51 protein-coding genes and 1 tRNA gene (1 of these 52 running past the window's edge) are annotated in these 57,671 nt (G+C 67.8%); 33 read left to right on the plus strand and 19 right to left on the minus strand.

What is annotated here, in order from left to right; translation table 11 throughout:
* A partial coding sequence (locus NJ1_RS39810) for an MmyB family transcriptional regulator (RefSeq protein WP_439957701.1) occupies positions 1-460 on the plus strand: 460 nt, incomplete at its 5' end.
* A gap of 46 nt (positions 461-506) precedes the next feature.
* Positions 507-1,859, plus strand: a complete 1,353-nt coding sequence (locus NJ1_RS27740; protein ID WP_067699823.1) for an MFS transporter — start codon at positions 507-509, stop codon at positions 1,857-1,859.
* A gap of 19 nt (positions 1,860-1,878) precedes the next feature.
* Here the strand turns inward: NJ1_RS27740 and NJ1_RS27745 are convergent, their stop codons facing one another.
* Positions 1,879-2,487, minus strand: a complete 609-nt coding sequence (locus tag NJ1_RS27745) for a TetR family transcriptional regulator (RefSeq protein WP_084478932.1) — start codon at positions 2,485-2,487, stop codon at positions 1,879-1,881.
* A 168-nt stretch (positions 2,488-2,655) separates the two neighbouring features.
* Between NJ1_RS27745 and NJ1_RS27750 the strand changes: the two genes are divergently transcribed.
* The 3 genes from NJ1_RS27750 to NJ1_RS27760 are packed head-to-tail and all read left to right on the plus strand — an operon-like array spanning position 2,656 to position 5,258.
* Positions 2,656-3,717 carry a ferredoxin reductase gene (locus tag NJ1_RS27750; protein ID WP_084478921.1) on the plus strand — a complete coding sequence of 354 codons (1,062 nt, stop codon included), beginning with the start codon at positions 2,656-2,658 and terminating at the stop codon, positions 3,715-3,717.
* A gap of 47 nt (positions 3,718-3,764) precedes the next feature.
* The gene (locus NJ1_RS27755) at positions 3,765-4,913 is read left to right on the plus strand and encodes a fatty acid desaturase family protein (RefSeq protein WP_067699673.1); all 1,149 of its coding nucleotides are present in this window, start codon (positions 3,765-3,767) and stop codon (positions 4,911-4,913) included.
* Positions 4,914-5,258, plus strand: a complete 345-nt coding sequence (locus NJ1_RS27760; protein WP_067699675.1) for a hypothetical protein — start codon at positions 4,914-4,916, stop codon at positions 5,256-5,258.
* A 24-nt stretch (positions 5,259-5,282) separates the two neighbouring features.
* Here NJ1_RS27760 and NJ1_RS27765 read toward each other — a convergent pair whose 3' ends face one another.
* Positions 5,283-5,879 (minus strand): DUF4254 domain-containing protein, encoded by a 597-nt coding sequence (locus NJ1_RS27765; RefSeq protein WP_067699678.1) that lies wholly within the window; start codon positions 5,877-5,879, stop codon positions 5,283-5,285.
* A 465-nt stretch (positions 5,880-6,344) separates the two neighbouring features.
* Between NJ1_RS27765 and NJ1_RS27770 the strand changes: the two genes are divergently transcribed.
* Positions 6,345-6,671, plus strand: coding sequence for a hypothetical protein (locus NJ1_RS27770; protein ID WP_067699680.1), 327 nt, complete (start codon positions 6,345-6,347; stop codon positions 6,669-6,671).
* A gap of 443 nt (positions 6,672-7,114) precedes the next feature.
* Here NJ1_RS27770 and NJ1_RS27775 read toward each other — a convergent pair whose 3' ends face one another.
* The 3 genes from NJ1_RS27775 to NJ1_RS27785 all read right to left on the minus strand — a co-directional run bounded on the left by NJ1_RS27775 (position 7,115) and on the right by NJ1_RS27785 (position 9,823).
* Positions 7,115-7,990 carry an ABC transporter ATP-binding protein gene (locus NJ1_RS27775; protein ID WP_245717613.1) on the minus strand — a complete coding sequence of 292 codons (876 nt, stop codon included), beginning with the start codon at positions 7,988-7,990 and terminating at the stop codon, positions 7,115-7,117.
* Between the two features lie 104 nt (positions 7,991-8,094).
* Complete coding sequence (locus NJ1_RS27780) at positions 8,095-8,868, minus strand: ABC transporter permease (RefSeq protein ID WP_067699685.1); 774 nt, start codon at positions 8,866-8,868, stop codon at positions 8,095-8,097.
* A gap of 151 nt (positions 8,869-9,019) precedes the next feature.
* Positions 9,020-9,823 carry an ABC transporter permease gene (locus tag NJ1_RS27785; protein ID WP_067699687.1) on the minus strand — a complete coding sequence of 268 codons (804 nt, stop codon included), beginning with the start codon at positions 9,821-9,823 and terminating at the stop codon, positions 9,020-9,022.
* 235 nt (positions 9,824-10,058) lie between these two features.
* Between NJ1_RS27785 and ectB the strand changes: the two genes are divergently transcribed.
* Positions 10,059-11,321, plus strand: a complete 1,263-nt coding sequence (gene ectB, locus NJ1_RS27790; RefSeq protein WP_067699692.1) for a diaminobutyrate--2-oxoglutarate transaminase — start codon at positions 10,059-10,061, stop codon at positions 11,319-11,321.
* Positions 11,322-11,638: 317 nt separating this feature from the next.
* Positions 11,639-12,784, plus strand: a complete 1,146-nt coding sequence (locus tag NJ1_RS27795) for an LLM class flavin-dependent oxidoreductase (protein WP_067699694.1) — start codon at positions 11,639-11,641, stop codon at positions 12,782-12,784.
* Positions 12,785-12,788: 4 nt separating this feature from the next.
* Here NJ1_RS27795 and NJ1_RS27800 read toward each other — a convergent pair whose 3' ends face one another.
* The 4 genes from NJ1_RS27800 to NJ1_RS27815 all read right to left on the minus strand — a co-directional run bounded on the left by NJ1_RS27800 (position 12,789) and on the right by NJ1_RS27815 (position 17,352).
* Positions 12,789-14,828 carry an amylo-alpha-1,6-glucosidase gene (locus NJ1_RS27800; RefSeq protein ID WP_084478934.1) on the minus strand — a complete coding sequence of 680 codons (2,040 nt, stop codon included), beginning with the start codon at positions 14,826-14,828 and terminating at the stop codon, positions 12,789-12,791.
* Between the two features lie 56 nt (positions 14,829-14,884).
* Positions 14,885-16,159 (minus strand): glycosyltransferase family 4 protein, encoded by a 1,275-nt coding sequence (locus tag NJ1_RS27805; RefSeq protein ID WP_422615788.1) that lies wholly within the window; start codon positions 16,157-16,159, stop codon positions 14,885-14,887.
* Between the two features lie 196 nt (positions 16,160-16,355).
* Positions 16,356-17,021 carry a cysteine hydrolase family protein gene (locus NJ1_RS27810; RefSeq protein ID WP_067699697.1) on the minus strand — a complete coding sequence of 222 codons (666 nt, stop codon included), beginning with the start codon at positions 17,019-17,021 and terminating at the stop codon, positions 16,356-16,358.
* A gap of 4 nt (positions 17,022-17,025) precedes the next feature.
* Positions 17,026-17,352, minus strand: coding sequence for a hypothetical protein (locus NJ1_RS27815; RefSeq protein ID WP_067699700.1), 327 nt, complete (start codon positions 17,350-17,352; stop codon positions 17,026-17,028).
* 109 nt (positions 17,353-17,461) lie between these two features.
* On the opposite strand from NJ1_RS27815, the gene NJ1_RS27820 reads away from it, so the two are divergent.
* Positions 17,462-17,794, plus strand: coding sequence for a winged helix-turn-helix transcriptional regulator (locus NJ1_RS27820; protein WP_281202166.1), 333 nt, complete (start codon positions 17,462-17,464; stop codon positions 17,792-17,794).
* Positions 17,795-17,892: 98 nt separating this feature from the next.
* On the opposite strand, the gene NJ1_RS27825 is transcribed toward NJ1_RS27820, so the two are convergent.
* The gene (locus tag NJ1_RS27825; protein ID WP_067699702.1) at positions 17,893-18,666 is read right to left on the minus strand and encodes an alpha/beta fold hydrolase; all 774 of its coding nucleotides are present in this window, start codon (positions 18,664-18,666) and stop codon (positions 17,893-17,895) included.
* A 121-nt stretch (positions 18,667-18,787) separates the two neighbouring features.
* Between NJ1_RS27825 and NJ1_RS27830 the strand changes: the two genes are divergently transcribed.
* The 11 genes from NJ1_RS27830 to NJ1_RS27880 all read left to right on the plus strand — a co-directional run bounded on the left by NJ1_RS27830 (position 18,788) and on the right by NJ1_RS27880 (position 32,458).
* Entirely contained in the window at positions 18,788-19,696 is a 909-nt protein-coding gene (locus NJ1_RS27830; RefSeq protein ID WP_067699707.1) for a LysR family transcriptional regulator, read from the plus strand.
* 109 nt (positions 19,697-19,805) lie between these two features.
* Positions 19,806-21,065 (plus strand): oxygenase MpaB family protein, encoded by a 1,260-nt coding sequence (locus NJ1_RS27835; RefSeq protein WP_067699709.1) that lies wholly within the window; start codon positions 19,806-19,808, stop codon positions 21,063-21,065.
* Between the two features lie 138 nt (positions 21,066-21,203).
* Positions 21,204-21,494 (plus strand): hypothetical protein, encoded by a 291-nt coding sequence (locus NJ1_RS27840; protein WP_067699711.1) that lies wholly within the window; start codon positions 21,204-21,206, stop codon positions 21,492-21,494.
* A 148-nt stretch (positions 21,495-21,642) separates the two neighbouring features.
* Positions 21,643-23,265 (plus strand): right-handed parallel beta-helix repeat-containing protein, encoded by a 1,623-nt coding sequence (locus NJ1_RS27845; protein WP_157574260.1) that lies wholly within the window; start codon positions 21,643-21,645, stop codon positions 23,263-23,265.
* A gap of 249 nt (positions 23,266-23,514) precedes the next feature.
* Positions 23,515-27,174, plus strand: a complete 3,660-nt coding sequence (locus NJ1_RS27850; protein ID WP_067699717.1) for a nitrate reductase subunit alpha — start codon at positions 23,515-23,517, stop codon at positions 27,172-27,174.
* Positions 27,174-28,760 carry a nitrate reductase subunit beta gene (gene narH / locus NJ1_RS27855; RefSeq protein ID WP_067699718.1) on the plus strand — a complete coding sequence of 529 codons (1,587 nt, stop codon included), beginning with the start codon at positions 27,174-27,176 and terminating at the stop codon, positions 28,758-28,760. The genes NJ1_RS27850 and narH overlap by 1 nt, the downstream gene beginning before the upstream one ends.
* A complete protein-coding gene (gene narJ / locus NJ1_RS27860; protein WP_067699719.1) occupies positions 28,757-29,362 on the plus strand; it encodes a nitrate reductase molybdenum cofactor assembly chaperone in 606 nt (201 codons plus the stop codon). The genes narH and narJ overlap by 4 nt, the downstream gene beginning before the upstream one ends.
* Complete coding sequence (gene narI / locus NJ1_RS27865) at positions 29,359-30,090, plus strand: respiratory nitrate reductase subunit gamma (RefSeq protein ID WP_067699720.1); 732 nt, start codon at positions 29,359-29,361, stop codon at positions 30,088-30,090. The genes narJ and narI overlap by 4 nt, the downstream gene beginning before the upstream one ends.
* Before the next feature lie 7 nt (positions 30,091-30,097).
* Positions 30,098-31,018 carry a tellurite resistance/C4-dicarboxylate transporter family protein gene (locus tag NJ1_RS27870; RefSeq protein WP_245717610.1) on the plus strand — a complete coding sequence of 307 codons (921 nt, stop codon included), beginning with the start codon at positions 30,098-30,100 and terminating at the stop codon, positions 31,016-31,018.
* 1 nt (position 31,019) lies between these two features.
* The gene (locus tag NJ1_RS27875; RefSeq protein WP_067699724.1) at positions 31,020-31,265 is read left to right on the plus strand and encodes a hypothetical protein; all 246 of its coding nucleotides are present in this window, start codon (positions 31,020-31,022) and stop codon (positions 31,263-31,265) included.
* Positions 31,262-32,458, plus strand: a complete 1,197-nt coding sequence (locus NJ1_RS27880; RefSeq protein WP_067699725.1) for an MFS transporter — start codon at positions 31,262-31,264, stop codon at positions 32,456-32,458. Before NJ1_RS27875 ends, NJ1_RS27880 begins: the two co-directional genes overlap by 4 nt.
* A gap of 138 nt (positions 32,459-32,596) precedes the next feature.
* Here NJ1_RS27880 and NJ1_RS27885 read toward each other — a convergent pair whose 3' ends face one another.
* The 4 genes from NJ1_RS27885 to NJ1_RS27900 all read right to left on the minus strand — a co-directional run bounded on the left by NJ1_RS27885 (position 32,597) and on the right by NJ1_RS27900 (position 38,479).
* On the minus strand, positions 32,597-34,033 hold the full coding sequence (locus tag NJ1_RS27885; protein ID WP_067699726.1) for an MFS transporter: 1,437 nt from the start codon (positions 34,031-34,033) through the stop codon (positions 32,597-32,599).
* 71 nt (positions 34,034-34,104) lie between these two features.
* Positions 34,105-34,902, minus strand: a complete 798-nt coding sequence (locus tag NJ1_RS27890) for an LLM class flavin-dependent oxidoreductase (RefSeq protein WP_067699730.1) — start codon at positions 34,900-34,902, stop codon at positions 34,105-34,107.
* Positions 34,903-35,132: 230 nt separating this feature from the next.
* Positions 35,133-36,668, minus strand: a complete 1,536-nt coding sequence (locus NJ1_RS27895) for an alpha/beta fold hydrolase (protein ID WP_067699735.1) — start codon at positions 36,666-36,668, stop codon at positions 35,133-35,135.
* Positions 36,669-36,958: 290 nt separating this feature from the next.
* Positions 36,959-38,479 carry a carboxylesterase/lipase family protein gene (locus tag NJ1_RS27900; RefSeq protein ID WP_169813218.1) on the minus strand — a complete coding sequence of 507 codons (1,521 nt, stop codon included), beginning with the start codon at positions 38,477-38,479 and terminating at the stop codon, positions 36,959-36,961.
* Between the two features lie 102 nt (positions 38,480-38,581).
* On the opposite strand from NJ1_RS27900, the gene NJ1_RS27905 reads away from it, so the two are divergent.
* The 8 genes from NJ1_RS27905 to NJ1_RS27940 all read left to right on the plus strand — a co-directional run bounded on the left by NJ1_RS27905 (position 38,582) and on the right by NJ1_RS27940 (position 47,571).
* Entirely contained in the window at positions 38,582-38,890 is a 309-nt protein-coding gene (locus tag NJ1_RS27905) for an ArsR/SmtB family transcription factor (RefSeq protein ID WP_067699736.1), read from the plus strand.
* Positions 38,891-39,006: 116 nt separating this feature from the next.
* A complete protein-coding gene (locus NJ1_RS27910; protein WP_067699737.1) occupies positions 39,007-39,453 on the plus strand; it encodes a MerR family transcriptional regulator in 447 nt (148 codons plus the stop codon).
* 453 nt (positions 39,454-39,906) lie between these two features.
* Positions 39,907-41,610 carry a 3-deoxy-7-phosphoheptulonate synthase gene (locus tag NJ1_RS27915; RefSeq protein WP_084478926.1) on the plus strand — a complete coding sequence of 568 codons (1,704 nt, stop codon included), beginning with the start codon at positions 39,907-39,909 and terminating at the stop codon, positions 41,608-41,610.
* 93 nt (positions 41,611-41,703) lie between these two features.
* Complete coding sequence (locus NJ1_RS27920; RefSeq protein ID WP_218025271.1) at positions 41,704-43,155, plus strand: DHA2 family efflux MFS transporter permease subunit; 1,452 nt, start codon at positions 41,704-41,706, stop codon at positions 43,153-43,155.
* A gap of 125 nt (positions 43,156-43,280) precedes the next feature.
* Positions 43,281-43,940, plus strand: coding sequence for a helix-turn-helix transcriptional regulator (locus tag NJ1_RS27925; RefSeq protein WP_067699738.1), 660 nt, complete (start codon positions 43,281-43,283; stop codon positions 43,938-43,940).
* Between the two features lie 22 nt (positions 43,941-43,962).
* Positions 43,963-44,976: an FkbO/Hyg5 family chorismatase gene (locus NJ1_RS27930; RefSeq protein WP_067699739.1), complete on the plus strand. Its 1,014-nt coding sequence runs from the start codon at positions 43,963-43,965 to the stop codon at positions 44,974-44,976.
* 51 nt (positions 44,977-45,027) lie between these two features.
* The gene (locus tag NJ1_RS27935; protein WP_067699740.1) at positions 45,028-46,503 is read left to right on the plus strand and encodes a class I adenylate-forming enzyme family protein; all 1,476 of its coding nucleotides are present in this window, start codon (positions 45,028-45,030) and stop codon (positions 46,501-46,503) included.
* Positions 46,504-46,701: 198 nt separating this feature from the next.
* Positions 46,702-47,571 (plus strand): alpha/beta fold hydrolase, encoded by an 870-nt coding sequence (locus NJ1_RS27940; protein ID WP_067699741.1) that lies wholly within the window; start codon positions 46,702-46,704, stop codon positions 47,569-47,571.
* Positions 47,572-47,605: 34 nt separating this feature from the next.
* Here the strand turns inward: NJ1_RS27940 and NJ1_RS27945 are convergent, their stop codons facing one another.
* The 3 genes from NJ1_RS27945 to NJ1_RS27955 are packed head-to-tail and all read right to left on the minus strand — an operon-like array spanning position 47,606 to position 52,067.
* Positions 47,606-49,213 (minus strand): long-chain-fatty-acid--CoA ligase, encoded by a 1,608-nt coding sequence (locus tag NJ1_RS27945; RefSeq protein ID WP_067699743.1) that lies wholly within the window; start codon positions 49,211-49,213, stop codon positions 47,606-47,608.
* Positions 49,210-50,457, minus strand: a complete 1,248-nt coding sequence (gene hemA / locus NJ1_RS27950; RefSeq protein WP_067699745.1) for a 5-aminolevulinate synthase — start codon at positions 50,455-50,457, stop codon at positions 49,210-49,212. Before hemA ends, NJ1_RS27945 begins: the two co-directional genes overlap by 4 nt.
* 38 nt (positions 50,458-50,495) lie before the next feature.
* Positions 50,496-52,067 (minus strand): class I adenylate-forming enzyme family protein, encoded by a 1,572-nt coding sequence (locus NJ1_RS27955; RefSeq protein WP_067699747.1) that lies wholly within the window; start codon positions 52,065-52,067, stop codon positions 50,496-50,498.
* 298 nt (positions 52,068-52,365) lie between these two features.
* Between NJ1_RS27955 and NJ1_RS27960 the strand changes: the two genes are divergently transcribed.
* From NJ1_RS27960 to NJ1_RS27970, 3 genes are all read left to right on the plus strand, one after another.
* Positions 52,366-53,592, plus strand: a complete 1,227-nt coding sequence (locus NJ1_RS27960; RefSeq protein WP_067699748.1) for an MFS transporter — start codon at positions 52,366-52,368, stop codon at positions 53,590-53,592.
* A 245-nt stretch (positions 53,593-53,837) separates the two neighbouring features.
* The gene (locus NJ1_RS27965) at positions 53,838-54,224 is read left to right on the plus strand and encodes a DUF427 domain-containing protein (protein WP_067699831.1); all 387 of its coding nucleotides are present in this window, start codon (positions 53,838-53,840) and stop codon (positions 54,222-54,224) included.
* Between the two features lie 163 nt (positions 54,225-54,387).
* Entirely contained in the window at positions 54,388-55,203 is an 816-nt protein-coding gene (locus NJ1_RS27970; RefSeq protein WP_067699750.1) for an acyl-CoA thioesterase, read from the plus strand.
* A gap of 13 nt (positions 55,204-55,216) precedes the next feature.
* On the opposite strand, the gene NJ1_RS27975 is transcribed toward NJ1_RS27970, so the two are convergent.
* The gene (locus NJ1_RS27975; protein ID WP_067699752.1) at positions 55,217-55,987 is read right to left on the minus strand and encodes an SDR family NAD(P)-dependent oxidoreductase; all 771 of its coding nucleotides are present in this window, start codon (positions 55,985-55,987) and stop codon (positions 55,217-55,219) included.
* A 289-nt stretch (positions 55,988-56,276) separates the two neighbouring features.
* Between NJ1_RS27975 and NJ1_RS27980 the strand changes: the two genes are divergently transcribed.
* Entirely contained in the window at positions 56,277-56,663 is a 387-nt protein-coding gene (locus NJ1_RS27980; RefSeq protein WP_157574262.1) for a hypothetical protein, read from the plus strand.
* 166 nt (positions 56,664-56,829) lie between these two features.
* On the opposite strand, the gene NJ1_RS27985 is transcribed toward NJ1_RS27980, so the two are convergent.
* Positions 56,830-56,903 (minus strand) — tRNA-Arg (locus NJ1_RS27985).
* A gap of 282 nt (positions 56,904-57,185) precedes the next feature.
* On the opposite strand from NJ1_RS27985, the gene NJ1_RS27990 reads away from it, so the two are divergent.
* On the plus strand, positions 57,186-57,671 hold the 5' portion of the coding sequence (locus NJ1_RS27990; RefSeq protein WP_422615789.1) for a bifunctional copper resistance protein CopD/cytochrome c oxidase assembly protein. Its footprint extends 1,476 nt past the window's final position; the window shows 486 of its 1,962 coding nt (coding positions 1-486); it begins with the start codon at positions 57,186-57,188; its stop codon lies off the right edge, out of view.

A 57,671-nucleotide genomic window follows, 5' to 3' on the forward strand; every position in this document is an offset into this window, starting at 1 on the left:
CCCGGGATTCCTGACCGAGGAGCGGAACCTGGTGCGCAACGTGTTCCTCACCCCGGGGTGCTGCAATGCCTACGCATCGACCGAGCAGGAGCATCTGGCTCGCATGGTCGGCTATCTGCGCGCGGCCTACGTGAAGCACCTGCAGGATCCGGAATGGTGCGCATTCGTCGACGAAATGTGCTCCGAGAGTGAACAATTCGCCACCATGTGGGCGCGAAACGATGTCGCGGTACCGGTCGGCCGCACCCGCCGGATCCACAATCTCGCGGTCGGCGAGATCGAGATGGTGATGACCTCGATGTCGTTGCCGTCCATCGCCGGTGCGTGGTTGCAGGTGTGGACACCGGCGGGCGAGATCGGCTGGGAGCGTCTGCGCCGTCTGCTCGCGATGACCGAACATGAGCGGAACGCTTCGTGGCAGGAGCATGTACGCCGATATCACGGCGGTGTTCCCGCCTGAGCGTTTCGCCCGCCACGGCCTGTCGAATTCGCCTACTGTGCGCAGCATGACCGAGGTTCCGGGGCAGGCGACGATCGGACAGGCGGCCGGGCGCGGGCCGGTTCTGGCATGGGGTTCGTGGGACTGCGGCGGTGCGGCGTTCAACGCCGTGATCCTCACCTTCGTGTTCTCGGTGTACCTCACCGACAAGGTGGGCGAGCATCTGCCCGGCGGCATCTCCCCGAGCGCGTGGCTGGGCTGGGCACTCGGACTCGCGGGCCTGGTGGTGGCGCTCACCGCCCCGGTGAGCGGTCAGTGGTTCGACGCCTCGGCCAAACGCAAACTGTCCCTTGGCGTTCTGACCTCGCTCACGGTGCTGCTGATGGCGGCCATGTTCTTCGTGCGCCAGGACTATCACTATTTGTGGTTCGGATTGCTGCTGCTGGCACTGGGTTCGGCGACCTTCGAGCTGTCCCACGTGCCGTACAACGCGATGCTGCGGCAGGTCTCCACGCCCGCGACCGTCGGCCGAGTCTCCGGATTCGGTTGGTCCATGGGCTATTTCGGCGGCATCGTGCTGTTGCTGATCTGCTACTTCGGCTTCATCTCCGGTAAGGGCGACACCCGCGGCCTGCTCGGCATGCCGATCGACGACGGGCTCAACATCCGGCTCGTCGCGGTGGTGGCGGCGGTGTGGTTCGCGGCGTTCGCGCTGCCGCTGTTCTTCACGATTCCCGAGGTCCCGCGCACCGACGCCGATCCCGGCGCCGCGGTCTCGCCGCGCGGTCGTGGCGGCTTCCTGGGCGCGATCGTGAATTCCTACCGCGTGCTGTTCCGCGATGTGCGAGAACTGTGGCGGGTGGACCGGCGCACGGTCGGATTCCTCATGGCCAGTGCGGTTTTCCGGGACGGCCTCGCCGGTGTGTTCACCTTCGGCGCGATCCTCGCCGTGCGCGTGTACGGCATCGCCGACGCCGACGTGCTGCTGTTCGGCATCGCCGCCAATGTCTTCGCGGCCCTGGGCGCGCTGACCGGTGGCCGTCTCGACGACCGGATCGGCCCGAAGGCGGTGATCGTCGGCTCGCTGATCGCCATGATCATTTTCGGCGCGGTCCTGCTGGTGGTCTCCGGCCCGCTCATGTTCTGGATCTTCGGCCTGCTGCTGACGGTATTCGTCGGCCCGGCGCAAGCCTCGGCCCGTTCGTTCCTGACCCGGGTCGCGCCGCCCGGGCGGGAAGGACAGCTCTTCGGGCTCTACGCCACCACGGGGCGAGCCGTATCGTTCCTGGCCCCCATGCTTTTCGGCTTCTTCGTCTGGGCCTTCGACTCCGAACGCGCGGGGATCCTCGGCATCCTGCTCGTTCTCATCGCGGGCCTGCTGGCCCTGCTGCCGGTCCGATCGCCCAGTGCCGCAGCGTGATCGGTGTCACCGGACCGTGTCAAGGCTTCCAGACACCCATACCCAGCGCGATGAGCCGAACCTGTAGGACGGCCCGGTCCACGATGCGCGGACGTTCCCGGGCTTCGGAGACCACGTAGTCGGCGATGCGATCGGCGACCGTCGAGACGATCAGGTTCGACGCGAGCTCGAGGTCGTTGGGAGACCAGGCATCGAGCGTGCGCACGCGCGAGAGGTCCACGACGAGTTCCCGGACGATGAGCTGCATCTCCACGGCGATGGCGCCGCGCAGCGCGGCCGCGCCGCCGTGCCGTTCGCGGATGAGGAAGCCCCACAGGTCGCGTCGGGTGTCCACCTGGTCGAAGACGAATCGGACGGTGGCGCCCAGGTGTGCGTTCGGGGTGCGGCGCATTTCGCGCAGCGCCAGGCGCAACTGCCGCACGCCCTCGTCGACCAGAGTGGTGCCGAGTTCGTCGAGCGAGGTGAAGTGCCGATAGAAGGCGGTGGGCACGATGCCGGCCGAGCGCGCGATCTCACGCAGGCTCAGGGCTGCGAAGCCGCGATCCGCCGCTAGAGCGAGGGTGCCGTCCAGTAATGCCGCGCGGGTGCGTTCTTTGCGCTCGACTCTGGTGGCTGCCTGCTCGGTCATTTCGATGAGCATACAGTCGTTCACATTCAGTCCATTCGCAAACTGTCGTGTGGGTCACATGAACTGCCGGTTGAAGTGTGGGGTGTCTACCCGGCACACTAGTTGAGTGTACAGATGTGCACCGAAATTAGGGGCGTTGCCCGGACGGCGACGCGACAGGAGGCCCGAATGGCTGGACTCATCGACCTCGTGGAAAGACTGACCACACCGCACCCCCTGGATCGCTATCTGGAGCTGGTGCACCCGACCTTCACGCTGCGCGACATGCGCGCCGAGATCACCCACGTGCGACGCGGCACCGTCGGCTCGGTGACGCTCACCCTGCGTCCGAACCGCAGGTGGGCCGGTCATCTGGCCGGGCAGTACGTGCAGCTCGGTGTGGTCATCGACGGTGTGCGCCACACGCGCTGCTATTCGCCGGTGAACGCGCAGGGTCGTCGGGACCGCCATATCGAGCTCACGATCAAGGCGCACCCGGGCGGTCTGGTCTCGAACTACCTGCACGAAGAGGCCATCCCGGGCATGGTCGTCGACCTCGCCCCCGCCGCGGGCGTCTTCCATCTGCCCGAGCAGCGGCCCGAGCACGTGCTGCTGATCAGCGGCGGCAGCGGCATCACGCCGGGGCTGTCCATGCTGCGCACCCTCGCCAACGAGAGCTACCAGGGCCGGGTGCTGTTCCTGCATTACAACCGTTCTCCCGAATGGGTGCCGCACCGCACCGAGCTCGAGGCGATCGCCATGCAGCACGGCAATATCCAGGTCGAGTTCCGCTACCCGGAGCTGGGCACCGATCCGAACTTCGGCTACGACGAGCTCGAGCGGCTCGCGCCCTGGTTCGCATCGGCCCAGACCTACCTGTGCGGTCCCGGCGGCCTGATGAAGGCGGTGCGCACGGTCTACGAGGCCGAGCAACTCGTCGACCGGCTGCACACCGAGGAGTTCACGCTCACCGCGGCGCCGGCCGATTCGGCCGACGTGGAGGGCGACGTCACCTTCTCCGGCAGCGCCGTCACCACCGCCAATACCGGCGCCAGCCTGCTCGAGCAGGCCGAAGCCGCCGGCCTGACGCCGGAGTACGGCTGCCGCATGGGGATCTGCTTCTCCTGCACGGCCGTCAAGCGCAGCGGTTGCACCCGCAATATGCGCACCGGCGAACTCGATGCCGATCCCGATCAGCCCATCCAGATCTGCATCAGCGCCCCCGTCGGGGACGTCGACATCGCTATCTGACCGTCGCAGTCCGACGGTCGCACCTTGTGAATTGACTAGGAGAGATCATGGCAATTCTTACCGAAACTCCCCAGGGCCCGCTGGTTCTGAGCGTCGAGCAGGTCGAGGAGATCGGCCGCGAACTCGACGAGTTGCGCGCCCGCGTCGTCGCCGATCTGGGCGAGCGCGACCGCGAATACATCTACAAGATCATCAAGGCGCAGCGCGGCTTCGAGATCGCCGGGCGCGGCCTGGCGTACCTGGGCTTCCTGCCGCCGTTCTGGCTGGCGAGCGTGGCCGCACTGAGCGTGTCGAAGATCCTCGACAATATGGAGATCGGCCACAACGTCATGCACGGCCAGTTCGACTGGATGCGTGAGCCCGGCCTGAACTCGCGGGTCTTCGAATGGGACAACGTCTGCCCGGGCGACCAGTGGCGGCACTCGCACAACTACATGCACCACACCTTCACCAACATCCACGGCATGGACCGCGACATCGGCTACGGCGTGCTGCGGATCGACGAAGGTCAGAAGTGGAATCCGTACTACCTGGGCAACCCGGTGTACGCCACGCTGCTCATGCTCTTCTTCGAGTACGGCGTCATGCTGCACGACCTCGAGGCCGACAACATCCTCAAGGGTGAGCGCAAGTGGTCGGACCTCAAGCCGCTGCTCAAGGGGCAGGCACGCAAGGCGGGCAAGCAGGCGCTCAAGGATTACGTGATCTTCCCGGCGCTCACCGGACCGCTGTTCCTGTCCACCCTGGCCGCGAACTTCTCCGCCAATATCGTCCGCAACATCTGGGCGTACTCGATCATCTTCTGTGGTCACTTCCCGGCGGGCGTACAGACGTTCACCGAGGACGAGACCGCCGAGGAGACCCAGGGCGAGTGGTACGTGCGCCAGATGCTGGGTTCGGCGAACATCACCGGCGGCAAGCTGTTCCACATCATGTCCGGGAATCTGTCGCACCAGATCGAACACCACCTCTTCCCTGATCTGCCGGCCAACCGGTACCCGGAGATCGCTCCCACGGTGCGGGCGCTGTGCGAGAAGCACGGTCTGCCGTACAACACCGGCCGCTTCAGCAAGCAGATCGGTTCGGTCTGGGGCAAGCTCTTCAAGCTGGCACTTCCGGACTTCCTGAGGGGCAAGTCCGAGCCCTCGGGTGTTATCGTGATGCGCCGGGGGCAGGCTAGCGAAGTGGGCGTGTAAATGATCTCCAAATTCGAAAGCAACAAGGATCTGATCCAGGAAATGACGTCCGCCGGAGCGCGGCACGTCGGCAATATCGCCAACATCATCACCGGAACGGTCGCCGAGGTGACCAAGGAGATCGGCGACTGGATCACCGACGCGATCGAGATGCGCGAGGCGGCCGCCGCCGCGGCGAAGGACGCGGCGGCACAGCGTGCCGCCGACGGCCTGGACGATGATCTCGACGATTCGGAAACTGTTGGGGTACAGGCTGATACGGCTGCCGAGCCGGTCGTCCGGAAAGCTTCGGCCCAGGACGAGCCGGTCATCGACGCCGAGGTCGTGTATCCCCGCGAGTTCTGATCGGCCGTCGGGCCGGGGCGCGGCTCACCAGACCGGTAGTCGCCTGCGGTGCTGCGCCACCTCGGTGATCAGATCCTTGTAACCGTCGGCGAGTTCGGCCAGGCGAGACCACTGCAGGTGGGCCTCGGCATCCACACCGCGATGCGGCCGATCCTCGCTGATCCGATACGGGCCGGTGCGTCGTCGCGCCCGCCCGTCGGTGCTCTTCGAATGCCGCGCGGCAGGCTCTCGGACTCCCAGAGCCTGTTGCGCGGCAACCCATTTGGCCGCCATACGATCGATCACCGCGCCCAGCGTCTCGGTATGGAGCGAGGCTCCGGTCCGGTGCGGGATGTTCACCGCCACCCAGTCGTCGATCCGGGATATCAACTCCACCCGCCGGGCGTCGATCTCCTCGACCAGACGGCTGCACTCGGCCACCCGATCCGGTGTCGCCTCCGCGGCGTGCGCCGCCTCGAGCGCCCCGTGCCTGCGTTCGTGGCATTGCACCAATTCGTGCGCTGATTCGAGTACGTCACGGTCACGGCGAACCGCGATGACGGGCTCTCGAAAGGCGCGCAGCAGCGTCGATGGCGATGGGAGCTCGACCCCGAAATCCGCTTCGGTGTAGTCGGTAGTCATGTTTCCACCCTCAGCCGTTCCTGTGTGGATGCGCCAGGGCCGAGGGGGTTTCGGGGAGGGGCTCCCCTCGGCCTCGGCGCAGTCCCGCCCCTCGGAACGCACAGCCCACCACCAACGGCGCTGTGAAGATACCGGGAAATGTTTCGCGACGATGCGATGAGAAGACTGTCCGAGAATGCGGGACATATTCAGGAAAGCGCGATAGTCGAAACGGCGCAACCATCCGGCGCGTCGTGGGGGAAGCTGCCGGAAAATCGTTATACACCATTACGACCCGGTCACATGGCCGCTGCTTTTGGTGGCTGATCGACACCTGCGCGGCCTCGGCGTGGGGCTGGTGGGGTTCGGCGCGCGGCCGCGTGGCCTGCGGCATCGCCCGGAATCAGGTTACCGAGGCTTATGAACAGCTACCGGTGCGGCGTGGTCGGAACACATGCCGGGTCCGGTCCATTAGCCTCGATATTCGTGCCCGCATACGCGTCCTCGCCGGAGTTAGGTTTCGGTTTCATGTTCGCGCTGGAAGACCCGGAGCGAATTGCCGAAGTCGTGCGAACTCTGATTGTTCGCCGGAGGGTGTCGGTGTTCCGCTTGGCGCACCTCTCGGACGACAACGGGCCGCCCGAACGCTATGTCGTCAACTGGGCCGCCGTCCCTCAAATCTCCGTCACGACGGCCGCGCCGAGCGTCGAGGACCTGCGTTCCAGTGGAACAATGCTGGTCAACGCGTTTCTCGGGGAGGACGGCGAGGTGAGCCTGTACTCGGCGGACGGGAACTCGCCCCCTCAGGCATAGCGTGCCGCTATCCGTGTGGCGAGCGGCATAGCTCGATTAAGCAATCTCTCAGCAACCGGCCAGGGCCCTGTAAGGCTGCCTCGGCATGGTGGGTCTCGTCGCCGATCGGAAATCCCGACAGGTGACGTAATCCAACTCGAGAGGTTGATACATGATCCCCGTTATCATCGATACCGGTTCCGCTGCCCTCAACGGTCTGCTCAGCACCGGCAGCGCTGCCTTCAGCGGCATCCTCAACACCCTCTTCACCGGTTCCTTCGGCGGCTGATTCCCTTTCGCGCCAAAAGTTCTGCGGGACAACCGCCCCGGGCATCCACACCCGGGGCGGTTTCGTGCGTGCGCGGTGTCCGGCCGACGAGTGCCGGTCCGCGGGAAGCCGTGTCCCATTTCGATCACGACCAGTCGCAGGCCGTCGAAATCATCGCTGCGCGAAGCGCTTCGGCCTACCCCAGCGGGTTGACCGACGCCTCGTAGATGCGGCGCACGACGTCTTCGATGTCGGGTTCCTCGATGGACAGATCGCGCACCTGCGCGCGAGCCGAGACCGCGCCGAGCAACTGTGCGGCGGTGGTGGTCTCGGCGTCGAAGGCGAGCCGCTGCCGCATGCCCGCGCCCTCGCTGCCGAGCAGTGTCGCGCCCGGCAGATCGGTGAGATCCGCGGTGGGCTCGGCCAGATCGACGATCAGCACGCGATGCTCGCCGACGGTCGCGGCCAGTCCGGCCAGCGAGCCGTCGTAGACCAGCGTGCCGTGATCCACCACCAGCACGCGTTCGCACAGTCGCTCGATGTCGCCCATGTCGTGGGTGGTGAGCAGCAGGGTGGTGCCTCGCTGGGTGCGCTCGTAGCGCAGGAATTCACGTAATCGCTGCTTGGACAACACGTCCAGGCCGATGGTCGGCTCGTCCAGGATCACCAGTTCGGGCGAATGCAGTAGCGCCGCAGCGACTTCCGCGCGCATCCGCTGCCCGAGGGACAGCTGCCGCACCGGGGTGTCCAGGGTGCCGCTCATCTCGAGCTGCTCCACCAGCTCCTGGGTGCGCAGGCGCGCGGCGCGCGGCTCGAGACGGTGGATGGCCGCGAGGATCGAGAACGATTCGCGCAGTGGCAGATCCCACCACAGTTGCGATCGCTGCCCGAAGACCACGCCGATCCGCCCGGCCAGTTCGCGGCGCTGCCGGACCGGGTCCAGTCCGCAGGTGCGCAGCCGTCCGGTGGTCGGCACCAGAATGCCGGTGATCATCTTGATGGTGGTGGACTTGCCCGCGCCGTTCGCGCCGATGTAGCCCACCGCCGCGCCCCGCTCGACGCGGAAGCTCATATCGCGCACGGCGGTCAGCAGTTCCCGCCGCCGGCGCCATCGGCCTTCTTTGCGCCGCAGCACGAAAGTGCGTGTCAGGCCTTCGATATCGATGATCGGCTGGTTCACCCGCCGCCTCCTTGATAGTGCCGGGTACCCACTCGCCACGACAGCAACGCCAGCCCCCACACCCACAGCGCCGCCAGCGGTGAGGCCCAGGCGAGCGCGCTCGGCAGCAGTGCCGGGCCCGGCAGGTCCAGTAGCGCGATGGCGGGCAGATACGAGGTGAAGGCGACCGGGATGAGGAATCCGAAGACGAGTTTCATGGGCGTCGGGAAGACCGACGCCGGCTGCATGGAGGCGTACGAGCCGCCGTAGGTGAACGCATTGGTGAGTTCGGATCCGTCGATGAGGAAGAACTGCACCCCGGCCGCGCAGATGAAGAGCCCGGCGAAGATGGCGATGCCCGAGACCAGGGTGAGGGTGAACAGCGCCAGATTGCCCGCGGACCAGTCGATGTCGTTGCGGGCGATGCCGACGCCGAGCACGGTGGCGGCCACGGCGATCCGGGCCACCCGGCGCAGGGCGATATCGCTTGTCATGAGCTGTAACAACAATGGTTGCGGTCGCAGGTAGAACGCGTCCAGTTTGCCCATCCGGATATAGGTGGGCAGGGTGTCGGCGTGACCGACGAGCATGTCGGCGACGGCGAAGGCGGTATTGCTGAGGCCGAACAGCAGCATCATGGCGTTCAGGTTCAATCCGCCCAGCTGCGGCACATTGTGGAAGATAACCCACATCTCGGCGAACTCCACCAGCCCGATCAGGAACGCGCTGATCACGTCGGTGGCGAAGGACAGCGGATAGGCCTGTTGCGCACGGATTCTCGAGCCGAGCACGGCCCGGTACGGTGCGAGTCGGGAGGGTCGGGTCTCCGCTGTCGCCGTCGCCCCGGATGTCGCCGTCGCCCCGGATGTCGCCGTCGCCCCGGATGTCGCCGTCGCCCCGGATGTCGCTGTCGGCTCGGACATCTCCGCCGCCTCGGACGTCTCAGCCACCCTGGACCTCCAGCTTGCGTCGTCCCGCACGCAACAGCAGCTGGCCCGTGCCCACCAGTGCGAGCAGCCAGAAGCACTGCACGGCAACGATTTCCATGGCGGCGAAACCGGTGGTGCGCCCGGACAGGACGTCGATCGGCCACTGCAGCATGGACGGGAACGGGGTGGCGTAGGCGATGGCGCGCAACCAGTCCGGGAACAGGTGCACGGGTGCGAAGAGTCCGGCCAGGAAGGTGCCGCAGATCTGGTGCAGCGCGCGCAGGCCGCGCGTTTCCACCAGCCAGAAGCCGGTCAGGGAGACCGCGAACATGGACAGGAACGAGATCGCCATGGCCAGCACCAGGCTGATCCCGCCCAGCACGTAGGGGCCCGGTGTACCGGGCATGGCGAGCCCGAAGGTGAGCGCGCCGATCAGGATGCTGGGTAGCCCGCGCGGGATGAGGGTGCAGGCGGCGCGGCCGAGGTATTCGGACAGATGCGCGAATTGGACGTCGATCGGCCGCAGGAAATCGATGGCCACGTCGCCGGTGCGGATGCGTTCCACGATATCGGGCAGCGTCCAGAAGGCGATGGCCCCGAGCAGACCCTGCGAGAGCCAGGTGTACGCGCCGATGGTGCCGCGGTCGTAGCCGCCGAAGCCGTCGTTGGCGTGCACCGCGGCGGTCAGCACCGCGGCGCGGACGAAACCGAAGGTGACATTGCTGATCAGGCCCGCGAGCATGGCGAGGCGGTAGTACGACTGCCTGCGGAATCCGGTTTTGACGAGCTGCCAGTAAACCCCCACGTCGGCGCGCACAAGAGAGTGACCCTACGGGTGCGCACGGGGTGCGGCAATCGATTATCGCCGGTTGCTCTAAACGTATCGTCCAGTTCGTTCTGGGGCGCTATGCTCTGCCGGTCTCGTTCGAGATGCGCGTCACATCCCAGGTGATGGGAGCGGGAAGCTCCGATTTCGTGAAAAAGGTTCCCCGGACGGCCAGTCGGTGATAGAAACATCAGCGTTTCACTTTGCTGCGACGCTAGGACCTCCGATGACCACTGCCGAGACGACCGTTTTCGAGACGCTCGAATCCAATGTGCGTGGCTACTGCAGATCCTGGCCCACCGTTTTCGAGACGGCCCGCGGCTCCTGGCTCACCGACGAGACCGGCAAGGACTTCCTCGACTTCTTCGCCGGTGCGGGAACGCTCAACTACGGGCACAACAACCCGGTGCTCAAGCGGCCGCTCATCGACTACCTCGCCACCGACGGCATCACCCACGGCCTGGACATGTCCACGGTCGCCAAACGCCGTCTGCTCGAGACCATCCGGGATGTGCTGCTGGCGCCGCGCGATCTCGACTACAAGGTGCAGTTCCCCGGCCCCACCGGTGCGAACGCCGTGGAGGCCGCCCTCAAGCTGGCCCGCAAGATCACCGGCCGCAGCACGATCCTGAACTTCACCAACGCTTTCCACGGCATGACGCTGGGCGCGCTGTCGGTGACCGGCAATGCCGCCAAGCGCGCCGGCGCGGGCGTGCCGCTGGTGCACGCCATGCCGATGCCGTACGACGGGTACCTCGACGAGGCTGAGGACCTGACCTGGATGCGACGGGCGCTGGACGACAGCTCCTCGGGGCTGGACAAGCCCGCGGCCGTCATCGTGGAGACCGTGCAGGGTGAGGGCGGGGTGAACGTGGCACGCGCGCAGTGGCTGCGGCACCTGGCCGAATTGTGCTCGGCCCGAGGCATTCTGCTCATCGTCGACGATGTGCAGATGGGCTGCGGTCGCACCGGCCCGTTCTTCTCCTTCGAGATCGCGGGCATCACCCCCGACATCGTCACCCTCTCCAAGTCGATCAGTGGCTACGGACTGCCGATGGCGCTGGTGCTCATGCGCCGGGAACTGGACCAGTGGGCGCCCGGTGAGCACAACGGCACCTTCCGCGGCAACAACGCCGCCTTCATCACCGCCGAGGTGGCGTTGCGCCACTACTGGTCCGACGACGCCCTCGAGCTCGCGACCGCGGCCAAGGGTGAGCGCATCCACCGGCATCTGACGGCGCTGACCGAGGTGTACGACGGAACCTCCACTCGCGGGCGCGGACTGGTGCACGGACTGGTCTTCGAGGACGCCTCCCAGGCCACCAAGGTCTGCCGCGTGGCGTTCGAGGACGGGCTGCTGGTGGAGACGTCCGGCTCCAACGACGAGGTCGTGAAGCTGCTGCCGCCGCTGACCGTCACCGATGACGAGATCACCCACGGCCTCGGCATTCTCACCCGTGCCGTGGAGATCGTCCGGGATGCGCACTGACCCGCTGACCACCATGCGGACGCCGCTGCGGCGTCACCCCTGAACTGCGCCCGTTCGACGGGCGCGCGAGATGTCGGTACCGCCCACACCGGTACCGGCCGGTGCCGGGTTCCCAGCTGCGGAGGGAACCCGGCACTACTCGTTTTCCGGGCCGATTCGTCTCCGGCTGATTCGCCCCCGCCGGATCAAGAATCACGAGGATTCCAATGGGTGACGGGCCGGTCGTGGACCGGCAACCTCGAACGAAGCGGTCTCTCCGGCCGCGACAGGTCCACTGTCCCCTGCCCGAGATGCGGTCCACGCATGGAGGAAATCGAATGAGCTTGTCGTTCCACTGGTTCCTGCCCACCTCCGGTGATTCCCGTGGGCTCGTGGTCGGCGGGCACGGCACCGCGATGTCCGGTGATCGCCCGGCCTCGTTGCACTATCTCAACCAGGTCGCCGCCGCCGCCGAGACCAACGGTTTCGAAGGTGTGCTCACGCCCACCGGCTCGTGGTGCGAGGATGCCTGGCTGACCACCGCCATGCTCGTGGAGACCACCGAGACGCTGAAATTCCTCGTCGCCCTGCGCCCCGGATTGATGAGCCCGACACTGGCCGCGCAGATGGCGGGCACCTTCCAGCGCCACTCTCAGGGACGGCTGCTGCTGAACGTGGTGACCGGCGGGGAACCGCTCGAGCAGAAGGCGTACGGCGACTTCGCGGACAAGGAGTCGCGTTACGCCCGCACCGGCGAGTTCCTGCACGTGGTGAAGTCGCTGTGGAACTCCCGCGAACCGATCACGTTCGCGGGCGAGCACATTCGCGTCGAGAACGCGCTGCTGACCAACCATCCCGATCCGGTGCCGCCGGTGTTCTTCGGCGGCTCCTCCGCACCGGCCGGACCCGTCGCCGCGAAGTACGCCGACACCTACCTCACCTGGGGCGAGCCGGTGCTGGCGGTGAGTCGCAAACTGGACTGGATCCGCGGGCTCGCGGTGGATCACGGCCGCCGACTGGACTACGGCCTGCGCATTCACGTCATTTCCCGCGACACCTCCGAGGAGGCGTGGGGCGTGGCCGACAAGCTGCTGGCCGGAATCGATCCCGCCGATATCGAGCGGGTGCAGGCCGCCCTGGGCAAGAGCGAGTCCGAGGGGCAGCGCCGCATGAGCGAACTGCACAACGGCAGCACCGATCGGCTGGAGATCGCGCCCAACCTGTGGGCGGGCGTGGGCCTGGTGCGCGGTGGCGCCGGTACCGCCCTGGTCGGCTCGCACGAGGAGGTCGCCGAGCGACTCGTCGAGTACTCGCGTGCGGGCATCAGTCAGTTCGTGCTGTCGGGCTATCCGCATCTGGAGGAGGCGTACTGGTTCGGCGAGGGCGTGCTGCCGATCCTGGAGCGAAAGGGCTTGTGGCAGCACCCCAATCGGCGTCCCGCGCCCGCGGCCGTCACTCCGTTCGCGGGCGCGTCCAGCAGCTAGCCGGTCAGGACTGGATCAGTTGCCAGTCCTGTGGAAGCCCCTCCACCTTGACCTCGGCCCCCTCCGCCTCGATCGTCACCGTCGCGGATCCCAGCCGCAGATCCGCCAGCCGGACTCGGCCCGCGCGCTCGGGGATTCGCGCGGCGAGGGTCAGGGTGCGTTGCGGCACATTGGGTTCCAGGCCGAGGAACGAGCGCATCAGGAGCAGCGGCGCGGCGCTGGACCAGGCCTGAGGCGAGCAGGATGTCGGATAGGGCAGCGGCGAACGGAACTCGGCGCGATCGAAGCCGCAGAAGAGTTCCGGTGGGCGGGAACCGAATTCGAGTATCGCCTCCAGTAGTCCGGCGGACAGCCGTTCGGCCAGCTCGCGCGCGCCGGGGATGTGCCGGTAGCGCAGCAGGCCCGCGACCGCGATGGCCGTGTCGTGCGGCCAGATCGACCCGGTGTGATAGCCCATGGGATTGAACCGGCCCATGGCCGAGGACAGCGTGCGCAGACCGAATCCGCTGTCCATATCGGAGTTTCCGAGCCGCTCGATCAGGACCGTGACGCGGTCGTCCTCGGCGATACCGGTCCACAGGCAGTGCGCGGTATTGCTCGACAGCGCGTCGATGGGGCGTTTGGCTCCGTCGAGTCCGAGTGCGTACCAGCCCCGATCCGGGAGCCAGAACGCGTCGTCGAAGCGCTCCTTGAGCTCCTGTGCCCGGGCGCGCAGGCGAGCCGCGGTCTCCGGATCACCGTGCGCGTCGGCCAGATCCGCGCGGCCGAGCCGGGCGGCGTACACGTACGCCTGCACCTCGCACAGCGCGATGGGGGGATCGGCGAGGTGACCGTCGGCGAAGCTGATCGCGTCCCAGCTGTCCTTCCAGCCCTGATTCGCCAGGCCGCGATCGGTTTTGCGCCGGTACTCCACGAAGCCGTCGCCATCGGCGTCGCCGTAGTCGTCGATCCAGGCCAGTGCCGCGTCGGCCGCGGGGAGCAGTTCCCGCACCGCCGCCGCGTCCGCGCCCCAGCGCCGGGCTTCGGCCAGCAGCATGACGAAAAGCGGTGTCGCGTCGACGCTTCCGTAGTAGACCGAGCCGCCCAGCACCTGATCTCCGCCGGGGCCGTGCCGCATCTCGTGCATGATCCGGCCGGGCTCCTCCTCGGTGACCGGATCCTCCGTGACGCCCTGGAGTTTCGCGAGCTGTCGCAGGGTGCCCATGGCCAGATGCGAATCCAGCAGCAGCGCCATCCAGGAGGTGAGCAGGCTGTCGCGCCCGAACAGGGCCATGAACCAGGGCGCGCCGGCGGCGACGTACGCGGTGTGATCAGCCGGATCGTCCATGCGCAACGCGCCCAGATCGCTCTCGGTGCGCTGCAGAATGGCGGTCAGGCTGGGGCCGCCCGCGGTGAGAGTGGTTGCGGTGGCCCGCCATTGGCGGATCTTGTTGGTGGGGTTGTCCTGATCGTCGTCATCGAGGTTCATCGCGACGGTCCGATGTCCGAGCACCGGCTGACAGTGCACCACCGTCTGCCAGGTGCCGTGCCGGGGCACCACCAGCCGCCAGTTCAGCGAACCGGCGTGCACGACCGGATCGCCGGTCGCGGTGACGGTGAGCCCGCGACCGTGATCGTGCCGGTCGGTCAGATGCAGGGTCGAGTCGGTGGCGTTGAGCTCACAGCCGCCGCTGCCCGCGCGGCCCTCCTTGACCGCGAACAGATCCGCGAAATCGGAGTCGACGGCGAGGGTGACCGTCATCGCGGTGTCCTCGTCGCCGAGATTGTGGACGGTGATGGATTCGCGCATGCCGCTGCCGATCATGCGGCGGCGCACCACCAGCACCGTGGCGTCCGCTACGCCGGGGGACGGTTGCTTGCGCGCGACGAACCGGGCCCGGAACGCCTCCGGCAACATGACCGAAAGCTGTTCCGGCGCACGGCCGTCCAGACTCAGTTCCCATCGGGACAGGACCCGGGCGTCCCGATAGAAGAGGCCGTGCGAGGTGCCCGCGTGGATGTCTCCGAGCGAATCGGACAGGCAGAAGGTACTCGCCTCGACCATGGTGATGACGCCGCCCCGGCCGCTGATGGCGGCCGGGGGTCCGGCGTTGAAAACACTCACCCGGCGGTCCCGACGGTGGTTTCGACGGTGTGCGCGCCCGGGGTCTCGCGCACGATCGCGGGCGGGCGCGGGGCCAGCGGCCTGCGCGCCGGAACGGTCGGACGACGAGTGCCCTCGCGGCGCGGCGCGGCGGGGATGCCGGCCTTGACCGCCTGCCGATAGACCGCGTCGTAACCGGCCGCGAAATTGCCGGTGGCGAACAGTCGCTCGACTCGTTCGCGGCACGCGTACGGATCCAGCTCGCTCGCCCGCGCGATCGCCTCGGGCAGCTCGTCCGGGTGGTCGCAGATGAAGCCGGTCACACCGTGTTCGACGACCTCCGAGACCGCGCCGCCGCGCAGGGCCACGACCGGGGTGCCGCAGACCATCGCCTCGAGCATGACGATGCCGAAGGGCTCCTCCCAGCTGATCGGGAACAGCAGGCACTGCGCTCCGGCCAGCAATTGCCGCTTGGCGGTGGCGTCGGCCTCGCCGAACACGTCGTCGGCGGGGGTGAGCAGCGGGCGCACGTGCTCCGCGAAGTATTTCTTCTCCGGTGGCTCGTTGCATTTGCCCGCCAGGATCAGGCGGATACCGGCCTCGTGGGCCGCGCGCAACGCCAGATCGGGGCCCTTGTACGGGGCGTAGCGGCCCAGGAACAGCGCGTAGTCCAGTTTCTCGGTGCGGAAAGGCCATTCATCGGGATTGATCGCATTGTGCACGCGGCCGATCCAATTCAGGTTCGGGGCGAGTGCGCGCTGGCGATCGCTGATGGCGACCAGCTTCATGTTTCGATCGAACGACCGGTAGTAGTCGCACATTTCCGGATCCACGGGCCCGTGCACGGTGACCACGGCCGGAATTCCCAGCATCCGGTACCCGGCCGCGTTGAGCGGGCCCGCGAAGGTGTGGTCGTGCACGATATCGACCGGATCCTCGCGGTGCAGCTGCTCGATGACCTGCCAGGCCTTCATGGCGTGCACGATCTCCGGGTAGGGCTCACCCAGCCGGGCGGTCTGGCACTCGTCCCACAGACTGATGAAGCGGGCTTTCGTCCCGGCCCGGCCCGCGCCCAGCAGCGTGACCCGGTGCCCGCGATCCACCAGCTCGTCCGCGAGCGAGGCCACCACCGCCTCGACGCCGCCGTAACCCGAAGGCGGTACGTCGAAGTACGGCGGAGCCACCAGCACGATGTGCAGCGATCCCTCGGACGCGCGATCGGCGTGCGCGGCAACGGAAAGCGACAACAGATCGAAAACGGATTCGGAGAATTTGTCATCCGAGTGTCCGATAGTCATTCCAAATCTCCTCGGCGTTGAGGGCGAATGGTGAATGCTGATCGAAAACGACTCCACCGTGGCAGATGTACACGGGCGGTTCAAGTCGTCTCGGACGGGTAATCATGGTTCGTGACGGGATGGTTATTCAAGCCTCTCCCGGCCAGAGTTTTACCTTCTGACCGGGGAGAACGTCTATCTGAAACAGTATTTACGCAATTGCTGCGGCGGGTCGTCCCCGGCGGTTCATGAATCCGGTCAGCGTCTCGGCATCGGTCGTGAGCGAGCCCCCGGCGAAAGCCAGACTCGCATGGGAGCGTTCGGCCGCCTCCCGATGGCCCGCCCCGCTGGCGTCGGTCACCACGATCGGGAGATAGGCCAGATCCGTGGCGTGCCGGACGGTGGGCTCGATCCCCACCTCCATGGCGATTCCCGCGATGGCGAAGCTGTCGATCCCGCAGTCACGCAGGGCGATATCGAGCGGCGTCGCCGCGAAGGCCGACATCGTGATCTTGTCGAACACCATCTCGTCCGCGCTCGGCGTCAATTCCGGTACCAACTGATACTGCGCGGATCCCTGCGGGAAGCTCGAGCGCAGTGCCCCCGGATCCTCGACCCGCTGCCACTGCATGGCCGTACGCAGCTGTGCGACACCCGAAGTGGGCACCGGTAGGGACATATGGCGGGTATAGAACACCCGGAAACCGTTGGCCCGTGCCGCATCTCGCAATCGCACGCAGGCCGCGACGATCGTGTCCCCGTCCGTCAGCTGCCCGACGATCCCCACCTGCATGTCGTAGATCAGCAACGCCATCCGCGCCGGATCGCAGGCCTCCTCGACCGTCTGCGGGATGCTCAGTCCGAAAGCGTGTCGCATCGGCTCACTTCGTCCGGTCGTAGGGTTCTGCCACGTCCACGCCCGCGTCCATCAGCGCCTCCAACGGCAGCGGGGCCATGACCGGCACGTACGTCCACTCCAGAAACCCCTTCCTGGTCAACGGGAAGTCCTCGATGTACCGGCGCGCCTCCTCGACACCCGACACCTCCCAGACGATCACCACCCCCGACTCGTCCGCCCGCGCGTAGTTCTCCCGGACGATCCCCGCCTTCCACAGCCGCCACACATTGGCCACCTCCTCCGGCAGATACGGCCGAATCGTCTCGAGCGTCACGCCATCCTTGAACCGATCGAACGTTATGACCTTCATGGCTCCGAACTCCTTTCCCCGCGAACCGAATCCGGTCCGCCCCACCATGGAAGCCCGATGATTACAGTGTTACAAGAACGCACTTTTCGGTGAGTACCCGGAGGATCTGGTGGCGGCGAAGCGTTATTACTGCGAGGTCGAGGTGGCGGTCGATCTCATCGGCGGTAAGTGGAAGCCGGTCATCCTGGCGCACCTCAAGGAAGGTGTGCACCGCTACGGCGAGCTTCGGCGGTCGATGCCGAATACGAGCGAGAAGATGCTGGTGCAGCAGCTTCGGGAGCTCGAAGCGGACGGATTGGTGCGTCGGACCGCGTTCGACACCGTGCCCCCGCAGGTGCACTACGATCTCACCGAGGACGGGTGGTCGCTGGTCCCGGTGCTCACGGCGCTGTACGAGTGGGGGCGCAAACGCACCGAGCAGACCGGGCTCACTCTCGGCTGATCGGACGCGACCGGTCACCGTCGGTCGTGAAGCCCGCATCGTGTTCGGGATTCGCGATCGCCCGAGCCGACCGCCACCGGATATTCCGCCGAGTCGCGCTATCGGGCGGTGGGAAAGGCGCTGCGCACCGCCGCCGCGAACCCGGCCGGGTCGCCCTTGTGCGCGAAGTGATCGGTATCGAGCGTGACCACCGTGGTATTCGGCCGCCGCGTCGCCATCTCCCGGGCCAGGCCCGGATCCACCGAGGGAACCTGATTGCCGACCACGAGCAGCGCGGGGCAGCTGCTGCCGAGCCAGTCGGCCCAGTGATCGCCGCCTACCAGCGCCTCGGAATCGACCATGTCCCGCGGTACGAACGGGAGCCGCCAGCTGCCGTCCGGGTTCTCACGCAGCACGTCGCCGAACATCGGCCCGGCGAAGCCGAGCGCGTCGAGCAGTTCCTGCCGGGTGGCGGCCTGGCGCGGCCAGTCCAGCACGAAATTCAGTGCGCCCGTGCTGATGTGGACCGCGCCGAGTTCCTCGACGATCAGCCCGTCGACCAACTCCGGGTGCCGGGCCGCGAGCTGCATGGCGGTCAGCGCGCGTCCGGAGTGTCCGAGCACGGTGACGGTGCCGAGCTTCAGCTGCTCGATGACCGCGACGGCGTCGGCGACGTATCCCTCGGGGGAGTAGTCGGGCCCGCGATCGGAGTCGCCGTGCCCGCGCTGATCGGGAGCGATGACCCGCCATTGCGGTGCGAGCCGCTCGGCGAGCTCGGTCCAGCTCGTGCCCTCCTCGAGGTGTCCGTGCATGGCGAGCAGGGGCTTTCCGTCGCCGCCCGCATCGAGGTAGGAGATCCGGCGGCCGTCGATGGTGATGTCGTTGCGCTGCATGGGACAACCGTAGAGCGAGTTGAACAAATGTGCAAGACAAATGTGTAAGACAAGAGTTCAAAATTCGAGCCGCAGGATGCCGGGCACGGACTCGGGGCATCCGGCGGCATAGGCTCGCTCTATGCCGCTATCTCCCCGCGTCCCCGACCTCGCCGCCCTGGACCTGCTGCTGTCGGTGATCGAACTGGGAAGTCTGGGACGTGCGGCCAAGGTGCACGGCATCAGTCAGCCGTCCGCGAGCTCGCGGATTCGCTATCTCGAGCAACTGGTCGGCGTCCCGGTGCTCGAGCGCACCACGCTGGGTTCGCGGCCGACCGCCGCCGGGGCCCTGATCGCCGAATGGGCCCGGGATGTGGTGGACGCGGCCGCTCGGTTGGACGGCGGTATCGATACCCTGCGGGGGCAACGTGATTCGCGCCTGCGGGTAGCGGCCAGTCAGACCGTCGCGGAGTATCTGTTCCCGAAATGGCTGATGGCCCTGCGGGTTCGGATGCCGGACACCTCCATCGCCCTCGAATCGGGAAATTCCGCCGAGGTGGCGCGCGCGGTGCTCGAGGGTCGGGCCGGCATCGGATTCGTGGAGAGCCCGCAGGTGCCGCGTGAGCTGGAAGGCCATGTGGTGGCCCGGGATCGGCTGGTCGTGGTGGTGGCGGCCGGTCATCGCTGGGCCAAGCGCGGCGAGATCACGGCGGCCGAACTGGCCGCCACGCCGCTGATCTCCCGCGAGCCCGGCTCGGGCACCAGGATCTCCTTCGAGCGGGCGGTGGGCCGGGTGTTGCCGGACTGGCGACCCGCGGTGGTACTCGAACTCTCCTCGACCACGGCCATCAAGACGGCGGTCGCGGACGGCATCGCCCCCGCGGTGCTGAGCTCGCTCGCGGTGGCGGGGGAGCTCGCCGACGGCGCGCTGGTCTCGCCCACGGTGGTCGGCTTGGACCTGGACCGGCAATTGCGTGCGGTCTGGCCGAGGGGCCAGCGTCCGACCGGCCCGGCGCGGGATCTCTACGCCATCGCGCGCCGCCCGATCTGACGTCTCACGGGATCTGGCAGGAGGCCTTGCCAGATCTGAGAGAATCATGGACACTTTCTCTCACGGACCCGGTGGGGCATGGTCACCGGGCATGCGAAGGAGAAGCTCGATGACGCGCTCTCAGGTTCCGGAATCCCCTCGTGATCCGGTCGTTCCCGCTCGCCACCCGGCCGAGCGCGCGACGGTGCCGGTCATCGGCCCGCTGGTGAAGATGCTCGGCATCAAGCCGCCGAACGATCGGGAATGGGCGGAGCTGGGCGAGGCGCTCACCGTCGGCGACCGGCCCATGGACGAGCTGATCGACTGGATGTACACCGCCGGCATGGGCAAGGTTCGCCCGCTGTTCGACCAGGCCCTCGCGCACGGCATCGACAGCATTCCCGACGCCCCGGAACCGTTGCGCGCCTTCTTCGAACAGGTCGAGACCCCGCCGAGCTGGGTCGACTGGGACCTGATCGCGCTGGGGGAGCAGACCTTTCAGCGCGCCGGCCTGGACGGTGTGTACATGGCGCGCGACGTGCCGTTCCTCGGCGGCTTCGTGGCCTCGGGCATCAACCGGACGCTGCTGCTCACCAATACCGGCAAGAGCGGTGCGACCGGCGGTGGCCAGCGGTTCGCCGAAACCCTGCAGTGGGCGCTGGACGTCATCGCCGAGGACGGACTTCGCCCGGGCGGCAAGGGTTTCCGATCCACGCTGCACGTGCGCCTGATTCACACCTTCGTGCGCCGCCATGTCGGCAATCTCCCGGAGTGGAGCGCGCAGGAGTGGGGCGTTCCGATCAACCAGACCGATATGGGGGTCACCATCCTCGGTGCGCTCTTCGCCCCCGCGGTGACCGGCATGATGATGGGAAACCTCTTCACGCCCAGGGAACTCGACGCGATCGCGCATCTGACCCGCTACACCGGCTGGCTCATGGGTATCGAGGAGCGCTACCTGCCCACCAGCTTCGCCGATGCCACCGAGAAGCTCTACCACTACCTGACCGCTCTGACCGCTCCCGACGAGAGCAGCGCGCGGCTGGCGCGGCCGATGGCACAGGACCCGCTCACCTGGCACTACCCGAACCTCGCCTCGATGCGCCGCAAAATTGCCTGGGCGCAGCATCTTTCGATCAGCACCGCGTTCCTCGGTCGCGGCCGCATGCGCGAGCTCGGGCTGCCCGACTACATGCCGCCCTGGTATCCGGTCCTGCGCTTCCCGGTCAACCTCACCCGCTCCGGAGCGGCCATGATCGTGCCCGGCCTGCGAGCCCGCCAGGCCCGAGCCGGTCTGCGTGCCCAGCGCGCCTTCATGGACACCCTGATCGGCCCGAAGCGCGACGGCGCGATCGGCGGTTCGGTGAACTATCTGCATCACGCGGCCTGATTCGGGCGCCCGCCCGCTGGTTGTTTGCTGTTGCGAAGAACCGGCGGGTCTTCATCTTTCCTACGCAGGCTTCGCAGTCTCGAGGCTCAAGTGCGCCAACGGCTCCCGAGCGCGGTGTCCAGGGGTTATGGTTCCGTTATGGTGCGAATTGCCGTCGCCGCCGAGGAACCGGATGAGCAAGGCGATCCGGGGGCCTCGAGCGATCCTGCCTCGTTGCGGCCACACCTGGAGGTTGTTCCGGAGTCACCCGATCTTGATGCGCCACAGCCCCATTCCTTCGGCGCGAACGTCCTGGCGGAAACCGATATCGAGCGACTCCCGTCGTCCGTCCGGCACCGCATCGCCGCCTTCATTCACCTGCAGGTGGCGGCCCTCGAAGAGATGCCGGAGCCGACCCTGCCACCCCTGTCCGCCACCGAAGACCTCTGAGCTGCCCGCTCCCGGTCGAACGGTTTCATCGCCCGGAGCCGCGCTTCGGCACGAGTTCGGCGAACTTGTGCACGCTGCCAGCGATTGTGCCGTTCTCCTGGCTTTTTGCCGATGGACGGGTATCCGACATGCCTGGCATGGTGCCTGAATGAGCACGAGTAGCCCCGCACGCGCGATGTCGCGCGCCGCCGCGGTGATGTCCGCGTTGATCGCCTGTGGTGCGCACACCGTGGCATTCGCGGCGGCCGAACCGGATTCGACCACCTGGTACGTCAGCGCGGCGGCCGCACCCGGTGGAACGGGCAGTGCCGAGGCCCCGTTCGATTCACTGGCCCGCGTGGAAGCCGCTTCCCGCGACGGGGACACCATCATCGTGCGTGCGGTCGCGCCCGTGCTGGCGCCGCTCGACGGCGGCATCGCGCTCAAGCCCGGGCAGCGTCTGCTCGGCGAGGCGGCCGAGGGCGTGAACCGGCCCCGGCTCACCAATACCACCGGAAATCACGACGGCGATGCCGTCCGGCTGGCCTCGGGCGCCGAGGTGCGCGATCTGGTGATCGCCGGAGCCCGCCGCGGCGGCATCTACGGGTCCGACGCCGCCGACGTGGTGATCAGCGGCAACGACGTCAGTGCCACCAATCAGCAGTGCGCGGACGGGTTCGTGATCGGGCCCTTCGGCCTGCCGCCCACACTTCCGCTGGGCGTGGCCATACCCCCGCTGCCCGACTTCATCACCCTGAACAATGGCTGGGCCGCGATCATGACCGACTTCTCGGCCGCCGCCGGACAGGTGCGGATCGAGCGAAACGTAGTGCACGACACCGCCTGTGGCGACGGAATCGACCTGCGCGCGCACGGGAGCAGTCGAATCGACGCCGCCATCACCGGTAACACCCTGCACACCATCAACCTCGGCCTGGCCAAGTTCTCGGTGCTCGCCCTCGGCGTGCAGGCCGCCGACTCGGCGCGGCTCACCGCCGACCTCAGCGACAACACTCAGACCGATATCGCCGTGGCGGAGTCCTCCCCGCTGAACCTGACCGCCGACAGCGAGGGCGTGTTCCTCAACGCACTGGGCAGTGCCCGCATGGATATCACCGTCACCCGCAACCATTTTCGCGACGGCTCCGGAAACTTCTCCGCCAACGGCCTGGAGTACGTCACCACCAGCGGCGCCCCGGTCAGCAGTGTGCGGGTGTCGGACAGCACCTTCGAGGGGGTCACCGGCGACGTCATCGAGAACTACAACCTCAGTTCCGGGGGCGCGCGCCAATCCCTCACCCTCGAGAACGTGACCGCGCGCCGCTCCACCTTCCCGGGCGCGATCGGAAACCCCGTGGTCCCCGCCAACCTCGGAACCTGCGTGGTCACCACGAATTTCGGCCGGGCCGCGCACACCGATCTGACGATCTCCGGGTCGGACCTGGGCGAGTGCAGCGCCGACGGCATCGGCCTGATCGGCTACACCCCCGCCGGATCGGGCCCGGCCACCGCCGAACTCGTCTTCGACATCCGCGACACCACGATCGGCGGCGTGGCGGCCAATGGCGTGAATATCGTGAACGTCGGCGATACCGCCGTCGTGCGCGGAACCCTCGAGCGCGTCGCGGTGAACGGCGCGCAGCGATCGCTGGTGCGCACCAGCCACAGCGGCGGCGTGATCGGCGCTCTCAGCCTCGAGGCCGACGACGTCACCCTCGACGGCCTCGCGTGGGATTGCCGGGCCCGCTCGCAGGTGGACCTCGCCGGGATCCCCGTGCGCTGCCGCGGCTGAGTTCGCCCGAACCTGCCGCGCCGGACCGCGCGACGCATCTGTCCGGTCCGGCGCGGATCGGCCGTTCGGCGCGACACCCCTGACATGCCGAACACGAATGTTCCGGCCTAAGCGTCATGCTCGAAATAGTCTCGGTACAGCAACCGATCCGCAATTTCCTCGGTGATCGATAGCGCGAGGTGATGACCGGCCGGATCGGTGGCGTTGTCGCAAGTCGCGGATAGGGCCGAGAGACGGGTGGACGCTGGCATGGCGGAGCCGGATGCGCTGATTCTCGAAACCGGAAAGTTCTTTCATCGCGGTGAGACCGCGGAGGATCTGCACAGCATCGAATACGAGGGTGGCCGCGAGGGCGACACCTTCTATCGCGATCGGTGGAGCCACGACAAGGTCGTCTATTCGACACACGGCGTGAACTGCACCGGGTCCTGCCGGTGGAAGGTCTATGTCAAGGACGGCATCATCACCTGGGAGACCCAGGCGACCGACTATCCCTCGGTCGGGCCGGACAGCCCCGAGTACGAGCCGCGCGGTTGTCCGCGCGGTGCGTCGTTCTCCTGGTACACCTATTCGCCCACCCGCGTGCGCTATCCCTATATTCGCGGACGGCTGCTGAGCATGTACCGCGAAGCCAAAGCCCGCCTGGGTGATCCGGTCCTGGCGTGGGCCGATATTCAGGACGATCCGGTGCGTCGCCGCGAATACCAGCAAGCGCGTGGCAAAGGCGGCCTGGCCCGGGCCACCTGGGACGAGGCCGTGGAGATCATCGCGGCCGCGCACGTGCACACGATCAAGGCCTACGGTCCGGACCGCATCGCGGGCTTCTCCCCGATCCCGGCCATGTCGATGGTCTCTCATGCCGCCGGCGCGCGATTCATGGGCTTGATCGGCGCGCCCATGGTGTCGTTCTACGACTGGTACGCCGATCTGCCGGTGGCCTCGCCGCAGGTGTTCGGCGATCAGACCGACGTGCCCGAGTCCGGAGACTGGTGGGACGCGGCCTATCTGATCATGTGGGGCTCCAATGTCCCGGTGACCCGCACCCCGGACGCGCACTGGATGGCCGAGGCGCGCTACCGCGGGCAGAAGGTCGTCGTGGTCGCGCCCGACTACGCCGACAACGCGAAATTCGCCGACGAATGGTTGCATCCGCATCCGGGTACCGACGGCGCGCTGGCCATGGCCATGGGGCACGTCATCCTGCGCGAGTACTTCCTCGACCGGCAGGTCCCGTTCTTCACCGACTACGTGCGCCGCTTCACCGACCTGCCCTTCCTGGTGACGCTGGTCGAACGCGACGGTGCCTACGTTCCCGGAAAGTTCTTGCGCGCGAGCGATATCGGCGACGGCGGCGAGGGCGCGGAGTGGAAGACCGTCGTCATCGACGAGACCACGGGCGAACCGGTGGTGCCGCCGGGTTCCCTCGGATTCCGCTGGCCCGCCGCCGCGGAAGGCCGGTGGAACCTCGATCTCGGCGATATCGAGCCCACCCTGTCGCTGATCGACGGCGGCGACGGAGTGCCGGTGTTGTTGCCGCGCTTCGACATCGGGGACGGTACGGGCGGCGGCTCCGGTGCGGTGCTGCGCCGCGGCGTCCCGGCCCGGCGGCTGTCCGCCGACGGGCCGCTGGTCACCACGGTCTTCGATCTGATGCTCGCGCAGTACGGTGTCGAGCGGTCGGGGCTGCCGGGTGTGTGGCCGGAGTCGTACGAGGACGCCTCCGCCCCCGGCACGCCCGGCTGGCAGCAGGAGCACACCTCCGTGCGCGCGGAAACCTGTGTGAAGATCGCCCGCGAGTTCGCCGATACCGCCGCCAAGAGCAACGGTCGCTGCATGATCCTGATGGGCGCGGGAACCAATCACTGGTTCCACTCCGAGACCATCTATCGCGCGTTCCTGGCCCTGCTGCAGCTCACCGGGTGTCAGGGCCGCAATGGCGGCGGCTGGGGTCACTACGTCGGGCAGGAGAAGTGCCGCCCGGTGACCGGATGGGCGACCCTGGCCGGAGCCACCGACTGGACCCGCCCGCCCCGTCAGGCGATCGGAACCGGCCACTGGTTCGTGCACACCGATCAGTGGCGCTACGACGCCTTCACCAGCGATGTGCTGACCTCGCCGCTGGGCGAGGGCCGGTTGGCCGGCATGACCGCGATGGACTGCCTCGCGCAGTCCGCGCGGCTGGGCTGGATGCCCTCCTACCCGACCTTCGATCGCAATCCGCTCGAGCTCGGCGAGGGCGAGGACGCGATCGGCCGGGCGGTGGAGCAATTGCGCACGGGGGAACTGCGTTTCGCCGCCGAGGATCCGGACGCGCCCCGGAACTGGCCGCGCGTGCTGACCCTGTGGCGCTCGAACCTGTTCGGCTCCTCGGCCAAGGGCGCGGAGTACTTCGCCAAACACCTTCTCGGAACCCATAATTCGCTCAACGCCCAGGAAGCGCCGCCCGATCTGCGCCCGCGCGATGTCGCCTGGCACGAGAACGCGCCCGAGGGCAAGCTGGACCTGCTCGTCTCGCTGGACTTCCGGATGACCTCCTCGACCCTGCTCTCGGACATCACGCTGCCCGCCGCGACCTGGTACGAGAAGCACGATCTGTCCTCCACGGACATGCACCCGTTCGTGCACTCGTTCTCACCCGCCATCGACCCGCCGTGGCAGGCGCGCACCGACTTCGACGCCTTCCACGCCATCGCCGATCGGTTCAGCGAACTGGCCCGCGATCACCTGGGCACGCGTCGTGATCTGGTGGCCACCGCGCTGACCCACGACACCGTCGGGGAGACGGCGCAGCCGGGCGGCGTGGTCCGGGACTGGCGCGCGGGGGAATGCGAGCCGATCCCGGGCAAGACCATGCCGAACCTGACCGTCGTGGAACGCGACTACACCGCGGTCGGAGCGAAATTCGCGGCGCTGGGCCCGCTGGTGGAGAAGGTCGGGCTGCCGGTCAAGGGCATCATGGTGCATCCCGACGAGGAGGTGAAATACCTCGCGGCCAAGAACGGCACCGTCGCGAGCGGGCCGGCGGCGGGCCGCCCGCGCCTCGATACCGCCGTGCGCGCGGCCGACACCATCCTGGCCCTGTCGGGAACGACCAACGGCCGCTTGGCCGTTCAGGGTTTCCGCACACTCGGCGCGCGCACCGGCCAGGAGATGGCGCACCTGGCCGCCGAGCACGAGGGCAAGCGGGTCACCTACGCCGACACCCAGGCCGCGCCGGTCCCGGTGATCACCTCGCCGGAATGGTCCGGCAGTGAATCGGGCGGCCGTCGCTACACCGCCTTCACCCAGAACCTCGAACAGCTCAAGCCCTGGCACACCCTCACCGGCCGCCAGCATTTCTTCCTCGACCACGACTGGATGCACGAGCTGGGCGAGGCGCTCCCGGTGTACCGGCCGCCGTTGAACATGCACCAGCTCTTCGGGGAGCCCACGCTCGGCGCGGACGGCGGCAAACAGGTGACCGTGCGCTACCTGACCCCGCACAACAAGTGGTCGATCCACTCGGAGTACCAGGACAACCTGTACATGCTCTCGCTCTCGCGGGGCGGGCAGGTGATCTGGATGGCCCCGGCCGACGCCGAGGCCATCGGGGTCGCGGACAACGACTGGATCGAGGCGGTCAACCGCAACGGCGTGGTGGTGGCCCGGGCGATCGTGTCGCACCGCATGCCGGTCGGCACCGTCTACATGAACCACGCCCAGGAGCGCACGGTGAACGTGCCCAAGACCGAGACCACCGGCAAGCGCGGCGGTATCCACAACTCGCTCACCCGGGTGCTGCTCAAACCCACGCATCTGATCGGCGGCTATGCCCAATTGTGCTGGGGCTTCAACTATCTGGGCCCCACCGGAAATCAGCGTGACGAAGTGACCGTGATCCGCCGACGCTCGCAGGAGGTGCAGTACTGATGCGCGTGATGGCACAGATCGCGATGGTGATGAACCTGGACAAGTGCATCGGCTGTCATACCTGTTCGGTGACCTGCAAGCAGACCTGGACCAATCGTGCGGGCATGGAGTACGCCTGGTTCAACAATGTGGAAACCCGTCCGGGGCAGGGGTATCCGCGGCAGTACGAGGATCAGGAGAAGTGGAAGGGCGGCTGGGAGCTGGATCGGCGCGGGCGGCTCAAACTCAAAGCCGGTGGCCGGCTGCGCAAACTGCTCTCCATCTTCGCGAACCCGGTGTTGCCGGTCATCAAGGACTACTACGAGCCCTGGACCTACGACTACCGCACTCTCACCAATGCCCCACTGGGAGAAGACTATCCGGTCGCGCAGCCGCGCTCGCTGCTGTCCGGCAAGCCGATGTCGATCCAGTGGAGCGCGAACTGGGACGACAATCTGGGCGGTGCCACCGAGCACGGCGACGACGATCCCATCGTGCGCAAGGTCCGCGAAACAGCCGCGGAGAAGGTGCGTTTCGAGTTCGAACAGTCCTTCATGTTCTATCTGCCGCGGATCTGCGAGCACTGCCTGAACCCGGCATGTGTGGCCTCGTGCCCGTCGGGTGCGCTGTACAAGCGCAAGGAGGACGGCATCGTCCTGGTCGATCAGGACCAGTGCCGCGGCTGGCGCATGTGCGTGACCGGCTGCCCGTACAAGAAGATCTACTTCAACCACGAGACCGGCAAGGCCGAGAAGTGCACCTTCTGTTATCCCCGTATCGAAGTGGGCCTGCCGACCGTGTGCTCGGAGACCTGCGTGGGGCGGCTGCGATACCTGGGTGTGCTGCTCTACGACGCGGATCGGGTCGCCGAGGCCGCCGCCACACCCGATGAGCACGACCTCTACGAGGCGCAGCTGGGTGTGTTCCTGGACCCCGAGGATCCGCGGGTGCGCGCCGAGGCCGAGCGCGCGGGCATCGGCGTGGACTGGATCGACGCGGCACGCCGTTCGCCCGTGCACGCGCTGATCAGCAAGTACCGGGTGGCGCTGCCGCTGCATCCGGAATTCCGGACGCTGCCGATGGTCTGGTACATCCCGCCGCTCTCGCCCATCGTGGAGGCGTTGTCCGACACCGGTTTCGACGGTGAGGATCCCGGCAATCTGTTCGGCGCGATCGACTCGCTGCGGATCCCGATGGAGTACCTGGCCGAACTGTTCACCGCCGGTGACGTCGCTCCGGTGCGCGACGCGCTGGCCCGGCTCGCGGCCATGCGTTCCTATCAGCGCGACATCAATCTCGGTGACATCCCGGACGATTCGATCGCCGCCAGCGTCGGCATGACCGGCGCCGAGATCGATGAGATGTTCCGGCTGCTGGCCATCGCCAAATACGAGGAACGCTATGTGATTCCGACCGCGGCCATGGGTGAGGCCCACGAGCTGGAGGAGATGGCGCTGCAGACCGGCTGCAGCGTGGACTACGACAGTGACACCAGCCACGCGGCGGGCCCCTTCGGTGACGATTCGGGCCGAAAGCTGTTGCCGCTCATGACCGTCGAGAGTTTTCACGTGCTGCGCAAGCGGCAGACCTCCGACGAGGAAGCATGACGGCCGGACCCGACGCGGAGTTCTTCCAGGCGGTCGCGCACTGTCTGGACTACCCCGACGAGCAGTTCTTCGAGCGCCTGCCGATGCTCGCGCACAGCGCCGGGGAGCTGACCCCCTTTCTCGACCATGCCCGCACCCTCGGGCGCGAGGCGCTCGCCGAGCACTACGTGGCGACCTTCGACTTCCGCAAACAGCACTGCCTGCACCTGACCTGGTGGCTCGACGGCGACACCCGCCGCCGGGGGCAGTCGCTGCTGTCGATCAAACAGCTCTACCGCGACCACGGCATGCACCTGAACGGTGTGGAGTTGCCCGACTATCTGCCGGTGGTGCTGGAATTCACCGCCGCCACCGGACGGCGAGAGCTGCTCATCGAGCACCGACCCGGACTGGAGCTGCTGCGACTGGCGCTGGCGGACAACGAGAGTCCCTACGCGGGAGTGGTGACGGCGCTGTGCGCCCGGCTACCCGGAACCTCCCCGCGCGATCGGGCCGCGGTGCTGGCGCTGGCCCGGTCCGGTCCGCGCACCGAATCCGTCGGGCTGGCCGCCTACGGCCATCTCGCCCTGCTGCCCGTCCTCGGCAACGGAGGTCACCGATGAGCACATTCCTCTGGGGCGCACTGCCCTACATCACGCTGGTATCGCTGGCGGGCGGGCTGTGGTGGCGGTACCGCTACGACAAGTTCGGCTGGACCACCCGGTCCTCGGAGCTGCACGAGTCCAGGCTGCTGCGCATCGCCTCGCCGATGTTCCACTACGGCATCCTTTTCGTGTTCGTGGGCCACATCATGGGCCTGTTCATCCCCGAGGCCTGGACCGACGCGGTGGGGGTGAAGGAGCACCAGTACCACCTGCTGTCGCTGTTCGGCGGCACCGCGGCGGGTGTGCTCACGATCCTCGGCATTCTCATGCTCATCTACCGCCGCCGCACCCGGGACGCGGTGCTGCGGGCCACGACTAGCAACGACAAGCTCATGTACGTCGTCCTGCTGGCGGCGATCTTCATGGGGCTGTACGCCAAGCTCGGTCACTCCACCATCAGCTCGGGCTACAACTACCGCACGACGATCGCGCCGTGGGCCCGCGGCATCTTCTACCTGAACCCGCGGCCCGAGCTCATGGAGTCGGTGCCGCTGACCTTCCAGATCCACGCCGTGATCGGCATGCTGCTGATCGCGATGGTGCCCTTCACCCGGCTGGTGCACATGTTCAGCGCGCCGGTGGGCTATCTGTTCCGCCCCTACATCGTCTACCGGTCCCGCAGCCCGCAGCAGCTCGGCGAGCGCACGCCGCGCCGGGGCTGGGAACCCGTCGACCTCGAAAGGTGATGTCGCGGTGCGGAGTCGGTGGTGGGAGCAACTGCCCCCGGTTGCGGGCTCGTTCGTCATGGCCACCGGAATCATCTCGGTCGGATTGCATCTGACCGGCTTCGAGGTGATCTCGGTGCTCATGCTGGCGCCGGCCGGGGTGGTGTGGGCGTTCCTGGCGATCGATTTCGTCCGCCGGCTGGTGTGGAATCGCACGCGCTGGGAGACCGAAGCCGAAACCCCGGCCGCCCTGACCGCGGTCGCGGCCACCACCGTCCTGGGTACCCGGATCTCGCTGCTGGGCTGGTACGCACCGGCTTTCGTGCTGCTGGCGCTGGCCTCGGTGGTGTGGCCGGTCCTGCTGTATCTGGTGATCGGGCACTGGAATCGCCATATGCCGGGTGCGGCGTTCCTGGTCTGCGTCTCGACCGAGGGGCTGGCCGTGCTGGCGGGCACCCTGGCCGTAGCGGGCCGGGGTGATGCGCTGGTTCCGGCGGCCTTGGTCCTCGCGTGCCTCGGCGTGCTGCTCTACCTCGCCGCGCTGTCCCGATTCGATGTGCGACAGCTGTGGTCCGGCGCGGGTGATCAGTGGATCGCCGCCGGCGCGCTGGCCATCACCGCGCTGGCCTTCTCCAAACTGACCGCCTCGCACTACTTCACGGGAGCGGCGCACGATCTGCTGCGCGGGGCCTGCCTGGTGATCCTGGCGCTGAACCTGATCGTGTACGCGGTCCTGGTGGTCACCGAGGTGGTCGATCCGCGCCCGGCCGACGATGTTCGACGCTGGGCGACGGTGTTCCCGCTCGGCATGACCGCGGTGGCGACCCTGTCCGCCGGAGCGGCGGCGGGCATCTCGTGGCTGCGTCCGGTGGGGAGTGGCCTGCTGATCGTCGCGGTGGGCGCGTGGCTGCTGACCCTCGTCGTGCGCGCGCGGCGCATCACGGCCTAGAGTGCGCGATCCGCTGGATATTCCGGTGTCGTTCGAGCCCATTCGAATTCGATTCGACGAGTTGCATGCCGGGCCCTTTCCGGTTTCCCGCGGTTTCTCGGCGGTGCGGTCGCGCGATGTTCGCGGCGGTCACCCGGTGGTGGCTGGTTCGGCGTTCCAGGTGGTCAACGCGGCGCGGGGGCTCCTCGATCACGATGTGTGTCGTATCGATGGTTTCCTCCGCGGGAGTGTTCTGCTAGGTGCGTGAACTCGACGACGTCTGAGCTACACAACGGTTCGCGGACGATCAATCTGGCCTTGGCCACATGGGTGTCCGCGATCAATTTCTGGGCCTGGAACATGATCGGGCCGCTTTCGACGACCTATGCCTCCGCGCTGTCGCTCAGCAGTGCCAAGACCTCGATTCTGGTGGCCATGCCGATCCTGGTCGGGTCGCTGGGCCGGATCGTGGTGGGCTCGCTGACGGACCGATTCGGCGGCCGCGCGATGTTCATCGCGATCTCGCTCGCCTCCATCGCCCCCGTGCTGGCCGTCGGGATCGCGGGCAAGGCGGAGTCGTATCCGCTGCTGCTGGTGTTCGGCTTCTTCCTCGGGATCGCGGGCACCATCTTCGCGGTCGGCATCCCGTTCGCGAACAGCTGGTACGAGCCCGCCCGCCGTGGTTTCGCCACCGGCGTGTTCGGGGCGGGCATGGTCGGTACGGCGCTGTCGGCCTTCTTCACCCCGCGGTTCGTCGGCTGGTTCGGACTCCTCACCACGCACGTCGTCATCGCGGTGGCGCTCGCGGTCACGGCGGCGGTGTGCTTCGCGATCATGCGGAACTCGCCGGAGTTCACCCCCAACCTGGATCCGGTGGTGCCCAAGCTGCGGGCCGCCGCGAAACTCCGTGTCACCTGGGAGATGTCGCTGCTGTACGCGGTGGTGTTCGGCGGGTTCGTCGCCTTCAGCACCTATCTGCCCACCTACATCAAGGTCATCTATGGCTTCTCCGCGGTCGACGCCGGAACCCGCACCGCGGCGTTCGCACTCGCGGCGGTGCTGGCCCGCCCGGTCGGTGGGGCGCTCTCGGATCGGATCTCGCCGAAATACGTGGTGCTGTTCTCGCTCGGGGGTACGGCGCTCATGGCGGTGGTGGCCTCGTTCAAGCCGCCCGCCGACATCGGTTCGGCCATCACGTTCATCGGTCTCGCGCTCTTCCTCGGCGTCGGCACCGGCGGCGTGTTCGCCTGGGTGGCACGGCGGTCTCCCGCCTCCAGCGTCGGCAGCGTCACCGGAATCGTCGCCGCCGCCGGCGGTCTCGGCGGCTACTTCCCGCCGTTGATCATGGGCGCGACCTACAACGAGTCGGCCAACAACTACACGTTCGGCCTGTTGCTGCTCGCGGCCACAGCACTGGTGGGGCTGATCTACACGGCCCTGAAACTCTCCGCACAAGAGTGATACCCGCGCCGGGTTCGGCGGTCGGTGTGAACGTCTCGCCGTCGCTCGCCGCGCCGATCGAGAGTCGTTCCGCGAGAAAGGGATCGGACCGGGTAACCGGTCCGATCCCTTCGTGCGTGTGGATCTTTCGTGCGCAGCTCAGAGTGCGAGCGTCAGGGCATCGCCGGCCGGTGCGGCATCGGTGGCGGCGGCCGGGCGGCGCAGTACCGTGAGGCTGACGATCAGGGCGAGTGCCAGGAGTGCGGCGGCGATGGTGAACGCGAGGCGGTAGCCGTCGGTGAGCGCGGCGGCCTCGGAAGCGCCTGCGGCGAGCCGGTTTCCGGTGCGGGACGCGGCCAGGGTGGACAGCACCGCGATGCCGAGCGCCATGCCGATCTGCTGGGTGGTGTTGAACAGTCCCGACGCCACTCCGGCGTCATCGGCCTTCGCGCCGGACATTCCGAGGGTGGCCAGGGCCGGCAGGACCAGTCCGCCACCGGCGATCAGGACCATCATGGGCAGCAGGTCCACCGCGTAGGCGGCGTGCACCGGCAGGCGGGTCAGCCAGCCCATGCCGGCCAGCAACAGGACCAGTCCGGCGATCAGCACGTTGCGGGCGCCGAAGCGGTTGCTCAGCGGGGCGGAGACGAACAGCGAGACTCCGCCGATCGCGACGGCCGCGGGCAGCATGGCCAGACCGGTCCGCAGCGCGCCGTAACCGAGCACCTTCTGCATGTAGAGCGCCACGATGATCTGGAAGGCGAACATGGCCGAGAGCGTGAGCATCTGGACCAGGTTGGCCCCGGAGACATTGCGGGAGCGGAAGATTCGCAACGGCAGCAGCGGGGTCGCGGCGGTGGCCTGACGGACGAGGAAACCCGCGAGCAGAGCGATCGAGACGGCGGCCAGACCCAGCGTGCGGCCCGATGTCCAGCCGAACTGCTCGATGCCGACCACGGTGTAGATGCCCAGCATCAGTCCGGAGGTCACCAGCGTCGCACCCAGAATGTCCGCTCCGGCGGCCAACCCGATGCCGCGATCGGCGGGCAGCGCCTTCACCGCGAGGGCGATGGTGGCCAGTCCGATCGGCACATTGATGAAGAAGATCCAGTGCCAGCTCAGCGCATCGGTGAGCACGCCGCCGAGCACCTGGCCGATGGACGCGCCCGCCGCGCCGGTGAAGCTGAAGACGCCGATGGCCTTGGCACGCTCCCCGTTCTCGGTGAAGAGGGTGACCAGAATTCCGAGCACCACCGAGGCGGCGAGCGCACTGCCCACGCCCTGCAGGAAGCGCGCGGCGATCAACTGGCCGGGGCCGGTGGCCGCACCGGCGAAGACCGACGCCGCGGTGAACACGCCGTTTCCCGCCAGGAACACGGTGCGGCGGCCGATCAGATCACCGAGTCGCCCGGCCAGCAGCAGCAGTCCGCCGAACGCGATCAGATACGCGTTCACGGTCCAGCTCAGTCCGGCGGGGCTGAAGCCGAGATCGCGCTGGATCGCGGGCATCGCCACCGTCACGATGCTGCCGTCGAGAATCGTCATCAGCATCGATGCCGAGAGCACGGTGAGTGCGAGGCGCTGTGAGACCGACATTGGTTGCTCCTGTCAGGGCATGAAAGATCAACTCGCCCACTGGGCGAGCGGAAGACAAGTCGTGGGAGGCGCTACTGCGCGGCGCGAATCCGTCCGGCGAACTCGTAGCCGTCCCGCCACTGCGGTGTGGGTGCGAGGATCACGCGCTCGACTCCGGCGGCGTCGTACCGCATCAGCTGTTCGGCGGCCTGTCGCGGATCCTCCGGTAGGACGGGCGCGACGACGGTGATCGAGGGCGTCGGCCGCCCGTACCGCTCGGCGAGCTCACGCAGTTCGTCGATCTCGGCCGGCAACCGCTCGAGATCGGGCTGGATGGCGACCCAGCCGTCGCCGAACTCCGCGGCCCGGCGTCGGGCCCGGGAGCCGTTGCCGCCCACCAGCACCGGCGGGACGAGAGCGGGCGGGGCCAGGGTCACCTCGAGGCCGTCCGCGAGCACGGTCGGCGCACCGGAGACCAGGCCGGGCAGCACTCGCAGCGCTTCGTCGGTCACCTTGCCGCGGTTCTCGAATCGCACCCCGGCCGCCCGCCAGCCGATATCGCCGTGCGCGGGATTCCCGGTGCCGACACCGACCACCAGCCGGTCGCCGGACAACTGCTGCAGCGTGCCGATCTGCTTGGCGGCCCAGGCCACCGGACGCAGGGCCAGCAGCATGACTCCGAAACCCACCGTGATCCGGTCGGTGGCGGCGGCCGCGGTGCTCAGCGCCACGGTGCTGTCGAGCATCGGCACGGTGGCGACGAGATGATCGGTGGCCCACACCGATTCGAGTCCGGCAGCCTCAGCGGTGCGCGCGGCGGCCGCGACCCCGGCCGGAACCGAGGCATCCGCGCCGGACGTGGGCAGAAATACTCCGAGCTTGACCGTCACGGTTCCTCCAGATTGTGCGCTGTTCGACTGGAGATAACGTTAGACGCATGCGGTGAGCGTTCAAATGTCTTAACTACTCGCTTCTATGCCCGAAGCGCTCACGGGTGATCGGCGCATTGCACGGATGGATCCTGAGTTGCCGCAGCGTCTTCCGGCCCCGCGCGCGGATCGGGGAGAGGCCGCCACGTAGTCGGCCCGGAGATGACCCGCGGCGGCGGGCTGGGCGCCGGCTACCGAGGGAAGTAGCCGGGGTCCGGCCGGCAGGTGAGGTCGGCGGCGGGCAGGGTGCCGTCGGCGAGGTAGGTGTTGACGGCGTCGGTGACGCAGGGGCTCAGGCCGACGCGGAACGCGCCATGGATTCGGGTGCCCGCCAGGGTGACCAGACGCGAGGCGGTCAGATCATGGTGCAGCGCAACGCCTTCCTGATAGGCGGTGCGGGTGTCGTGCTCCGAGACCAGGATCAGCGCGGGCACCGCATTGCGCACCTCGGTCGGCGGTTCGACGGGATCGGGCCAGTAGGCGCAGGCGGTGATGTTGTTGGCGAACGCGCCGAACACCGGCTGGGTGGCGCGGGCCTGCTCGATGTTCGCGAGGTACCAGGCAGGATCGCGCGGCGCGGCCCGATCACCGCACAGCACCGCCGCCAGGCTCGCGGCCTCCAGCGGGACCGCGGCGGTGACCCGTGCCTTCAGATCGTCCAGGTCGATCGGCACGCCGTTCGCGCCGTCGGAGATGATCCGCACGACATCCGCGAGACGCGAGTTCCACTGCGGATTCGCCAGCAGCGCGAAGATCATCAGCGGCACCGTGTGCTCGTCGACGAGATAGGTCGAGCTGACACTGAACACCGGATGCGCGCCCGCCCGGCGGATCATGTCGGTGACGAACGCGCGCACCTGCTCGGCGGTCGCGCCGAAGTGGTACTCGTCGTCGTGCCGTGCGGCCCACACCGCCCAGTCGTCCAGCGCGTACTCGTTGATCGGGCCCATGTCCTGGTAGTGGCCCACCCAGATGCGGTCCGGATCGACCGCGCTGTCCAGCACGATCCGGTCCGCGCGTTCCGGGAACATCTGGGTGTACACCGAACCCAGGTAGGTGCCGTAGGACGCGCCGAAGTAGCTGAGCGTGCGTTCGCCCAGGGCGCTGCGCACGACATCCATATCGCGGGCGGTATTGCGGGTGTTGATGTTCCGGATCTTGTCCGCGTCCGGCGTCAGGCACGCGGTCGCCAGCGCACTGGCCAAGGTGGCGTCGCGGGCGTAGCCGAAGGTGTCGAAGCCCGCGGAGAACAGGATGCTGGGCACCGGGATCGCGCAGCTCACCTTGTCCGAGCGCCCGATCCCGCGCGGGTCCATCCCGATCAGGTCGTACTGCGCGCGCACGTCCGCCGAGAGATTCTTCTGCGTGGTGGCCATGTAGCGCAGGCCGCTGCCGCCGGGGCCGCCCGGATTGGACAGCAGGACCCCGCGCCGCCGCGCCGGATCGGTGGCGGCGATCCGGGAGATCGCGATGCTCAGCGTCCGGCCGTCGGGCTTGGCGTAGTCCAGTGGCACAGTGACATTCGCGCACTGCGCCTGGGCGTCGTCGAGGATCTGGTCGCCGCAGCCCTGCCAGGTCGGCTGCTGACCGTAATACCGCTCCAGCCCCGGCGCGGCCTCGGAGCCGATCGCCCCCGCGTCAGGTGTGCGAGCCTGCGCGAGGGGAGTCGCCGCCACCGCGGCCAGCACCGTCACACTCAGCACGAACCGAATCCACCCCGCGGGCATGGCCACCCTCCTCACAGTACTGTTCCGAGGCCGAACAGTACTGTGGGTCGCCCACCGGGGTGTCCCGATCACGAATCAGGACGGCGCTGCCCACCCGTAACCGCGTCGGGGTCGCGCGGAGGTGTACGCCTGGCCGTTCGTTCGCCGTCCACGACGAGGTCAAGGCCGGGAACATCCGCACCCCGGGTACCGGCTCACGCGCGCCACCGGCCTCCGCTCCGGAGCGGAGGCCGGTGGCGCGCACCCGGCGCTTCCGGCCGGTGTGGTCGGAAGCGCGCACGAGCATCGAACTACGCGGAACTCACCCACGAGGTCGCCGCGGCGGTCGGGTCGGCGGCGCGCGCGTCCCAGGCTCGGCGGTGGTGTTCGCGCGGATCGGACTCGACCCGGCTCGATTCGTCGAAGACCATGATCGATCGCTGTTCGGCGTCGTAGCGAGGCCAGCCGGGGTCGCCGGTCTTGGCGAAGCGGATCCAGCTCTGGCGAATCGCGTGCCCGAGTTCGGCGGGCGCGGAGTCGCCGAGTTGCGGGCCGTAGATCGGGTCCGCGAGGTTGTCGAACAGGAACGGGAGTTCCAGCGCGTGCGAGGCGCCCATGCGACTGTCGTATGCCGGTGACTGCCAGGCGAATTCGTAGCCGAAGGTGTTCCCGCCGGCGGCTGCGTGGGCGCGGGTGAGTTCCACGGCCGGGCCCCGGAACATCTGGTTGGTGACCGTCTCGGCGAGTTGCTCACCGAGTGGGAGGTGCCCGTAGAGCCGTCGAGACGCCGACCGGCTCGCCTCGGGCACCAGGTAGGCGCTCTCGGCGTCGTCGAGATCCTGCGCGGTGGCCGAATCGAACTGCCCGGTGCGCAGCAGCGTGGAGCGGGACTCGTCGCGATTGCTGCCGATCAGCAGGTCTATCGACGACGGAATACGTTCGCGCAGTGTGGAATCGGGTGCGAGCGTGCCGTCGACGGCGGGCATGAACGGGGTGTACCGGTAGGTGTACGGATTCCAGATGCTCGCATCGCGGAAGCGCTCGTCCAGTGCGCGCTGGCGGCGCAGCAGTTCGGGCAGGGGGATCGAGTGCGGATCGGTCTCGGCATCGAGTTCGGCCAGCACGCGCTTGGCGAGCGTGTCGGCCTCGTCCAGTTCGGTGACCACCAGCAGCGGCACGCTCTGCAGGATCGCCCGGCGCAGGAGCCCTTCGGCGGCAGCGGTTCTGGCGATCATGGACAGGGCTCCGCCGCCCGCGGAATTGGCGAACACCGTGACGGCGTCCGCATCCCCGCCGAATCGGTGGATATTGTTCCGCACCCACTGCAATGCGGCCGCGATATCGCGCAGTCCGGCATTGCGGGTCCCGCCCGGTACGGCCAGGAATCCGTCCACGCCGAGGCGGTAGTTCACCGTGACGGTCACGACGCCCTCGCGGGCGAACAACGAACCGTCGGCTCGCGCGGTGGACGCGCTGCCCGAGACGTAGCCGCCGGGGTGCAGCCAGACCATCACCGGCAGCCGCGCCGCCCCCAGGTCCGGGGTGAAGGCATTGAGCGAGAGGCAGTCGGTTCCCCACGGGTAGAGCGGGGTTTCGTGGTCGGCGAAGGCGAAGGTATCGGGTTGCGGTGCGGCCGGGCCGAATTCGAACGCCTCGCGCACGCCGTCCCAAGCCTGTGGAGGCTGTGGGGGAGCGAAGCGATTCTCGCCGAAAGGCGGTGCCGCGTAGGGGATTCCCTTGAACGAGAGCGTTCCGCCGGTTTCGAGCCCGGCGATCCTGCCGGCGGTGGTGACCGCCTCGACGATCCGGTTCGCGCCTTCGTGTGTGGCCACCGCTGTGGTCTCTCCCTTCGGTACGGACTGACTCTTGGTACGATAGTTCGACAATCCCGAACTGTCGAATGATCCAACCGAACGATCGGAGCCCACCGGCCGATGCGCACGCTGCCCGAGCCCGCCCGCGATTCACTGACGCTCGCGACGGTCCTGCACGCCCTCGGTGATCCGGTGCGGCTGGAGCTGATTCGCCGCGCCCGCCGCAATCCCGACCTGACCTGCTCCGCCGACGGTCTCGACGTCCCCAAGTCGACGCTGACCAACCACTGGCGGATCCTGCGTGAGGCCGGACTGATCAGCATCACCGTCGACGGCAGGCATCGGCGCATTCGGTTGCGCGGCGACGAGGTCGAACTGAGCTTCCCGGGGCTGCTGGCGCTGATCGTGAGTTTCGAGGATCGGGCCTGAAAGTCCTTGCCGGGACCTCTGTGCAAGGGCTTGCTGTGACCTCTGCGCAAGGGCTTGCTGTGGCCTCTGTGCAAGGGCTTGCGGTGACATCGATGTCAATCCTTAGCGTGGGGTGCATGCCCACCGCGGGGCGGCATGAACAGGAGACGATGATGCGCATCGGAGAACTATCGGAGAGATCGGGGGCGAGTCCGCGCTCGATCAGGTACTACGAGTCGGTCGGTCTGCTGACGTCCGCGCGAGATGGCAACGGGTACAGGGTGTTCGAGGCGGACGCCGTCGAGCAGATCGCGAAGATCAAACTGCTGCTGCAGGTCGGGCTGGACATCGCCGACATCGTCGCGGTGCTCCCGTGTGTGGGTGATCCGGACGCGCTGCGCTGCGCCCAGGCGCGCCGGCGGTTCGACGAGCAGATCACGCGGATCGATCGGCAGCAGCGAGTTCTCGCGCGCGCCAGGTCGCTGCTGTTCGAACTCCGGTCCGAGGGTGCGGCGGCCGCCGCCGTCGTGTCCGGCGAGTCGGTCCGCGCGGTGAGCGGGAACCTGACGGTCGGAATTCACTGATCGCATTTCCCCCCGTCGTGGGGATAAATTCGGAGAGGTCGTCGCGCACAACGGATTTCGATGGATCGAATCAGCATGATCCCAAATTGACCCTGGTCATGTGACATTCGAAAAACAAGTGTTGAAACTAAAACTCAGATGTCATAGCTTCCTTGAGTGAAAAGGATCGGTCCCGGCGATAGGGGCCGCCGACCACCGAGGGGGTCTCGACGGTTATGGCATACACACCGCAGGTCTGACCTGCGGCTTTCGGGCTGAAGTCCGCCCGCATATTCTTTGGCACCATTGTGTGCATAAACCGATAACCGCCTGCCTCGGTGCTGCTGCGGCGGTTTATCGTGACAATTCTTCGCCTCGTCGCGCATTGCTGATGAGGTATTCATTGCCGCGCCTCCGCGCCACTGTGCGAGCGTCGGCAACTATTGGGTACACCCATGCTCTGAGGATTTGCAAATGGATTTCTATCCAGAATTCTTGACGACGCCGGATATTCCGCCGTCGACCCGGATGCTGCTCGACAACGACGGCTCCACCACCGTGCTGCTGCAGTCGCTCGTCGGTTCGGACCTGTCGGTCGAACTGCTGCCCGAGCCGGCCGTGGAGGCCCTGTCCACCGACAGTCGGGTCGCGGACGTCTTCGGCGCCGACGGTCCCGATCTCGGCTTGCGCCGTTCGCGACTGCGGGACGGCGGCGGCCGGGTGGTCAGCGAGAACATCATCACCTTCGAGGTGCGCGACGGCGACACTCTGATACCCAGCGACGCAACACCTTTCGGGCTGCATACCCGAGGTCTCGGGTTGTTCGAGCGCCGCCGGATCCTGTCCAACGGACTCACCCGGGGCAGTTTCGGTCTGCTCCCGGCAGGCTCGCCTGGCCGCGTCTACGAGGTCGAGTTCTCCAGCCGGACCCGGGTGCTCGTCCACGAGATCTTCAACCCCCGGTTCGTCTCGGCGGGCGTGCCGGGCACGGACGGCGGAACCGCCGCTCGCGCGACGGCACACGACGCCACCGGAGCGCGGGACCGGCAGCATCAGCCGGACTGGCCGGTGGGCGCCGAGGTCCGGCGGGTTCGCGCCACCCTGGCCCGGGCCGCGCCCCTGGTCTCGCCGCAGGACAGCCGCCGACTGCGCGAGCGGCTGGCGGAGCCGAGCTTCCTGCTGCACGCCGGGGATTGCGCGGAGACCTTCCGCGACAACACCCAGTTGCAGGTGGCGAGCCGAACCGCGCTGCTGCACAACATGTCCGACGTGATCGAGGCGGAATCGGGCCGTCGGGTCGTCACGGTCGGCCGGATCGCCGGGCAGTACGCGAAACCGCGATCGGCTCCGATCGAGCGGCGCGGGGACCTGGTGCTGCCGTCCTACTTCGGTGACGCGGTCAACCAGGCGGATTTCGCGGCGGGCACCCGAATTCCCGACCCGTGGAACCTGGTTCGCGCCTACGAGGAGTCCCGCCGGACACTCTCGTACCTGGGCAACTCGGGGGTCTTCACCTCGCACGAGGCGCTGCTGCTGGACTACGAACAGCCGCAGACCCGGCGCAGCCCGGACGACGGTCTGGCCTACGACCAGTCCGCGCACCTGCTCTGGATCGGCGAACGGACCCGCGCGCTGACCGGACCGCATATCGCCTTCGCCGCCGAGATCGCCAACCCGATCGGTGTCAAGATCGGCCCCGCCGCCACCGTGGACGAACTGCTGCGCCTGCACGCGGTTCTCAATCCGGACAACGCACCGGGCCGCCTGGCCTTCATCTTCCGGATGGGTCGCGACCGGGCATACGAACGCACACACGCGCTGCTCGCCGCCGCGGCGGCGGAGGGGATCGCGGACCGCTTTCTCAGCGATCCGATGCACGGCAACACGATCTCGAGCCCCGCCGGGGTGAAAACCCGTTCGGTGGCCCAGATCGAGCAGGAGCTGCGCGCGTTCTTCGCCGCCTGCAACGACATTGGAATCACCCCGGGTGGAATTCACCTCGAGGTGTCCGGGGACGAGGTCAGCGAATGCGTCGCTACGGACGTCGACGACGCCTATCTGGCCACGAACTACCGCAGTGCCTGCGATCCCCGGCTGAACCCGGAGCAGTCCCTGCAGATCGCACAGGTCGTCGGCGAATTGCTGGCTGCGACACCGGAACTCCGACTCACGGCTTGAAGTGACATCGATGTCAATCGATAGCGTCCGAACGTCATCTCTCGCCTGTCGCGGGATTCGTCTCGAAATCGGAATTCGAAGGAGGGATCGCTTGTGTCCGTAGACATTCGATCGAACCGGGTCGCGTTGCTCACGGTGACCTGCCTGGGTCAGTTCATGGTGCTGCTGGACAGCACGATCGTCGGGGCCGCGCTGCCCGATATGCAACAGCGCCTGCACACCGAGTTGACCGGCCTGCAGTGGATCGTCGACGCCTACGTCCTGCTGGTGGCCATGCTGCTGCTGACCGGTGGCGTGTTCGCCGACCGGTTCGGCCGCAAGCGGGTGTTCCTGGCCGGTGTCGTGGTCTTCACGCTGGCCTCGGTGCTGTGCAGTGTCGCGCCCAGCGTCGGCTGGCTCATCGCGGGCCGGGTGCTGCAGGGTATCGGCGCCGCGGCCCTGAGCCCGGCCTCGCTGGCCCTGCTCGCCTCGGCGTACGCCGTTCCGCAGGAGCGGGTCAAGGCGATCGGGCTGTGGGCCGGATTCAGCGGGATCGGCCTCGCGGCCGGTCCGCTGGCCGGTGGCATCCTGGTGGACGCGTTCAGCTGGCCCGCCATCTTCCTGGTCAACGTTCCCATCGGCGCGGTGCTGCTGGTGGCGGGGCTGCGCGTGCTGGCCGAATCCCGTAATCCGGCCGCGCCCGCCATCGACATTCCCGGAACCGTGCTGTCGGTACTCGGCGTGGGCGCGCTGACCTTCGGCCTCATCGAAGGTGGTGCGCGGGGCTGGACCTCGCCGCTGATCCTGGGGAGCTTCGCCGCCGCGGTGGTGATCCTGGCCGGGTTCGTGGTGGTCGAGAACCGCAATGCGGCCCCGATGCTGCCGTTGCGACTGTTCAAGCTGCGGCTGTTCACGGTCGCGAACTCGGCCATGATCGTGGTGGGTTTCGCGCTGATGGGCTCGGCCTTCTTCTTCTCCCAGTTCTTCGTCTACGTGCAGGGCAGCTCGGTGCTGCGGGCCGGATTGCAGACCCTGCCGGCTTCACTGGCCATGGTCGTGGTGAGTCCGTACGCGGGCCGGTTGGCCGCCAAGTACGGCTTCCGGATCGTGGTGACCGTGGGCCTGGCACTGGCCGGGCTCGGACTGCTGGTCCTCGGATTCGTGCACGCCGACACCGGTTACGGCAATGTCTGGTGGCGGCTGGCGATCGTCGGCGTCGGATTCGGCCTGACCATGTCCCCGCTGACGGGAGCCGCCATCCAGTCGGTCAGCCCGCAGGAGGGCGGCCTGGCCTCGGGGATCAGCAGCACCACCCGTCAGGTCGGTGCGGTGCTCGGTGTCGCGGTGCTCGGTGCGATCGTCCGGGGCCGGGAATCGGGCGGTGGCTCCTTCGAGTCCGGTCTCAACGCCGCCTTCGTGGCCGCCGGTGCGGTCACCCTGCTCAGCGCCGTCTTCACCGGTCTGTGGCTGGTCAAGGCGACGCCCGCGGCCGCTCCGCAACCTCCGGCGGCCGCACCCCCCGTGTCCGTCGATCCCGAGAAAACCACGGCGGCTACCCCGTCCTGACCGACTCGGTATACACCCGCAGATCGCCGCGGTGGCCTCGTAGAAGAGGCCACCGCTACCGAAAGCCCGTGTGACCGAGTCGGATTCGGACGAGCCTGCCGCCCTCAGCTCAACTACGGAGAGCCATGACCCGCTCGACTACGGCCCTTCCGATTCCGGAGACCGGCAACGGTGCCGGCATCGCCCTGGCGGTGCGCAACGACATCCATCGATACGGCCTCGAGGGCATGCTGCGCTCACTCGACATCGTCTCGGCCACATACAGTTACACCACCGTCGAGGAGGCGTCGGCCGCCGCCGCGACGCTTCCGATCGACCTGCTGCTCACCTCGACCATCGAACTCGGCGAGACCCAGGCCGCGACGATGACGCGGCTGCGCGGTCTCGGCGTCCGGCTCATGGTCCTGCTCGGACCGGAGGAACGGGTCGAGCAGGCCTGGGCGGCGCACGCGCACGGATTCCTGGACCGGTCGGCGCTGCACCTGCGCACCGTGCGCGACGCGGTCGAGGACATTCGCTCCGACCGCTTTCACGTCTCGGCCAGTCTGGCTCGGCGACTGCTGGTTCCGGGAGACACCCCGCCCAGCGTCGCGCTCACCGGCCGAGAACTTCAAGTACTGCAACTCGTCGCCGAGGGCCTGAGCAACAAGCTGGCCGCTCGGGCCCTGGGCATTTCCGAGAACGGCGTGAAACGCCTGATGGGGAATGTGCTGGCGAAGCTCAACAGCCCGAACCGCACGCTCGCCGTGGTGCGTGCACTGGAGATCGGGCTGATCCGGAAATGATGTGCGACAACGGAGAGTCACCATGACACCCACCATCGGGCTGCGGTCCGCCTTCCATGACTCCGGCATCTCCGGCTCGAACGACGGCGTTCGGCTCGCGGAGATCGAATTCGGCCTGAAGTCCTCACTCGAACTGACCGAAGCCGGACACCCTCTGCTCCGAATCCCGATGTCCTCGAACGGATTCGACGAGTTCACCGAGATCTGGACGGTCGACGAGCCCATCGTCACCGGGCAGATCGACGAGATCACCTACGCCCACACCGCCGAATACCTGTTCGCCGCCACCGTCATTCCCGAACAGGACGGGTACGCGGACGCGGCGCTCGCGGCCTACCGCTCGATCTTCAAACTGACCTCGAACCTGGACTTCCCCAACCTTTTCCGGGTCTGGAACTTCATCGGCGGCATCGTCGATCCGAACGCGGCGGGGGAGGAGATCTACCGTGACTTCGTGGTAGGCCGGTCGGAGGCGTTCAAGAACTATCAGGACGGACTGGGCAAGATTCCCGCGGCCACCGGAATCGGGACCCGTTCGCGCGGTATCGCGATCGCGGTGCTCGCCTCGCGGACCCTGCGACCGCAGCATGTCGAGAACTCGCGACAGCTGCCCGCCTACGAGTACCCCCGCGAATACGGCCCCAAATCGCCGAACTTCGCACGCGCCACCATTCTTCAGGATCCACAGCGTCCCGGATCGCAGCCCCTGTTCGTCTCCGGCACCGCCAGCATCCTCGGGCACGAGACGGTGCACCGCGACGACATCGTCCGGCAGACGCAGACGGTGCTCGAGAACATCGAGCACCTGATCAGCGCGGAAAACATAGCGGGCCAAGGACTTTCGGGCGGTCACAAGTTGACCGACCTGCACGGGCTCAAGGTGTACGTGAAGCACGAGGAACACCTGGACACGGTCCGCGAGATCGTGTCCGAAGCCGTCGGCCCGGACGCGGAGGTGCGGTATCTCAATGTCGATGTCTGCCGCGAGGATCTGCTCGTCGAAATCGAGGGCCTGGTTCCCGCGAACCAAATCTAGTTCCCCGGCCCTCGCGCCGGAACATGTGTGAACAGTTCGAAAGGTAATGCTGTGAGTAGTCAGCGCAATTTCGTGGCCGAGATCGAGGCCAGAGCGGCCACCGGCGGATGGCTGGATCGGCCCGCGTACCAGTCCGGCGGTGAAACCCATTCCTACCGTGAGCTTTTCCGCCGGACAGCGGAGGTCTCCGGAGCTCTGCGCCGCCGGGGGATCGGCCCCGGTGACCGCATCGCCCTGGTACTGCCGGAGGACGTCGAACAGATCGTGCTGTTCCTGGCGGCGCTGCGCGTCGGTGCGGTGGCGGTGCCGTTCAGCGGCATTCTGACCGCGGCCGAGGCGAGCACCACCGTGCAGCGCATCCGCCCGGCGCTGGTGGTGCGCCGGCGCGAGTTCGAGGTGCCCGCGGGCACGGCGGCCCTGTCGCCGGAGGAGTTGCGCGCCGAGGCGTCCGATGACACCGGCATCGAGCAGGTCGACGCGGACGCTCCCTCGTTCGCGGTATTCACCTCCGGTAGTACAGGTCCGGCGAAACTGGCCACCCATACGCACGGCGACATCTTCGTGTTCGACGAGGTGGCCGGTGCCGCCATCGGCATCACCGCCGAGGACGTCACGCTCAGCGCGTCGTCACTGCATCTGGCCTACGGACTGGGCAACACGATCTTCTTTCCACTGCTGCGCGGCGGGTCCGTGGTACTCAAGGACACCTACGATCGGCTCGACCACCAACTCGCGCTGGATCTGATCGACCGCTACTCGGTCAGTGTCTTCTATTCGATACCAACCTATTTCGGTGAGCTGCTGCGCGAGGAGAACGCGGGCGCGCTCGGCCGGCTGCGACTGCTGGTCACCGCGGGCGAAGTGCTGAACGCGACGCTGGAGAAACAGCTCATCGAGGTCGTTGGCGCCGGTCTGACCGGGATCTTCGGCACCACTGAGATCGGCCACGCGGTGACCGTGAACGGCGGCGCGAACTATCGGCCGCAGAAGGTCGGACAAGTCATCGCGCCGTATCAGGTCCGGGTCGTGGACCGGACCACCGGAGCGGTGCTCGAACCGGGCCGGATCGGCGCGATCGAGATCAAGGGCCCCACCATCTCCCTGGGCAATCGCGAGCCCGCCGATCCGGTGATCCGGCTCGTCGAGGAGTGGTACGGCACCGGCGATGTCGCGGTGCTGGACGAGGACGGCTACGTCCAACTGTTCGGCCGTCTGGACGATGTCGAGACGGTCCGCGGGCTCGATGTCTTCCCCGCCGAGGTGGAATCGGTGATCCTGGAGAATCCGGCCATCCGCGAGGCCGCCGTCGCCACCGTCGCGGCCCCGGACGGGGAGCGCCGGGTGTGGGCGTACGTGGTGCGCGAACCCGCGCCGATCTCGGATGTGGAATTGGCGGACCTGGTCATCAAGGCCGTCGCCGAGCAGCTCGAGGAACACAAGGTGCCGCACGGCGTGCGCTTCGTGACCGAACTGCCGTACGTGTACGGCGGCAAGCTCTCCCGCCGGGAGGTGCGCGCGCTGGGGTGAGGAAGAGGTGCGGGTGCCGGCCGTCGCTCGTTCGGCGGACGGCACCCGCCCGTGCGGCGGTACCGGCAAGAAGGTGCTTTGGGCGGGCCGGGCGGCGGGCACGAGAATTCATCCGGACCCGAGTGGGAAACGAACGCTCGGCGCGATCACGCGCGTAGGGTCCGATGAGTTTCAGTGACGAGAGGCGTCCTAACCACCATGACGACACATACGCTCGTAACCGCCGAAGCCGATCTCGCCTACGACGTGCTCGGACCGCTGCCCACCGCGGACGGCCGCCCGCCGCTGCTCATGATCGGGCAGCCCATGACCGCCGAGGGTTTCGCGACCCTGGCGTCCTACTTCCCGGATCGCACCGTCGTCACCTACGACCCGCGCGGGCTCGGCCGCAGCACCCGCAAGGACGGCCGGGTCGACAACACCCCGCAGACCCAGGCCCGGGATCTGCACGACCTGGTCGAGGCACTCGGCGCCGGTCCGGTCGAGATGTTCGCCAGCAGTGGCGGCGCGGTCACCTCCCTCGCCTTCGTCGCGGCCTACCCCGGTGACGTCACCACCCTGGTCGCGCACGAGCCGCCGCTGTTCCACGTGCTCCCCGACGCATCCGCGGCCCTGCGCGCACAGGCGGGATACCGGGCCGCCTACGACGCCAAGGGCTCCAATGCCGGTATGGCGGCGTTCATCGCGATGACCTCCTGGCAGGGTGAGTTCACCGAGGACTACTTCGCCCAGCCCGCACCGGATCCGGCGATGTTCGGGATGCCGACCGAGGACGACGGCTCCCGCGACGATGCGCTGCTGTCGGAGCGCTCGCAGGCCATCATCGACTACCGGCCCGACGTCGCCGCGCTGAACGCCGCACCGACCAGGATCGTGATCGCGGTGGGCGAGGAGTCCAAGGGAACCGTGACCGCGCGCGCCACGGAGGCCACCGCCGAGCTGCTCGGTCAGGAGGCGACCGTATTCCCCAGTCACCACGGTGGATTCGTCGGTGGCGAGGGTGGGTACGCGGGTCAGCCCGAGGCGTTCGCGACGAGGCTGCGCGAGGTGCTGGACGGCAAGAGCTGATCGAGCGCTGCTGTCGGACAGCGCTGTCGCGGACTCAGCCGGTGCGCCGTGTACCGAGTTCGCGGACCAGTTCCCGCTTGAGGACCTTGCCGCTGGGGCCGAGCGGGAATTCCGCGACGAACTCGACGCGGCGGGGATACTTGTAGCGCGCCAGTCGATCTCGGCTCCACGCGGTGATATCCGCGGACAGGGTTTCGTCTTTCGGGTATCCCTGCCGCAGAATCACCACCGCGCACACCTCTTCGCCGTGCCTGGCATCCGGCACGCCCACCACGGCGACCTGTTCGATCGCCGGATGCCGCAGCAGCGCGTCCTCCACCTCGCGCGGATAGACGTTGTAGCCACCGCGCAGCACGATGTCCTTCTTGCGGTCCACCAGGCGCAGATAGCCGTCGGCCGGATCCAGCACACCCAGATCTCCCGAGCGGAACCAGCCGTCGACGAGGACCTCGGCGGTGGCGTCGGGGAGACCGAGATAGCCGGTCATCACATTGTGTCCGCGCACGACCACCTCGCCGACCTCGCCGGCGGGGAGCGGTTCGATCCTGTCCTCGACGTCGGCGCGGGCGATCCGCACCTCGACACCGGCGATCGGACGCCCCACAGTTCCTGGGCGGCACGGGATTCCGGGTTGGTTGTAGGCCACACACGGCGAGGTCTCGGTCAGGCCGTAGCCCTCGAACACCTCGCAGCCGAAGGTCAGGCGGACCGCCTGCAACGTCGGGACCGCCAGGGCGGAGCCGCCGCTGTAGGCGCGCCGCAGCCGGGGTGCGGGCGCACCGTTCGACACCGCCTCGAGGAGGGCGTGATACATCGTGGGCACACCCATGAACACCGTGCAGCCCTGCTCGGTCATCGTCGCCAGCGCGTCGGCGGCGGTGAACCGTGCGGTCAGCACCACCGTCGCACCGATGTGGAAACCCGCGCCCATGACACAGGTCTGGCCGAAGGTGTGCGCGAGGGGCAGGCATCCGAAAAGAACGTCATCGGGGCGAATGTCGAAGGGGGACAACGCTGTCACCTCGATGTTGGTGACGATGTTGCGATGGGTGAGCATCGCCCCCTTGGGGCGGCCGGTGGTGCCGGAGGTGTACAGGATCGCGGCGATATCGTCCGGTGCACTGCCGAAATACCCGGCGACGGGGAGCGGGGGATTCGGTGGGTCGAGCGGGGTCCCGACCCGGTCGCGGGCGTCGGCGTCGGCATCGACATCGTCCGCGGCCGGGTCGTGGGCGCGACTCCGCACCTCACCCGGCCCGACCGTGAAGAGAGGAACTCCGGCCGCGGCCGCTGCCACCGAACCCTCGTCCAGAGTTGCCGCCGCGCACACGATCGCGCGCGCACCGCTGTCGCGCAGCACGAACTCGATCTCGGCCGCGCGCAGCTGTGTGTTCATCGGGACGACGGTCGCGCCCAGCGCGAGCGCGCCGTAGTAGGCAGCCGGGAACTGCGGGATGTTGGGCACCAGCAGGGCGACCCGATGACCCGGCTCGATGCCGTGCGTGTGCAGCACCGCCGCGAACCCGCGCGCCTGCTCCCACAACTGCCGGTAGGTGACCGAGACCGACTCGAAGATCAGCGCCGGGTGATCGGGCCGCCGCGCCGCCGTATCGGCGAGCACGGCGGCCAGTGGACGGGTCACACCAATTCCTTTGCCGCCGAGACCGATCCCCTTCGATCCGACGCGGTGCGGATCCCCAGATCGCGCCAGATCCCCGCCAGCGCCTCCGCGAATTTCTGCACATCGGCGACGGTGTGGGTGGCCGAGGGCGCGATGCGCAGCAGTTCCTCGCCCTCACGGACGCTGGGGGCGTTGATGGCCTGCACGTAGACGCGGTGTCGCTGCAGCAGCAGGGCGGAAGCCTGCTTGCACAGGGTGTCATCGCCCACCAGGGCCGAAACGATGTGCGAGTCAGGTGATTTGAACGGGATGTCCGCCTCGTCGAGGAGTCGGTGCAGCAGTCGCGCGTTCTCGGCCAGTCGGCTTCTTTCCACCTCGGAGGTGCGCAGATGCCGCACCGCCGCCAGCGCGCCCGCCGCCGTCGCCGGGGGCAGCGACGTGGTGAAAACGAAGGCGCGCGAGGCGGTCCGGACGTAGTCGATCAGATCCGCGGGACCGGCGATATAGCCTCCGGCGGTGCCGAGGCCCTTGGCCAAGGTGCCCATGATGACGTCGAATCGGTCGGCGATGCCCTCCCGGGCCGCGATGCCCGCGCCCTGCGGACCGTACATGCCGATCGCGTGCACCTCGTCGATGAAGGTGGTCGCGCCGAATCGTTCGGCCACCTCTGCGATTTCTGCCAGCGGCGCGACATCACCGGACATGGAGTACACCGATTCGGCGACGATCAGCTTCGGCAGTGCGGGATCGGTCTCGGCCAGCAGCTGGGTCAGGTGCGCGACATCGTTGTGCCGGAAGATGCGCTTGGTCGCACCGCTGCGGCGCAGACCGTCGATGATCGAAGCATGGTTCAGCTCGTCGGAGAAGACCACTGTGTTCTCCGGTGTTCCCGCGATCACCGTCAGCGCACCGTCATTGGCGGTGTAGCCGGAGGTGAACAGCAGCGCCGCGTCCTTGCCGTGCCAGTCGGCCAACTCTCGCTCGAGTTCCACATGGCGATGGTTGGTGCCGCCGATATTGCGCGAACCACCGGACCCCGCACCGAATTTCGCGACCGCGTCGTGGACGGCGGCCAGCACCAGGGGATGCTGGCCCATGCCCAGATAGTCATTGCTGCACCACACACTGACCTCGGTGTCCTCGCCCGCCGTACGGGCGATGGCGCTGGGGAAAAGCCCCGCGCGCCTGCCGATTTCGAGGAACTCACGGGTGCGGCGCTGCTCTTGCGTGATCTGGTGGGTGAAGTAGTCCAGATGAGTCGACATGAGGTGTCCTCTCGATGCTGCGGGGGCGAAATCGGTTGTCAGAGAGTGGCGGCGCTTTGCACGCGCAGCCGTGGTTTGTCGGGTTTCCCGGCGGCGTTCACCGGGACCTCGTCCAGCACCTGCACGCGCTCGGGTGCGTGCGCGGGGGAGAGGGTGACGCTCAGGTGCGCCCGGACGCGGTCCGGATCCACCGTCGCGCCGGGCCGGACGGTGATGGCGGCGAACAGATGCTCGACGCCGTCGTGGTCGCGTACGCCGTAGGCGACGGCCTGGGTGATGCCCTCGAGGGTCAGCGTCTCGCGCTCGACGACCGTGGGATACACCTTGACTCCGTCGATCTTGACCACATCGGCGACCCGATCCAGCAGGTGCAGATATCCGCGCTCGTCCCGATAGCCGATATCCCCGGTGTGATACCAGCCCTCGCGCAGGACTCGCGCGGTCAGCACGTCATCGAGATAGCCGTCCATCACATGCGGTGAGCGCACCCGGATTTCGCCGACCTGCCCGTCGCGCAGCGGCCCGCCGGAGTCGAGATCGGCGACGGCGATCTCGACCTCGGGGAAGGGCCGGCCGACCGTGGCGCACAGGCGCGGGTCCGCGTGCTCGGCCGGGAACAGGTAGCTGATCCTCGCGCTCTCGGAGGTGCCGTACTCCTGGAACAGGATGGGGCCGAACGTTTTCACCGCCGTGGCCAGCCGGGCGGGAGCCGCGGAGGATCCGGCGTACACCAGGCGGCGCAGGCTGCCGAGGCCCGCCCCGGCGGCATCGGGTGCACCGAGTTCGCCGAGGTGATCGAGAATGCGGTAGAGGTGGGTGGTCGCGGTGAAGGTGCGGGTCGCCGCGTGCTCGGCCGCCGCGCGGACCCAGCTGTGGGCGCCGAACTCCTCGAGCAGGATCAGCCTGCCGCCCTGGATCAGTGCCGCGTCGGCCATCGGGCCCACGGTCTGATTCAGCGGTGTGGCCACCAGCGCGGTGATCGACTCCGCCTCGCGTCCGAGCGCGATCGTGCCGTACACCAGACCATCCCAGGCGCGGCGAGACTTCTTGATGCCCTTGGGTTTTCCGGTACTGCCGCTGGTGAAGGCGACGACCGCGAGATCCTCCGGCGCGAACGGCCACGGTGCGCTCACCTGCTCGATCTCGGCGGTGGCGTCCTCGCCGTTCGGCGTTGCCACCAAAGGGATTCGAGCCAGTCTCGCGAGCTCACGCGCCCGCTCGGAGCTGTCCCGGTCGGAGTACAGCACCGAGGCGCCCGTGGTGCGCAGTATCGCGAGTTGATCCTCGATCGGCAGCATCGCCGCGCTGGTACCGGGATTCGTCGAGCGCACGTGCCCGACCGCCGCGCCGAGCAGATGCGCCGCGTGCCGCGCCCCGAGGATCTCCGGACTGTTCGACGCTGTCAGCACCGCGACCACCGCGCCGTGGCGTACTCCCGCCGCGCTCAGCGCTCGATAGATGCCGGTGACCGAGCGCAGGTACTCGCCGCCGCTGACCGCGGATCCGCGGTAGCGCAGCACCTCTCGCTCCGGTTCGCGCGCCAGCACCGACAGCAGTTCCGCCACATATCCGCCCGCTCCCGTCCACCAGGCTTCGTCCGCGCTCGCCACGCTGATCTCCCTTCGGCCGGGCCGCCGGAGTCGGCGACCTCGTGGGAAAAGTCTGTGAGCGACAACGGATTCGGAACAGCCGTATTCGGGCACCGCCATGGTGCGCCGGAGCGGGCGGCTCCCCGGGGGTACCCGATCGGGTACCCCCGCGGCGGGACCTCGGGGCACCCGCCCGGCGTCCCCGAACGCGCCTGTTTCGATCGCGGCGAAGCCCGAAGACTGTGTTCCTGAGCGGCTTCGGCTTGTCCGGTCCGGCATTCCGAACGCCACGGCCTTCGGACCAGGAACGACATCGACAATGCAGAAATCGCTTTCGTGGCCGGCCGCACTGTGCTGGCTCGCCGTCCTGCTCGACGGTTACGACGCCGTCGTCTTCGGCGCGGTCATCCCGACTCTCACCGAACAGCATCACCTCGGTTTCACCGTGGCCCGCGCGACCCTGGCGGTGACGATCTTCCTGATCGGCGTGGTCGTCGGCGCCGCGGCGTCGGGGCCGCTCGCGGATCGCTATGGGCGTCGCGAGGTCCTGGTGGGATCCATCGCCCTGTTCTCGATCTTCACCCTCGTGGTTCCGCTCGCCGGATCGGTCGCGGTGTTCAGCGCGTTGCGGGCGGTGGCCGGAATCGGTTTGGGCGCATGCGTTCCGGTCGCGTTGACCGTCATGGCCGAGCAGGTTCCCGCCACCCGCCGGGCGCTCGCGGGCACCGTCACCATGACCGGGTATCACGTGGGCGCGGTGATCACCTCCCTGCTCGCGCTGCGGCTGGTGCCGCACTGGCAGCCGCTGTTCTACGTGGGTGGTGTGGCCGGGCTGGTGCTGCTGCCGCTGCTGTGGGCGAAACTGCCTGAGTCCGAACGGATCACCGGCACAGGAACGGATCCGGTCGGGCCCACCGTGCTGCTGCGCCGCCCGTATCTACGGGTGACACTGGGCGTGTGGGCGGGGTCGTTCATGGGCCTGCTGCTGGTCTACGGCCTCAACACCTGGCTGCCCAAACTGATGCGCACCGCCGGGTACAGCATGTCGACCTCGCTGACGCTGCTGCTGGTGCTGAATACCGGAGCCGTTCTCGGTCTGCTGATCGGCGGCTTCCTCGCGGACCGGCGCGGCACCAAACAGACGGTCCTGGTGTGGTTCGGCGCGGCGGCGATACTGCTGGCCCTGCTGAGCGTCAAGGTGTCCAACAGCCTGCTGCTCGATGTGCTGGTGTTCGTGACCGGCGTGTTCGTGTTCTCGGCGCAGATCCTCATCTACGCCCACATCGCGCACGCCTACCCGGCCGAGTTGCGGGCCACGGCGATGGGTTTCGCCGCCTCCGTCGGCCGGTTCGGGTCGATCCTCGGACCGACCATCATCGGCTGGCTGCTCATCGTGGGTTCCGCGGATCCGTGGGGTTTCTACTTCTTCGCCGCGGTCGCGCTGCTCGGCCTGCTCGCCATGGCGATCGTTCCCCGCGTCGCGGTCGTGCGGGCCGGGCAGGCGGACCGCGTCGCGGAGGAACCCGAACCGCATGTGGTGAGCTGATTCGCCGGCAGGTAGTGGTGCGGCCCGCCGGTCGGCCGCCGCGGCAACGACCGGCCGAGCGGGAACCGTGGAGCAGGGCAATTCAGGGTCACGTGGCGCAGAGTCGTATGGGAGGTCGTGTCCGGTGACGCGCCGAGATACTGGACGTGGATGCGCCGTGATGGCGATCGAGGAATCGAACGCCGTGCACGCGAGGTTGTACGACGGGTGTGCGCCACGGCGCGACCTTCGACCAGGAGAAGCCCATGAACGCTCGTCCGGTTCTTCAGCCCGGTGCCGATCACCCCATCACCGTCGAACCCAACCCGAGCCGGATCACCGTCCGGGTGAACGGACGCGTGGTCGCCGACACCCGGCGTGCGCAGACGGTACGTGAGGCCAGTTATCCACCGGTGCACTACATTCCGCTCGCGGATGTCGATCAGCAGCTACTCGAGCGCACCGAGACGTCCACTTACTGTCCCTACAAGGGTGATGCGAGCTACTACTCCATCGTGGTGGACGGTGATCGCCGTGCCGATGCGATCTGGTCGTACGAGTCGCCGTATCCGGCGGTCGCGGAGATCGCGAATCATCTCGCGTTCTATCCCAGCCGGGTGGACGAGATCACCGAGCAAGCGGCGGTGAGCTGAGCGCCGCGTCCGCGCTCGACCAGCCGAGGCGAGGCCCAGACCGACGGCGACGAGGCGTCGGTCCGTCCCGCCGCCGCCTCGGTGTGATTGCTACGGTGAGTCGGTTAGACACTGTACGAACAGTGCCCCGCATCCTGTCCGCAAACGTAGCCGAGGACCAACCTTGACCAAGATCATCACCGCGCACCCGTTCGATACCGCCATCGAGCTGACTCCCCTCGGAGACGGTGAGTTCGAGGGTCGCACCACCGCTCCGTACGCGAACATGGTCGGCCCGTTCGGTGGGATCACCGCCGCGACCCTGGTCAGGGCGGTTCAGCTGGATCCTCGGGTCATCGGTGATCCGGTATCGATCACGGTCAACTATGCCGGTCCGATCGCCGAGGGCGCTTTCGTGATCTCCGTGCAACCCAGCCGGACGAACCGCAGCACCCAGCACTGGTCGATCACCATGACCCAGGGCGACGAGGTCACCACCACCGCCACGGCGGTCTTCGGTATCCGCCGCGGCACCTGGACCGATACCGAGATCGCCATGCCCGAGGTCCCGCCCGCGCCGGACGTCGCGGTCTCCGCGCTGCCGGACATGATCTCCTGGGTCGGCAACTACGAGATGCGGTTCGCCGAGGGCGCGGTGGACCTGGGTGCGGCCGCCGCACCCAGCTCGGCCTCCACCCTGTGGGTTCGCGACGAGCCCCCGCGCCCCCTGGATTTCCCATCGCTCACCGCGCTGAGCGACGTCTTCTTCCCGCGCGTCATGCTCCGGCTGGGACGCTTCGTGCCCGCGGGCACGATCACGCTCACCGTCTACTTCCACGCCACACCCGATACCCTTGCGGCCCAATCGGATCGGCCCGTGCTGGGCCGGGCTCGCGCGCAGCATTTCGGCAACGGTTTCTTCGACCAGTCCGCCGAGATCTGGTCGGACGCGGGCGTTCCCCTCGTCACCTCGCACCAGCTGGTGTATTTCAAGGCCTGAGATCGCGCTGGATTCAGATGATGGTCATCCCGCCGTCGACGACGAGGGTCGCGCCGGTGATGTAGCCCGCCGCCGGACTGGACAGGAACACCACGCAGGCGGCGAGCTCGGCGAGGTCGCCCGCGCGCCCCGCGGGCAGCAGCGGCATCCTCGTCTCCACGTAGCCGTCGGGGAACTGCTCTCCCATCTCGGTCGGAAAGTAGCCCGGCGCAAGGGCATTCACGCGAATGCCCTTGCGGCCGGTCCACTGCACGGCCAGATCCCGGGTGAGGCCCATCAGCCCGGCCTTGCTCGCGGAATACGCCGCCTGCGGCAACCCTCCGCTGACCAGACCCGCCACACTGGCGATGTTGAGGATCGAACTTCCGCGCGGCATGACCTTCCCGCACGCCTGCGCCATCCAATACGCGCCGTTCAGATTCACGTCGAGGATCTCCCGGAACTGATCCGGCGTCTCCCTCGAAGCCGGTACGGCAGAAGCGATTCCGGCATTGTTGATCAGCACGTCCACCCGGCCGAACGCCTCCACCGCCGCATCCGCGATCCGCTGCGCGTCCTGTGGCCGCGACACGTCCGCCTCCACCGTCACCGCCCGCCGCCCCTGTTCCTCGACCTGCGCGGCCGTCGCCTTCAACCGATCCCCCCGCCGCGCCGCCAGCACCACATCCGCCCCCGCCTCCGCACACGCCCGCGCGAACGCCACCCCCAACCCCGACGAGGCCCCCGTCACGACCACCACCTTGTCGTCCAGTCGAAACCGGTCCAGCACCGTCGGTTCGGTCATAGCGCGAATCCTTCCCTCGAACGTCCGGGCGCTGCTGCGATGCAGACCCGATTCGATGGTGGGGGAGAGCGAGCGCGCATGCAACGGATTCACGCGGAGGGCGGCGTCGGTTCGGCAGGCAGGTCACCGACGCCCCGAAAAGTGGGGGCGCGACTACTTTCAGAAAGCTTCAAATTTCACACTCTCCGGGCGCTAGCCTTCACCGACCTCGGTGGCCGGGGTGGGAACGGAGTGGGACGTGCGGTTCGTGGCGAAGGCGAGTATCGGGTGGGCGGCAAAGGGATTGGCGGTGGGCGTGTCGGTCGTGCCCGTCCTGTTCGCGCCGTCCGCGTCGGCGTCGATCAACGACATCATTGTCGGTGTGCCGGGGGTCGAGATTCCTCGCGCCTGTGACACGGCCGGTCGTACGTGCCACGTGATGGTGCGGATGTTCGGTGCGGACTACGAGCTGCCCGTCACGGTCACCGTGAACGGGAAGCCGCTCTCGCTCGAGCGGACGGACTACCCGAACTATGGGACCGCTGCGCTGCAGGGGGACTGGCGTCCACCTGCCAAGGGCACCTACACATTCGTCGCGACGCAGGGGACTTCGACGAAGTCCCTGGCTGTAACCGTGACCGAAGGACTCGATACCGGTTCACTGTCCGGGCTGCTGCCCAGCGGCTCCGGCAGTTGAATCGCCACCGACAGTTCCCCGTCGGTGGCGTGGGGTGTTCCCTCCGCGGCACCGAACCGGCTGCGCCAGTTCGGAACCCGATCGCCGCTCGCCCTTCGGGTGTTTGAGCACGATGCGGTTCGGGTATGAGTGAACCTGGCACTGTGTGCAGGTCACTCGGGCGAAGCGCCCCCGGCAGGAATCGAACCTGCGACCTAGGGATTAGAAGGCCCTTGCTCTATCCAACTGAGCTACGGAGGCATCGGTCGCGTCGCGGGCGATGCGGCCACCAAACACCATGGCCCAAATCGATCACGGTGTCCAGCGGGTTGAGTATAGCGAGCGTCCAGGTGGGGTATCGGCGCTTGGTGGGCGGCGGGTCGGCGTGGCGGGGCGGTTGTGCGTACTTCGGGACCGGAAACCCCAGGGGAGTCCGGATCGCCACTTAGAACTACGCTGGGTCGTATGTCGTCACCGCAGGACCCGCCCTCAACAAAGGATGTACAGGCGAACCGGACGGGTTCGGGAGTGACGTTCTCGGCGATGGCGGCGCTCGGGGTGGCCACGGCCGCGGTGGTGGCGGCGCTGGTCGTCGGACTGTCGGCATCGCAGGCGTTGAGTCTGCTCGGGATTCCCGATCCGGGACCGATGACGACCTATGGATTGCCCGCCGCGCGGGCCGTCGCCGATCTCGCCGCCGCGCTGACCGTGGGGTCGCTGGTGTTCGCGGCGTTCTTCGTACCGCCGCAGGCCGACGGGCTGCTCGATGTGGGCGGATTCCGGGCCCTGCGGCGCGCGGGAAACTTCGCACTGGTGTGGGCGGCGGCCGCCGCGCTGCTGGTGCCGCTGACGCTGTCCGATACGACGGGTCAACCGTTCAAGGATTCGCTGCGACCCGAAGCGGTCTGGCGCGCCGCGGACCAGGTCGAGGTGGCGGGGTCCTGGCGGACGACCGTGTTCTTCGTGCTGGTGCTCGCGATCGGATGCCGGATCGCGCTGCGCTGGGGATGGACGCCGGCGCTGCTGGTG

The sequence above is a fragment of the Nocardia jejuensis NBRC 103114 genome (genome assembly GCF_001613145.1).
Lineage (GTDB): Bacteria > Actinomycetota > Actinomycetes > Mycobacteriales > Mycobacteriaceae > Nocardia > Nocardia jejuensis.

Bases quoted from the DNA above. Each gene is read 5' to 3' on its own strand.
- narJ (WP_067699719.1), top strand. From the start codon at position 28,757: ATGACGGCCGGACCCGACGCGGAGTTCTTCCAGGCGGTCGCGCACTGT.
- NJ1_RS27905 (WP_067699736.1), top strand. From the start codon at position 38,582: ATGCGCACGCTGCCCGAGCCCGCCCGCGATTCACTGACGCTCGCGACG.
- NJ1_RS27800 (WP_084478934.1), bottom strand. From the start codon at position 14,828: ATGGTCGAGGCGAGTACCTTCTGCCTGTCCGATTCGCTCGGAGACATC.
- NJ1_RS27910 (WP_067699737.1), top strand. From the start codon at position 39,007: ATGCCCACCGCGGGGCGGCATGAACAGGAGACGATGATGCGCATCGGA.
- NJ1_RS27825 (WP_067699702.1), bottom strand. From the start codon at position 18,666: ATGCAGCGCAACGACATCACCATCGACGGCCGCCGGATCTCCTACCTC.
- NJ1_RS27760 (WP_067699675.1), top strand. From the start codon at position 4,914: ATGATCTCCAAATTCGAAAGCAACAAGGATCTGATCCAGGAAATGACG.
- ectB (WP_067699692.1), top strand. From the start codon at position 10,059: ATGACCACTGCCGAGACGACCGTTTTCGAGACGCTCGAATCCAATGTG.
- NJ1_RS27960 (WP_067699748.1), top strand. From the start codon at position 52,366: ATGCAGAAATCGCTTTCGTGGCCGGCCGCACTGTGCTGGCTCGCCGTC.
- NJ1_RS27830 (WP_067699707.1), top strand. From the start codon at position 18,788: ATGCCGCTATCTCCCCGCGTCCCCGACCTCGCCGCCCTGGACCTGCTG.
- NJ1_RS27765 (WP_067699678.1), bottom strand. From the start codon at position 5,879: ATGACTACCGACTACACCGAAGCGGATTTCGGGGTCGAGCTCCCATCG.
- NJ1_RS27895 (WP_067699735.1), bottom strand. From the start codon at position 36,668: ATGCCCGCGGGGTGGATTCGGTTCGTGCTGAGTGTGACGGTGCTGGCC.
- NJ1_RS27940 (WP_067699741.1), top strand. From the start codon at position 46,702: ATGACGACACATACGCTCGTAACCGCCGAAGCCGATCTCGCCTACGAC.
- NJ1_RS27755 (WP_067699673.1), top strand. From the start codon at position 3,765: ATGGCAATTCTTACCGAAACTCCCCAGGGCCCGCTGGTTCTGAGCGTC.
- narI (WP_067699720.1), top strand. From the start codon at position 29,359: ATGAGCACATTCCTCTGGGGCGCACTGCCCTACATCACGCTGGTATCG.
- NJ1_RS27925 (WP_067699738.1), top strand. From the start codon at position 43,281: ATGACCCGCTCGACTACGGCCCTTCCGATTCCGGAGACCGGCAACGGT.
- NJ1_RS27795 (WP_067699694.1), top strand. From the start codon at position 11,639: ATGAGCTTGTCGTTCCACTGGTTCCTGCCCACCTCCGGTGATTCCCGT.
- NJ1_RS27915 (WP_084478926.1), top strand. From the start codon at position 39,907: ATGGATTTCTATCCAGAATTCTTGACGACGCCGGATATTCCGCCGTCG.
- NJ1_RS27750 (WP_084478921.1), top strand. From the start codon at position 2,656: ATGGCTGGACTCATCGACCTCGTGGAAAGACTGACCACACCGCACCCC.
- NJ1_RS27850 (WP_067699717.1), top strand. From the start codon at position 23,515: ATGGCGGAGCCGGATGCGCTGATTCTCGAAACCGGAAAGTTCTTTCAT.
- NJ1_RS27815 (WP_067699700.1), bottom strand. From the start codon at position 17,352: ATGAAGGTCATAACGTTCGATCGGTTCAAGGATGGCGTGACGCTCGAG.
- NJ1_RS27835 (WP_067699709.1), top strand. From the start codon at position 19,806: ATGACGCGCTCTCAGGTTCCGGAATCCCCTCGTGATCCGGTCGTTCCC.
- NJ1_RS27845 (WP_157574260.1), top strand. From the start codon at position 21,643: ATGAGCACGAGTAGCCCCGCACGCGCGATGTCGCGCGCCGCCGCGGTG.
- NJ1_RS27840 (WP_067699711.1), top strand. From the start codon at position 21,204: ATGGTGCGAATTGCCGTCGCCGCCGAGGAACCGGATGAGCAAGGCGAT.
- NJ1_RS27930 (WP_067699739.1), top strand. From the start codon at position 43,963: ATGACACCCACCATCGGGCTGCGGTCCGCCTTCCATGACTCCGGCATC.
- narH (WP_067699718.1), top strand. From the start codon at position 27,174: ATGCGCGTGATGGCACAGATCGCGATGGTGATGAACCTGGACAAGTGC.
- NJ1_RS27965 (WP_067699831.1), top strand. From the start codon at position 53,838: ATGAACGCTCGTCCGGTTCTTCAGCCCGGTGCCGATCACCCCATCACC.
- NJ1_RS27745 (WP_084478932.1), bottom strand. From the start codon at position 2,487: ATGACCGAGCAGGCAGCCACCAGAGTCGAGCGCAAAGAACGCACCCGC.
- NJ1_RS27740 (WP_067699823.1), top strand. From the start codon at position 507: ATGACCGAGGTTCCGGGGCAGGCGACGATCGGACAGGCGGCCGGGCGC.
- NJ1_RS27775 (WP_245717613.1), bottom strand. From the start codon at position 7,990: ATGAGCTTCCGCGTCGAGCGGGGCGCGGCGGTGGGCTACATCGGCGCG.
- NJ1_RS27810 (WP_067699697.1), bottom strand. From the start codon at position 17,021: ATGCGACACGCTTTCGGACTGAGCATCCCGCAGACGGTCGAGGAGGCC.
- NJ1_RS27885 (WP_067699726.1), bottom strand. From the start codon at position 34,033: ATGTCGGTCTCACAGCGCCTCGCACTCACCGTGCTCTCGGCATCGATG.
- hemA (WP_067699745.1), bottom strand. From the start codon at position 50,457: ATGTCGACTCATCTGGACTACTTCACCCACCAGATCACGCAAGAGCAG.
- NJ1_RS27975 (WP_067699752.1), bottom strand. From the start codon at position 55,987: ATGACCGAACCGACGGTGCTGGACCGGTTTCGACTGGACGACAAGGTG.